This is a genomic window from Trichocoleus sp. DQ-U1 (assembly GCF_039961925.1).
In the GTDB taxonomy this organism is placed as follows: domain Bacteria; phylum Cyanobacteriota; class Cyanobacteriia; order Cyanobacteriales; family FACHB-T130; genus FACHB-T130.
This window is the reverse complement of record NZ_JAMPKB010000018.1, coordinates 57,672-105,411: the sequence shown is the minus strand read 5'-3', so window position 1 is coordinate 105,411 and position 47,740 is coordinate 57,672. Positions and strand designations below refer to the sequence as shown.

Annotated in this window: 38 protein-coding genes, 1 tRNA gene and 2 pseudogenes; 23 read left to right on the top strand and 18 right to left on the bottom strand. The window is 48.6% G+C overall.

Translation table 11 applies throughout. From position 1 onward, the window contains the following. Positions 1 to 122, bottom strand: a pseudogene (locus NDI34_RS10275) (photosystem II D2 protein (photosystem q(a) protein)); the annotation flags it as partial. A gap of 428 nt (positions 123 to 550) precedes the next feature. Here NDI34_RS10275 and NDI34_RS10270 point away from each other — a divergent pair. The 5 genes from NDI34_RS10270 (at position 551) to NDI34_RS10250 (ending at position 3,647) form a co-directional block, all read left to right on the top strand. Continuing rightward, positions 551 to 817: a hypothetical protein gene (locus NDI34_RS10270; RefSeq protein ID WP_190426202.1), complete on the top strand. Its 267-nt coding sequence runs from the start codon at positions 551 to 553 to the stop codon at positions 815 to 817. 23 nt (positions 818 to 840) lie between these two features. After that, positions 841 to 1,518, top strand: a complete 678-nt coding sequence (locus tag NDI34_RS10265; protein WP_190411754.1) for an ABC transporter ATP-binding protein — start codon at positions 841 to 843, stop codon at positions 1,516 to 1,518. Between the two features lie 121 nt (positions 1,519 to 1,639). Continuing rightward, complete coding sequence (locus tag NDI34_RS10260) at positions 1,640 to 2,188, top strand: NYN domain-containing protein (protein ID WP_190411750.1); 549 nt, start codon at positions 1,640 to 1,642, stop codon at positions 2,186 to 2,188. Positions 2,189 to 2,298: 110 nt separating this feature from the next. Continuing rightward, positions 2,299 to 2,370: transfer RNA gene (locus NDI34_RS10255), tRNA-Asn, on the top strand. A 29-nt stretch (positions 2,371 to 2,399) separates the two neighbouring features. Beyond that, positions 2,400 to 3,647 (top strand): aminotransferase class V-fold PLP-dependent enzyme, encoded by a 1,248-nt coding sequence (locus NDI34_RS10250; RefSeq protein WP_348232603.1) that lies wholly within the window; start codon positions 2,400 to 2,402, stop codon positions 3,645 to 3,647. Between the two features lie 526 nt (positions 3,648 to 4,173). On the opposite strand, the gene NDI34_RS10245 is transcribed toward NDI34_RS10250, so the two are convergent. Continuing rightward, positions 4,174 to 5,499 carry a tetratricopeptide repeat protein gene (locus NDI34_RS10245; protein WP_348232602.1) on the bottom strand — a complete coding sequence of 442 codons (1,326 nt, stop codon included), beginning with the start codon at positions 5,497 to 5,499 and terminating at the stop codon, positions 4,174 to 4,176. A gap of 150 nt (positions 5,500 to 5,649) precedes the next feature. Between NDI34_RS10245 and NDI34_RS10240 the strand changes: the two genes are divergently transcribed. Both NDI34_RS10240 and NDI34_RS10235 read left to right on the top strand, forming a co-directional pair. Further along, positions 5,650 to 6,828: an esterase-like activity of phytase family protein gene (locus tag NDI34_RS10240; RefSeq protein ID WP_348232601.1), complete on the top strand. Its 1,179-nt coding sequence runs from the start codon at positions 5,650 to 5,652 to the stop codon at positions 6,826 to 6,828. Between the two features lie 119 nt (positions 6,829 to 6,947). Then, positions 6,948 to 7,328, top strand: coding sequence for a surface-adhesin E family protein (locus tag NDI34_RS10235; protein WP_190527540.1), 381 nt, complete (start codon positions 6,948 to 6,950; stop codon positions 7,326 to 7,328). A gap of 171 nt (positions 7,329 to 7,499) precedes the next feature. On the opposite strand, the gene NDI34_RS10230 is transcribed toward NDI34_RS10235, so the two are convergent. Next, positions 7,500 to 8,414, bottom strand: a complete 915-nt coding sequence (locus NDI34_RS10230) for an ADP-ribosylglycohydrolase family protein (RefSeq protein WP_348232600.1) — start codon at positions 8,412 to 8,414, stop codon at positions 7,500 to 7,502. An 82-nt stretch (positions 8,415 to 8,496) separates the two neighbouring features. Here NDI34_RS10230 and NDI34_RS10225 point away from each other — a divergent pair, with 82 nt between their 5' ends. From NDI34_RS10225 to NDI34_RS10205, 5 genes are all read left to right on the top strand, one after another. Further along, a complete protein-coding gene (locus tag NDI34_RS10225) occupies positions 8,497 to 9,087 on the top strand; it encodes a chromophore lyase CpcT/CpeT (RefSeq protein ID WP_190411745.1) in 591 nt (196 codons plus the stop codon). Positions 9,088 to 9,175: 88 nt separating this feature from the next. Continuing rightward, positions 9,176 to 9,361 (top strand): hypothetical protein, encoded by a 186-nt coding sequence (locus NDI34_RS10220; RefSeq protein WP_190411744.1) that lies wholly within the window; start codon positions 9,176 to 9,178, stop codon positions 9,359 to 9,361. Positions 9,362 to 9,400: 39 nt separating this feature from the next. After that, positions 9,401 to 10,555: an NAD-dependent epimerase/dehydratase family protein gene (locus tag NDI34_RS10215; protein ID WP_190427239.1), complete on the top strand. Its 1,155-nt coding sequence runs from the start codon at positions 9,401 to 9,403 to the stop codon at positions 10,553 to 10,555. 241 nt (positions 10,556 to 10,796) lie between these two features. Then, a complete protein-coding gene (locus NDI34_RS10210) occupies positions 10,797 to 11,906 on the top strand; it encodes a glycosyltransferase (protein ID WP_190437605.1) in 1,110 nt (369 codons plus the stop codon). A 386-nt stretch (positions 11,907 to 12,292) separates the two neighbouring features. Then, on the top strand, positions 12,293 to 14,989 hold the full coding sequence (locus NDI34_RS10205) for a GAF domain-containing protein (RefSeq protein WP_348232599.1): 2,697 nt from the start codon (positions 12,293 to 12,295) through the stop codon (positions 14,987 to 14,989). A gap of 56 nt (positions 14,990 to 15,045) precedes the next feature. On the opposite strand, the gene NDI34_RS10200 is transcribed toward NDI34_RS10205, so the two are convergent. Continuing rightward, the gene (locus tag NDI34_RS10200) at positions 15,046 to 15,309 is read right to left on the bottom strand and encodes a hypothetical protein (protein ID WP_190411740.1); all 264 of its coding nucleotides are present in this window, start codon (positions 15,307 to 15,309) and stop codon (positions 15,046 to 15,048) included. 401 nt (positions 15,310 to 15,710) lie between these two features. Between NDI34_RS10200 and purC the strand changes: the two genes are divergently transcribed. From purC to lpxB, 6 genes are all read left to right on the top strand, one after another. Then, a complete protein-coding gene (purC, locus tag NDI34_RS10195) occupies positions 15,711 to 16,451 on the top strand; it encodes a phosphoribosylaminoimidazolesuccinocarboxamide synthase (protein ID WP_348232598.1) in 741 nt (246 codons plus the stop codon). A 90-nt stretch (positions 16,452 to 16,541) separates the two neighbouring features. Continuing rightward, positions 16,542 to 19,049, top strand: a complete 2,508-nt coding sequence (locus NDI34_RS10190; RefSeq protein WP_190411738.1) for a BamA/TamA family outer membrane protein — start codon at positions 16,542 to 16,544, stop codon at positions 19,047 to 19,049. A 79-nt stretch (positions 19,050 to 19,128) separates the two neighbouring features. Continuing rightward, the gene (gene lpxC / locus NDI34_RS10185) at positions 19,129 to 19,977 is read left to right on the top strand and encodes a UDP-3-O-acyl-N-acetylglucosamine deacetylase (protein ID WP_348232597.1); all 849 of its coding nucleotides are present in this window, start codon (positions 19,129 to 19,131) and stop codon (positions 19,975 to 19,977) included. Positions 19,978 to 20,043: 66 nt separating this feature from the next. After that, positions 20,044 to 20,580, top strand: coding sequence for a 3-hydroxyacyl-ACP dehydratase FabZ (gene fabZ / locus NDI34_RS10180; RefSeq protein ID WP_190822713.1), 537 nt, complete (start codon positions 20,044 to 20,046; stop codon positions 20,578 to 20,580). 252 nt (positions 20,581 to 20,832) lie between these two features. Further along, positions 20,833 to 21,639: an acyl-ACP--UDP-N-acetylglucosamine O-acyltransferase gene (gene lpxA, locus NDI34_RS10175; RefSeq protein WP_190822711.1), complete on the top strand. Its 807-nt coding sequence runs from the start codon at positions 20,833 to 20,835 to the stop codon at positions 21,637 to 21,639. A gap of 123 nt (positions 21,640 to 21,762) precedes the next feature. Further along, the gene (gene lpxB, locus NDI34_RS10170) at positions 21,763 to 22,917 is read left to right on the top strand and encodes a lipid-A-disaccharide synthase (RefSeq protein WP_348232596.1); all 1,155 of its coding nucleotides are present in this window, start codon (positions 21,763 to 21,765) and stop codon (positions 22,915 to 22,917) included. Between the two features lie 146 nt (positions 22,918 to 23,063). Here the strand turns inward: lpxB and NDI34_RS10165 are convergent, their stop codons facing one another. Next, positions 23,064 to 23,273 (bottom strand): hypothetical protein, encoded by a 210-nt coding sequence (locus tag NDI34_RS10165; RefSeq protein WP_348232595.1) that lies wholly within the window; start codon positions 23,271 to 23,273, stop codon positions 23,064 to 23,066. A gap of 69 nt (positions 23,274 to 23,342) precedes the next feature. Between NDI34_RS10165 and NDI34_RS10160 the strand changes: the two are divergent. Together NDI34_RS10160 and NDI34_RS10155 are read left to right on the top strand one after the other, a co-directional pair. After that, positions 23,343 to 23,648: pseudogene (locus NDI34_RS10160) on the top strand (glycosyltransferase). Positions 23,649 to 23,878: 230 nt separating this feature from the next. Next, on the top strand, positions 23,879 to 26,350 hold the full coding sequence (locus NDI34_RS10155; protein ID WP_348232594.1) for a PAS domain-containing protein: 2,472 nt from the start codon (positions 23,879 to 23,881) through the stop codon (positions 26,348 to 26,350). A gap of 167 nt (positions 26,351 to 26,517) precedes the next feature. On the opposite strand, the gene NDI34_RS10150 is transcribed toward NDI34_RS10155, so the two are convergent. The 6 genes from NDI34_RS10150 to yidD all read right to left on the bottom strand — a co-directional run bounded on the left by NDI34_RS10150 (position 26,518) and on the right by yidD (position 34,898). Next, entirely contained in the window at positions 26,518 to 27,246 is a 729-nt protein-coding gene (locus NDI34_RS10150) for a response regulator transcription factor (protein WP_190411733.1), read from the bottom strand. Between the two features lie 207 nt (positions 27,247 to 27,453). Further along, positions 27,454 to 29,778: a hypothetical protein gene (locus NDI34_RS10145; RefSeq protein ID WP_348232593.1), complete on the bottom strand. Its 2,325-nt coding sequence runs from the start codon at positions 29,776 to 29,778 to the stop codon at positions 27,454 to 27,456. A 422-nt stretch (positions 29,779 to 30,200) separates the two neighbouring features. Beyond that, entirely contained in the window at positions 30,201 to 31,226 is a 1,026-nt protein-coding gene (locus NDI34_RS10140; protein ID WP_348232592.1) for an ABC transporter permease, read from the bottom strand. A gap of 162 nt (positions 31,227 to 31,388) precedes the next feature. Further along, the gene (locus NDI34_RS10135; RefSeq protein WP_348232591.1) at positions 31,389 to 33,038 is read right to left on the bottom strand and encodes an ABC transporter substrate-binding protein; all 1,650 of its coding nucleotides are present in this window, start codon (positions 33,036 to 33,038) and stop codon (positions 31,389 to 31,391) included. Between the two features lie 85 nt (positions 33,039 to 33,123). Further along, positions 33,124 to 34,140 (bottom strand): TOBE-like domain-containing protein, encoded by a 1,017-nt coding sequence (locus NDI34_RS10130; RefSeq protein WP_348232590.1) that lies wholly within the window; start codon positions 34,138 to 34,140, stop codon positions 33,124 to 33,126. A 281-nt stretch (positions 34,141 to 34,421) separates the two neighbouring features. Then, the gene (yidD, locus tag NDI34_RS10125) at positions 34,422 to 34,898 is read right to left on the bottom strand and encodes a membrane protein insertion efficiency factor YidD (RefSeq protein ID WP_348232589.1); all 477 of its coding nucleotides are present in this window, start codon (positions 34,896 to 34,898) and stop codon (positions 34,422 to 34,424) included. Between the two features lie 183 nt (positions 34,899 to 35,081). On the opposite strand from yidD, the gene chlP reads away from it, so the two are divergent. Beyond that, a complete protein-coding gene (gene chlP / locus NDI34_RS10120) occupies positions 35,082 to 36,302 on the top strand; it encodes a geranylgeranyl reductase (RefSeq protein WP_190412958.1) in 1,221 nt (406 codons plus the stop codon). A 213-nt stretch (positions 36,303 to 36,515) separates the two neighbouring features. Here the strand turns inward: chlP and NDI34_RS10115 are convergent, their stop codons facing one another. The 7 genes from NDI34_RS10115 to mnmA form a co-directional block, all read right to left on the bottom strand. Beyond that, a complete protein-coding gene (locus tag NDI34_RS10115) occupies positions 36,516 to 37,319 on the bottom strand; it encodes a phytanoyl-CoA dioxygenase family protein (protein ID WP_348232588.1) in 804 nt (267 codons plus the stop codon). A 171-nt stretch (positions 37,320 to 37,490) separates the two neighbouring features. Further along, positions 37,491 to 38,513, bottom strand: a complete 1,023-nt coding sequence (locus tag NDI34_RS10110; protein ID WP_348232587.1) for a hypothetical protein — start codon at positions 38,511 to 38,513, stop codon at positions 37,491 to 37,493. Between the two features lie 300 nt (positions 38,514 to 38,813). Further along, the gene (locus NDI34_RS10105) at positions 38,814 to 41,279 is read right to left on the bottom strand and encodes a caspase family protein (RefSeq protein WP_348232605.1); all 2,466 of its coding nucleotides are present in this window, start codon (positions 41,277 to 41,279) and stop codon (positions 38,814 to 38,816) included. A gap of 102 nt (positions 41,280 to 41,381) precedes the next feature. Beyond that, positions 41,382 to 42,596: a sulfate adenylyltransferase gene (gene sat / locus NDI34_RS10100; protein WP_190984751.1), complete on the bottom strand. Its 1,215-nt coding sequence runs from the start codon at positions 42,594 to 42,596 to the stop codon at positions 41,382 to 41,384. Positions 42,597 to 42,729: 133 nt separating this feature from the next. Next, positions 42,730 to 43,047, bottom strand: coding sequence for a hypothetical protein (locus NDI34_RS10095; RefSeq protein ID WP_348232586.1), 318 nt, complete (start codon positions 43,045 to 43,047; stop codon positions 42,730 to 42,732). Then, positions 43,034 to 43,306, bottom strand: a complete 273-nt coding sequence (locus NDI34_RS10090) for a hypothetical protein (protein WP_190984749.1) — start codon at positions 43,304 to 43,306, stop codon at positions 43,034 to 43,036. The genes NDI34_RS10095 and NDI34_RS10090 overlap by 14 nt, the downstream gene beginning before the upstream one ends. A gap of 414 nt (positions 43,307 to 43,720) precedes the next feature. Further along, positions 43,721 to 44,776 (bottom strand): tRNA 2-thiouridine(34) synthase MnmA, encoded by a 1,056-nt coding sequence (gene mnmA / locus NDI34_RS10085; RefSeq protein ID WP_348232585.1) that lies wholly within the window; start codon positions 44,774 to 44,776, stop codon positions 43,721 to 43,723. Between the two features lie 246 nt (positions 44,777 to 45,022). Between mnmA and NDI34_RS10080 the strand changes: the two genes are divergently transcribed. Continuing rightward, a complete protein-coding gene (locus tag NDI34_RS10080; RefSeq protein WP_348232584.1) occupies positions 45,023 to 45,856 on the top strand; it encodes a hypothetical protein in 834 nt (277 codons plus the stop codon). A gap of 97 nt (positions 45,857 to 45,953) precedes the next feature. Further along, positions 45,954 to 47,561: an NAD(P)H-hydrate dehydratase gene (locus NDI34_RS10075; RefSeq protein WP_348232583.1), complete on the top strand. Its 1,608-nt coding sequence runs from the start codon at positions 45,954 to 45,956 to the stop codon at positions 47,559 to 47,561. Positions 47,562 to 47,740 lie beyond the last annotated feature (179 nt).

The following is a 47,740-nucleotide window of genomic DNA, read 5'->3' as shown; positions in this document are numbered from 1 at the left end:
GCGCAGGGGAATAGCAGTAGGCCGGACCAGCCGACAAATACGAAGCGATCGCGCTTGAGCCAGTCGTCAATGGCGTCAAACCACCCTCTTGAACTTGGCGCGCGTCCGACTGCGATAGTCATGACAGCAAATCTCCAAACAGGTTAGTTATAAGTACAGTCATCGCGATTTCTGCTGGCTCCACCTGTAACTAGATGGGCTACGCAGAAAACAAACTAGGATGTCAATCTAGTTTACGATTCTTTACTGAGTTTAATCTTATTATGTCCAAGTTGCACAGTTTTGGGTAAATTTATTTAACTCATTTTAATATTTAGCGGTAGGGGCGACAGATGCGATCGCAGATGTTCATCACTCGTGACAGTTCAGGGAGTGAGTGCGCTTAAAGTCCAGGCTAGTAAAGGATTAGCAAAACTTACCAACGCCAAGATAGAGGCGAAGATGAAATCCTTTCTCCCCTGCTCAACGAATTTTCCCATCGGGCAGCAACTGGCTCGCGTCTGAGATACTAGGGATGTGGAGCCGATATTTAATTGCAATTGCTTAACTCATGTTTACAATCGACCTAATTTTGAAAAATACGCCGATGTCGTTGTCGGTGCAACGGAAGTCAGACGAAGATGCCCAAAGTGTTTACCAAGAAATTCTGAATGCAATCCGCTCTGGCAACGCGCAACTGTTAGAACTCACTTGCGAACGCCAGCCGGAGAAAAAAATCGGCATTCTCAGTAGCGAGATTGTTGCCGTTCAGGTATCTCAGAAATCCAGCACAGCATCGGCTGGAAGACCTCCCGGCTTCTTCGCCCTCGCTGAATGAAAACGTTTCCTGCTGGTGTCGAAATGGTCAAGCCTGCCATTCAAGTCAAAGACCTTTGCTTCAACTGGCCTAAAGGGGAGAAAGTCTTAGATTCCTGTTCTCTGGAGGTGCCCAAGGGTGAATTCTGGATGCTTTTGGGCACCAACGGCAGTGGAAAATCAACATTGTTGAGATTACTGGCTGGGCTGTTGCGTCCCCAAGCAGGAGAAATTCAGATATTAAACCCAATTGGCTTTGTCTTCCAGAATCCCGATCATCAGTTGGTGATGCCGACAGTCGGGGCTGATGTTGCCTTTGGGCTGGTGGAGGAAAATCTCTCGCCCGCTGAGATACGCGGGCGGGTAGAGCAAGCACTGGCAGCGGTTAATTTACTCGCGCTGGAACGACGCCCCATCTATGCTCTGAGTGGGGGTCAGAAACAGCGAATTGCCATTGCCGGTGCGATCGCCCGCCGATCGGAAGTCTTACTATTAGATGAACCCACCGCCCTGCTCGATCCGGATTCTCAGTTGGATTTAGTCGCGCAAGTGCAAAGCTTGGTGAAAAGCCGGGGTCTGACTGCCCTTTGGGTCACGCATCGATTAGATGAGTTAAATTATGCCGACGGGGCATTCTTACTAGAGCAGGGCTGCGTAGTGGATCGAGGAGAACCCAAACGCTTAAGACAACGCCTCCTGCAAACCCAAGATTCCTCCTTGTAACCAAAAACTATTTTTGGGCAGGCTTTGCCTAGTTCTGCAAAAAGGACGACAGAACTGACTTGACTATATTGTTAAGATGATGAAATAGTTATTTTCACCTAAAAAATCTTGGCTTAAAACAATGCAACGCCCATCCCCGCAGGCTGTTTTGCTCGTTGACGGCTACAACGTCATTGGACTATGGTCTTACCTGCAAAGAACCCGCGATCGCAATGGGCTAGAAGCCGCTCGTCTTGAATTAATTGAGGCTTTGGTCAATTACAGCGCTTTTAAGGGCTTTGAAACTCAAGTTGTATTTGATGCCCAGTATCAAGACACACGCAGTAATTGTGAATCTATCACCCACGAGCTATCAGTCTATTACACGGATTTTGGGCAGACAGCAGATACTTACATCGAAAAAACCTGTGCCTCCTTTCGTTACAATCCCTACAGATCGGCACGGCGCTTGATTGTCGCTACATCAGATCGGGCGCAGCAATTAACAGTAGTGGGGTATGGCGCAGAATGGATGTCAGCGCAACAGCTGGGTTACGACGTAGAATTAACCGCTCGTGCGGTTATACGCAAAAATAGACCCAAGAAACATTCGTCGGGGCGTTTTTTAGCGAATTCCCTGGATGCGAAAGCTCGCGAGCGTCTGGCTGAGTGGCGTTTGAACCAGAAATAACTGAACATTCATTCGGCTCAAAAAAATTTCTCAGAAAACTATAAAAGGGCTTGACAAGTTATATTGGCACTCGCTAATATTAGTAACTGTTGAAAAGATTGAGTGAACGATCCTCAGTAGCTCAGTGGTAGAGCGATCGACTGTTAATCGATTGGTCGCAAGTTCGAATCTTGCCTGGGGAGTTTAATTAATTTAATTGTAAGGATGAAGCATGAAAGAGAAAATTTCAGACTTCATCCTTCGCCATTCAGAATTTCAGAAGTTATGGTCGCTTGACCCAGCCGTAACGTTCCTGAATCATGGTTCGTTTGGTGCTTGTCCGCTGCCGGTTCTGGAAGCCCAGCAACGCTACCGGGCGCAACTGGAAAGGGAACCTTTGCGATTTTTTGTGCGGGAGTTTGAGCCGCTGCTGGATGCTGCACGGGATGAGTTAGCTCAGTTCGTGGGTGCCGATCCAGAAGAGTTGGTATTTGTCCCGAATGCGACAACTGGAGTGAATGCGATATTGCGATCGCTTGGCTTAGCCGATCCGAGCGATGCATCGCTTGCTTTCTCCCCAGACGACGAATTACTGACAACAGATCAGGAATACAATGCCTGCCGCAATGCGCTCAATTTCATTGCCAGTCGGACTGGGGCGCGGATAGTGGTGGCGACAGTACCTTTTCCCATCACATCGCCAGAACAAGTCATCGAAGCCGTGATGGAACAGGTTTCACCCAGAACAAAGCTAGCGCTGCTAGATCATGTAACCAGCCAGACAGGGCTAATTTTTCCTATCCAGCAACTCGCTCACCAACTGGCAGAGCGCGGCGTCGATACACTGATAGACGGTGCCCATGCGCCAGGGATGCTGCCGCTGAATCTGCGGGAAATCGGAGCGACTTATTACACTGGCAACTGTCATAAGTGGTTGTGTTCCCCGAAAGGAGCCGCATTTTTATATGTGCGGCGCGACAAGCAATCGGCAATTCGTCCGCTAACGATTAGTCATGGTGCCAACTCGCCCCGAAAAGAGCGATCGCGCTTTCATCTAGAATTCGACTGGATGGGCACCGACGATCCCAGCGCTTATCTGTGTGTCGCAGAGGCAATTCGGTTTTTGGGTTCGCTGTTGCCGGGGGGATGGCGCGAATTGATGGCGCGTAACCGAGCAATGGCATTAACAGCACGACAACTACTTTGCGAAACGCTACAGGTGTCGCCACCGTGTCCCGATGAGATGATTGGTTCGATGGCAACCGTGCCATTGCCGGATGAAATGCCAGACAGCCCAGGAGAGATGCAAATAACGCCGCCACTACAAGATGCGTTATGCGATCGCTTTGGGATTCAGGTGCCGGTGATTTATTGGCCTGCACCGCCCAAACAGCTGATTCGGATTTCAGCTCAACTTTACAACACTCCGGCGCAGTATGAATATCTAGGTAAAACGCTTGTGGAATTACTGTCTAGCTGACGAAAGACAACTGATGTAAGCCACTAAAACATCCAGAAAACCTTCCTGGAAGATAGAAATTAACCTTACCTTTACAGTTTTTTTCTTGATTTCTATAACCGTAACTTAACTCACGCTTGCATTTTTACAAAATTAAGATGTACTCTTCTTGTGATAAAAAAAACGAACCAAGCATTTCTACTTGGCTCTAAGAGCAAACACCAAATCACAGAAGTCTATAACCAAGGGAGAAAGACTATCTCAGGAAGGGAGATAATTTTGATAGCAGTTCTAATATTTAATATTTAGGCTCAGAACCGCGCTGTCTTTATGTTTATAAAGTTATCAATTTCCAAAACAAACAGAATCAATCTTCGGTGGGAAACTTCCTGAGGTCTTAGCTCTCTCTGAAGGAATATAAAACTTTCTGTTTTGCTGGGACAAACGCCTGTAAGGGCAGAATGCCCAGTTAGACCATTTTTGACTAGGGATTGGAAATGCTTGCGGCTTATAGATAACAAGAGCTCGCTTTTCTCTGAACCGATATCTACTGCGAACCTTGCTGAGTCACTCGCGCTAGCTGATTGGCAAAGTAAGTTTCCTGATACTTTAACGACCTTGCCAATTCCAACCCTTGTTCAAACGCTGCTTTTGCTGGCGCTAAGTCCCCGCGTTCTAGATAAATCTGACCGATTTGGTCGTAGGTTTTCATCAAGTTATAGTAATCGTAGGACTGCCGCTCTACCTGCAAAAGAGTTTGATAAACCTGCAAAGCATATTCAGGTTGTTTATAAGTTCGGTAGAGATCTCCTAGTTTTTTCAAAGCTTCGCTGGCAGAAGCAAACTGCTGTAAAGACCAGGCTATATTATAGGCTTCTTGGTAATTTTTACTCGCTTCATCTGGTTGTTTGAGAGCTTCGTAATCGGTAGCGATCGCTATCTTCAACGCTGGTATCTGAGTTAAATCATTAATGGCGAGGTAACTTTCTGCCAGCCGTTGCTTCACTTTTAAAGAATTTTCCGGTTGCTTCGCCTTGTCGTAAATGTAAGTCAGCTGTTGCAGATAAACCACTTGGTTGACCGTATCGCCCTGTTGAGTGGCAAAACTCAGCAATTCCTCATAAGTTGCCGCTGCCTTGGGATAATCAAACCAGTTCATGTGCAATTGGGCAATGATTTTCAGCATTGCCTCTTCTGTGGCTTTATCTTGGCGCTGCCGTGCATCAGCCAGCAACAGCTGATAATCTTCTAGCGCGGGGGCTGGCAGTCGTATCTGCTGGTAAGCTTGACCCAAAGCTTGCAACAGCTTTATGTCCACTGCGGAGACAGGGGAAGACAAAACAATTTCTTCGGTTTTGCCTCCATTTTGGTTTGTTTGCTGGCGGGGCTTGCCTTTCGGCTCTGGTGTCCTGCCAAAAGCCCGATCCTGAATTGCTTGCAGACGCTTGGTGATGATTTGCAAATCAAGTTTTTGATTATTTTCCCAAGCGATCGCTCCAACTCGTCCTAGCGCTTCTACCTCTTCCACCGTCCCTAGCGATCGCCGCAATCGCAATTCCCGATACCAAATTTCAAACGCTGCGGGTGCATTCCCGGCTTTCAGCTGAGCCGCTGCCTGGGCATTTAATTCATCCAGAGCCTGCCTGAATTGGCTGATTTCTCCAGGAGTCAGGGGACGATCTACTTGCGGCTGCGGCAGCAGTGGATCGGGTGTCGTTATCTCTAAGGGGTTGGGTTTGGGTTTATTATCCGCCGCAGTTGCTGCCCATCCGGCAGAACCGGAACACAGTAGGAACAAAACGGCAGCAATTCCCAGTCCTAAAGCGCTTGAGCGACGTTGCTGCAACCACAGACGAGCAAGCAAATTCTGCATAATATTTTTAGCGCGAGCAGTTTAAATTGTTAATAACAAACTATACAAGCAGACCTGGTTAATATCAGAAGTTGTAGCGTTTCTCACCCAACTGACTGCTACAGTAAAGCGATAGTTTCCGCGCTTGTTGTGAAGTTTAGGAGAAAGCTGGTGAACGGTGGGCAATTTAGACCACGATCTTGGGTGCTGGGGATAGCGATCGCCTTACTGACTTTTGTCACTTCCTGTGGAGTTCAGCCAGGAATGACACAAGATCGAGTTTTTCTGGATCTATCCCTCGACTTTTTGGGGGAATACCAGCTACCCAAGACGAAATTTAAGGATACACCTGTTTCTGGCTTATCGGGGCTGACCTACGACCGGAAGCAGAACCGTTTTTACGCAATTTCGGATGACCGCAGCAAGTTTGCCCCAGCCCGGTTCTACACCCTCAACATAGTTATCGATGACGCCAGCGATGGCAAAATTGGCATCCAGAAAGTAGAAGTTGAGGACGTTACCTTTCTAACCAAGGAAGATGGCAATACCTATCCCAAGAGTACGGTGGATACAGAAGGAATTGCCTTGTCTCCTCAACAATCAGTATTTATCTCTAGCGAAGGTGTCGCCCGCGATGGCATTCCCCCCTTTATCGGGGAGTTTGACTTAAAAACTGGACGCCTGCGGCAGAACTTACCCATCCCGGAACGCTATCTTCCCGATGTCAACAGCAACAAAACACAGACTCGTGGCATCCAGAATAACCTGGGGTTTGAAGCCCTCACCCTAAATCCCGTCGGTACTCTCCCAGCAGCCGGGGAACCGTTTCGTCTATTTACTGCCACTGAGTCATCATTGATGCAGGATAGCGAAGCAATTAGTTCAAAGCAGGGAGCAAAATGTCGGATCTTGCACTATTTGCTCAGCGATGGCCCACCGCTGTTGATTGCCGAACATTTATATGCAATGGAACCGCCTCCAAGTGGGGCACTCAAAGATGGCTTGCCGGAATTTTTATCTTTAGATGCAGGGGGGCACTTCCTCACCTTGGAACGTTCTTTGAGCCTGTTAGGTTACAGGGTGAGAATTTATCAGGCAGCAATGGGCGGGGCAACAGATATTTCTAGTGTTCCCAGCCTTAAAGGTGAGCTTACCGGCATTGAGCCAGTGAAGAAAAAGTTGCTGTTGGACTTGGATGAAATAGGCATTCCGTTGGGCAATTTGGAAGGCATGACTTTTGGCCCCCGCTTGCCGGATGGCAGCCAAAGTTTACTTCTAGTCAGTGATGATAATTTCCAAGATAAACAGACGACTCAGTTCCTATTGTTCCGACTCAAAAGTAAGCGTTAAAAACAGTTGACGCTCGCATTTCTCACCCTTCAATTCATCTCGATAATCTTTGCAATCCCATGACTAAGTTGTTTACCTTCAAACATTCGCGTCTCGCTATAGTATCCGGGATCAGCTTGATGACAATGATTGCTACGTCAAGAGCGATCGCGGCTTGGGTGCCCGTAAGCAAAACCCTCGACAACACCCCTATCTATATCGACGATGCGCGGATTGTGCGTCAGGGAAATCTTGTAGAATTCTGGCGACGGAATCTGTTTCAAGCTCCGGAAGCAGATGGTGCGATTGGGGTGGACAATTATCATGCAATAGAGTGTAAAAAAGGCTTATTCCGATGGCGTCGGTCTATTCGTTTTGACCAAAGCGGTCGGATTGTCGGGGATATCGACGTAGGTAAAAACGACAAGCTGCTAGAAGCAAAAATTCAATCGGGAAGTATCATCGGGGATTTTTATCAAGCAGTGTGCCCAGCCCAGATAGAGGAACCTAAAAAAAAATAACAAAAAGGGGATTTTTTCTTCAGCTTAAACCTATTTGAATGCGATAAGAAAAACTTCACTCCCCGCCACTCGACCTTCACGGAGAGGGGAGCAAGAAAATCTTGTGTGTATCTCCTGTGCATCTACCTAAAACGGGTAGCGCGTTCAGTTTTTTAACTTGATTTTGCATTTTTAATAACTTTCGCCAGCAAAAATGCTTGAAAAATTATCTGGCAACGGTTCCCTCGCCTGAATCCACGGGGTAGGGACTCCTTTTTGGCGTGCGGAAAGGGCAACAATCCCGCCTACAATGGCGCAGTTTGTGTCCATGTCGCCTAAACCGCTAATTGTCGCCCAGAAAGCTTCCTGGTAGTCTTCCAGATGATGGGCAGCACACCACAGGGCAAAAGGCACCGTATCTTGAGCTGAAATTTTGTAGCCGGAACCCAGTTGTTGCGCTACCACAGGTGGAGAGCGATCGCTCGGAATATCTATCGCTTGCCGAATGCCGCTACGTGTCTCGCTTTCCGGGATATTTTCGACAACATATTGGAGAAATTGCTCTCCAGACATCAATTCACCTTCACCCACCCTGTAAGCGATCGCAGCCGCAACTGCAACAGCGATCGCTCCAGTAATTCCCTCTGGATGAGCGTGTGTTGGTTGCGCTGAAAGAATTGCATTTTCTCGCACCGCTTCCAGATTGTCAGCAAAATAAGCGCCTAACGGTGCTACCCGCATCGCCGCACCATTGCCATAAGAACCAGTACCCCCGAACATCTCCGAAGCTGCCGTGCGCCAGTCTGCGCCCCATTGCAGCCTTGTTAGCAGCTGCTGCGCCCCTGCACCGTAGCCGCGAGAAGGGTTGAAGCGTTCGGCAAACGCTGCGGCAAGAGCATCGGGATCTATCCTTCCATAACGCCACAGTGTCTCCACGATAGACAGTGCCATCTCAGTATCGTCACTGTAGCGCCAGCGTCTGGGAGGAACTTGACGCTGTTGAATTCTTTCGTTCAGTTCCTCTCCCAGCCCAAAAAACCTGTCACCCAAGGCATCTCCGACAGAAAGCCCCGTCAAAGACAACTGCATTCGTTCTAATGGCTTCATCGTTTCAAGAAACTTTAGGAGGAGCGATCGCGCATCTTAAAATAAGGGGGATCATTTCTCAACAACGGCATTTTAATAAACAATGACGCATTCTACTGATATTGCTACCTTAGCTCGCTGGATGGCAGCAGATTTCAGCAACCAGGCACAAGCATTTGAAAATCCTCCCATCTTTGCCCATATCCGCGTCTGTATGCGTCCCCTACCGCTAGAACTGTTGTCTGGCGTGAGTTTCCTGGTGGAACAAGCGTATGACTATATGATTAATGACCCATATCGGCTGCGGGTTTTAAAGTTAATTACGAATGGCGATCGCATCGAAATTGAAAACTACACAGTTAAGAATGAAGAACAATTTTATGGTGCCTCCCGCGACCCCAAGCGCCTGCACAACCTCAAAGCGGACCAACTGGAAAAATTACCAGGCTGTAACATGATCGTCGAATGGACAGGTCACAGCTTCAAAGGTTACGTCGAACCCGGTAAAGGTTGTATGGTGGTTCGCAAAGGTCAAAACACCTATCTCGACAGCACCTTTGAGATTGACGAAAACAGGTTTATCAGTCTCGATCGGGGACGCGATCCCGAAACCGATGAGCATATTTGGGGATCGGTCGGGGGTCCTTTCGAGTTCGTCCGTTGGGGAAGTTTTGCCGAGGAAGTGAAGGTGTAAAGGGTTCAAAGCTAAAGGTTGAAGGTTCCTTGTCGCTAGGAACCTTCAACTTTCAATCTGGAGGTCTTGGAGACACTTTCACATCTGATTGCTAGGTCGCCCTGATTGCTGGGTCGCCGCCACTGGGACAACAACGCTTTCCTCCCAAAGATTGATGACGAAGGAGGGAAGAAATACGAGAAAGAAGCAAACGACTACAAGCTCGATGGGGTGTACCGGCGATCGCTCAGAAGGAATTCACTTCGATGGTCTAGAAGGTACCATTACCTGGTAAATTTACCGAGTGTTGGCAAGCAAGATTAATTGAACCCGTATGAAAGTCTTGGTTATTGGCGGTGATGGCTACTGCGGTTGGGCAACCGCGCTTTATCTTTCCAGTCGAGGATACGAAGTCGGCATTCTAGACAGCCTGGTGCGGCGTCACTGGGATATGCAACTAGGCGCAGATACCCTAACCCCTATTGCACCCATTCAACAACGCCTTCAGCGTTGGAAGGACCTCACCGGCAAATCCATAGACCTATTTATTGGGGATATCACTAACTACGAGTTCCTCCAGTCAGCACTGCACCAGTTTGAACCACAGACAATCGTTCACTTTGGCGAACAGCGTTCGGCACCCTTCTCGATGATTGACCGAGAACACGCTGTCGTCACCCAGGTGAACAACGTGGTGGGGACGCTGAATCTGCTGTATGCGATCAAAGAAGATTTCCCCGACTGTCACCTCGTCAAATTAGGGACGATGGGCGAGTACGGGACACCTAACATTGATATTGAAGAAGGCTACATCACCATCGAACACAACGGGCGTAAGGATACTTTGCCCTATCCGAAGCAGCCCGGATCGATGTATCACCTCAGCAAAGTTCATGATAGCCACAATATCCACTTTGCTTGCCGGATTTGGGGGCTACGCGCCACCGACTTGAATCAGGGCGTCGTGTACGGCGTCTTGACAGAAGAGACGGGCATGGATGAGCTGTTAATTAACCGCCTGGACTACGATGGAGTCTTTGGGACGGCACTCAACCGCTTCTGTATCCAAGCAGCAATTGGGCATCCCCTGACGGTGTACGGGAAAGGCGGTCAGACGAGAGGCTTTTTGGATATTCGAGATACAGTGCGATGTATGGAACTTGCGATCGCTAACCCCGCCCAACCCGGCGAATTCCGCGTCTTCAACCAATTCACCGAACTATTTAGCATCGGTGACTTAGCCGCAATGGTGAAAAAAGCCGGGAATTCCTTGGGACTGAATGTTGATATCCACAACCTCGACAATCCCAGAGTCGAGAAAGAAGAACACTACTTCAACGCCAAAAACACCAATTTGCTCGATCTCGGCTTACAACCTCACTATCTATCCGACGCCCTACTCGACTCGTTGCTCAACTTTGCCGTCAAGTACCAGCACCGCGTCGATAAAAATCAGATCATGCCCAAAGTTTCTTGGCACCGTCAGTAATCAGGATTGAGGACTGAGGACTGTTAGCGAAGCGGTGCGAAGCACGGACTGAGTGAAAAGAAAAATAGAGGAGAGAGTGGCAACTGGCAAGCAATTTGTTGGGTTGAATTGTTGCATTGAAAAGACAGATAAACTTTAATAACTCCTCAGACTTGACCGTTCATTGAGTCCTTAGCCCTCAGTCGCGATCGCGCTTAAATCTATCACTCAGCCCTCAGTCCTCATCCCTCAGCACTGAATTATGCGAATTGCTCTTTTTACCGAAACCTTTTTGCCCAAGGTTGACGGCATTGTGACGCGCCTGCGCCACACCGTTGAACATTTACAGCGCAGCGGCAACGAAGTGCTGATTTTTTCCCCAGATGGGGGGTTAACCGAATATAAAGGAGCCAGGATCTACGGAGTTTCTGGCTTCCCGTTGCCTTGGTATCCAGAGTTGAAAATGGCTTTTCCCCGCCCCTCCATTGGTTATCAACTAGAGAAGTTTCAACCGGATATCATTCATGTTGTCAACCCAGCTATTTTGGGACTAGCGGGTCTGTATTACGCCAAAGCGATGCAGATTCCCTTACTAGCGTCTTATCATACCCATTTACCCCAGTATCTCCAGCATTACGGCTTGGGAATGTTAGAAGGTGTGCTGTGGGAATTGCTCAAATCAGCCCATAACCAAGCGCGGCTGAATCTCTGTACTTCTACGGCGATGGTGCAGGAACTTACCAGTCACGGCATCCAGCGAGTGGATTTGTGGCAGCGAGGAGTAGATACAGAATTATTCCAGCCCCACTTGTCAAGCCGAGAAATGCGATCGCGTCTTAGCCAAGGACACCCGGAAAGCCCTTTATTACTCTACGTAGGGCGTCTGGGCGCAGAAAAAGAAATTGACCGCATTAAGCCCGTCCTAGCAGCCATTCCCAACGCGCGTCTCGCCTTAGTGGGAGATGGCCCCCATCGACAAGCCTTGCAACAACACTTTGCCGGGACACCCACCCATTTCGTCGGCTATCTGACCGGCGTTGAACTCGCCTCAGCCTTTGCCTCAGCAGACGCCTTTATTTTTCCCTCGCGCACAGAAACTTTAGGATTAGTGCTGTTGGAGGCGATGGCAGCCGGATGTCCCGTTGTCGCCGCGCGTTCCGGAGGGATTCCCGATATCGTTACCGATGGCGTTAACGGTTACTTATTTGACCCAAAAGATGAAGAGGGAGCGATCGCTGCTACCAAGCGCCTTTTGGCCCATCAAGAAGAACGGGAAACCCTACGGCAAAATGCTCGCCTCGAAGCCGAACGCTGGGGTTGGGCTGCCGCCACCCGCCAGTTGCAAAATTACTACGAATCAGCGATTCATTAACAATCAATCATTAGCAGTCAGGGTTCAGCAGTCAGGGTTTCCGAAAAACAACTGATAACTGAACCCTGAAATGCTCCTATTTAATACATATTCCTAAACACTACGGATGAGGATTTCAGGTCTCCGAGGTTAAATTAAGTTAGTGGGTGCTTATTTTTTAAGCGTTAACGATTAGCTCAGTAGGTGGAGACCAAACAAACCCAGATTGAACAACGCTTTTCCCCGTAAAGATGCGAAAATTTGCGTTTTTCGGCTATTTTTTACAGAATTAATCGCGATTTTAGGCTTTTACGGGTATTTTGACTAAATTGAATCTAAAAAAAAGTGTGAATCGCATACTAATAACAGCTAACAGCTAAAACCACAGCTTGCAAATGCTTCTCCCCATGACACTCTCTAATACCGGCAGCGTTCTGGCTACGTTAACTCAGCTTACGCAACTCAATCGTACTAGCGCCCTGACCTCGCGCGTCAAAGACCTGTCATTCGGCGAATTTATCTGCTTACTCGACTTTATTACCGCTGAGTTCCAGCAGTTTCTGCGGGCGATCGACATGATCAACAACGAAGCCCTGGAAACCATGCTGGAGCAGGTCATGGACGCCTTTACCCTCAAAATGGGTCAGATTCTGCAAGCAGACCTCACCACTATTTTTTTAGTAGACGAAGAAAAAAATCAACTTTGGTCAAAAATTCCCGATACGGAGACTGGGAGAGCCACCAAACAAATCCGGATTCCCATTAATATTGGCGTTGCCGGTCACGTCGCCAGCACCGGCGAATCTTTGAATCTTCCAGACCCTTACTCTCACCCACTCTTTAACAAAGAAGTTGACGAGCGACCGGGCTACCGAACCCGCAGTCTGCTTTGTATGCCGATTTATAGCAGCAAAAACCAGATTGTTGCGGTCGTTCAGCTATTAAATAAAGCTGGGGATGGGCCGTTTACCGAGGAGGATGAGCAGGGATTCCGCGACTTTGCTGCCTCTATCGGCATTATCCTAGAAAGCTGCCAATCGTTTTATATGGCGGCACGCAAGCAGCGGGGGGCAGAGGCACTGTTGCGGGCAACCACCTATCTCGGTCAAAGTCTTGACTTGGAAGCAACTCTGCGCTTTGTGATGGAGCAAGCGCGGGATCTGATGCAGGCGGATCGCAGCACCCTATTTATGCTGAGCAAAGAAACGGGAGAACTCTGGACGAAAGTTGCCAACAAAGATGGCACGGAGATCATCCCGATTCGCATTCCTTCTAACAAAGGAATTGCCGGTTATGTTGCCTCCACTCGTCAGCCGCTAAATATCCCGGATGCTTATAAAGATCCGCGTTTCGATCCCAGCGCCGACCAACGGACGGGTTATTTGACACGCAATATCCTATGTATGCCGGTGTTTAATTCATCAATGGAATTAATCGGCGTTACGCAGTTAATTAACAAGCAACCCGGCAGCTTCACGAGTTCAGATGAAGAGTTTATGCAGGCATTTAATATCCAGGCGGGAATTGCGCTGGAAAATGCCAAACTATTCGAGAATGTGTTGTTGGAAAAGCAGTATCAAAAAGATATCCTGCAAAGTCTCTCAGATGCAGTCATCTCTACAGATATGCAGGGACGGATTGTCACGATTAACGAAGCTGCACTGGAGTTGCTGGGGTGCCCGATTCGGGAAACCACGGGTAAAAACAACAAGCATCTGTGGGAGCAGAAACTAATCGGTCGTTTCGTTTGGGATGTGGTGCCCATCGAACATCTCCAGTTTCGCCTCCAGGATAGTCTGAAGACGGGTGCCAAGCAATATGTGCCGGAGCAAACCCTGACAGTAGGATTGTATGTAGAGAAGAGCCACCAGCCATCAGTAGCAGCCGTAGGAGCAATTCCAGAATTGTCCGTGCAGGCACAATGCGCCCAATGTCAGCAGGTAGCAGAAGTTCTCAATTCGGAAGCGACTCACTCGGAGGGAGAACCTACTGGAGTCCATATTCTGGCAATCCGCGATCGCCTCAATCCAAACATCTTCATTCCCTGGAATGAATCATGCAGTCCTGGCACTGTCGCCACTCACAGTTGTCATCAGATTTTGAGCGCCGATCAAGTCCAGGAAATTGAACGGAGTATGAATCTCACCGTTAATCCCCTTACCAACCCGGAAGGAGGCGTCAGAGGAGGCTTGGTGGTCTTGGAAGACATCAGCCACGAAAAACGGATGAAATCTACCTTGTATCGCTACATGACGCCTAGAGTGGCAGAGCAAGTCATGGCACTGGGCGATAAAGCGCTGATGATGAGCGAACGCAAGGAGGTGACAATTTTATTTTCTGACATCCGGGGCTACACCACTCTGACGGAAAATTTAGGGGCTTCGGAAGTGGTTTCGCTGCTGAATCAGTATTTTGAAACGATGGTAGAGGCAGTCTTTAACCACGAAGGCACCTTAGATAAATTCATCGGCGATGCCTTGATGGCGGTGTTTGGTGCGCCCCTGCCTTTGGCAGAAAATCATGCTTGGATGGCGGTTCAGTCGGCGTTGGATATGCGCCGCCGGTTGGCAGAGTTTAACCGTCGCCGTTTATTTGGAAACCAGCCGCAAATTCATATTGGCATTGGACTAAGTTCTGGAGAAGTCGTTTCCGGCAACATTGGTTCCCACAAACGGATGGACTACACGGTGATTGGGGATGGGGTGAACTTGAGTTCTCGCCTGGAAAGCGTCACCAAGGAGTACGGCTGCGATATTATCTTGAGCGAGTTTACCTACAACTTGTGCCGCGATCGCATCTTGGTGCGAGAGTTAGACAAAATCCGCGTCAAGGGCAAAAATACCGCCGTTAGTATTTACGAGTTGATCGGCGACCATCGACAGCATCTCGACGACTCCACGAAGAAGTTTCTCGATCTCTATCATCTTGGGCGTACAGCCTACACGGGAAGAAGCTTCCAGAAAGCGATCGCCTACTTTGAGGACGCCTACAGCCTACGACCCACGGATCAGGCAGTCACCGTCCACTTGGAACGGTGTAAGAACTACCTTCGACAACCGCCTTCAGATGCCTGGGACGGAGTCCACACGATGACCAGCAAATGAGGTTAATCGCTATTCGCGAATTGGTGTAAATTCTCTAGACGCTGCCCTTTTGCACCTCACCTTTCCGGATTATCCTCTCCACTCTGGAAAGGGTTCTCACCGATGGCGAGTTGCTTTTTGGTTTTTTTCAACTGCTTCCAGAGACTCTTAATTTGTTCGTAGGCTTCGGAGGATGAAATTTTCCCCCCAGTTTCCAGGTTGCAGATGAAATTCACCCGTTGAGCAAATTCCTGCAAATTTGCGTTAAAAACCAGGTTTTCTGGCTTGACTTGACCGTAGTAACGACTACGAGGATACAGAAAATCAGAGCGGTCTGCCATAGATTACCTCCTTGGGATAAACTACTCAACCTACTGGCGTGAGAAACGAACCAATCGTTAATCCTGTTTTTTGCCCAAGCTGGAAAAGCTAGCAACAGAAACAGGGAGGTATTCCGACCGTTGCCCGATCCACCTTGGAGTCGGTAGAACTTTCTTGCGATCGCCCGCTGTTGGAATCAGGATTTACCGGGTGTTTTGTTCGAGTCTTGACCACTATTGTGATCTTTGCACAAAGGGCTGCGCTTATTTTAATTACAGATTAATCAAAATTTAACCTTATCTTAATCAAAGATTATGCCAGTTACTCGCAGATGCCCAGATGTTGACGCCATTCGGCTCCTAAGGCATTAAAATCTTCTGTGCTGCTGCCGACGATCCATTAATACAAATAACGACTCTCCATGTCCGCCCAATCACCCAACCTTTACGAAGGCAAAGCCAAGATTCTCTATACCACGGACGATCCGGACATTCTGCTGGCTCACTTCAAAGACGACGCTACCGCCTTTAATGCCAAAAAGCGCGGTCAGATTATCGGCAAAGGTGAAATTAACTGCACCATTGCCGCTTATTTGTTCCAGGTTTTGGAAGCATCGGGCATCCCGACCCACTTCATTGACTGTCCGGCACCCAACCAAATGCGCGTCCAAGCGTTAAAGATTCTGCCCCTAGAAGTGGTGGTCAGGAACATTGCTGCGGGAAGTCTGTGTCAACAAACAGGGTTGCCCGTAGGTACCGTCCTGCCCGATCCGCTGGTGGAATTTTATTTTAAAAATGACGATCTCGGAGATCCTTTGTTAACACGCGATCGCTTGATGTTATTGAAATTAGCGACACCAGAACAGCTTGACCAATTACAAAGTAGCGCCTTGCGGATTAACGAAATCCTCAGAGACTTTTTTCACCAATGCCGGATTACCCTAGTGGATTTCAAGTTGGAGTTTGGCGTTGACCGGCATAGCGAGATACGACTGGGAGACGAAATCAGCCCCGATACCTGCCGTCTTTGGGATGAGTCTGAAGACGATCCAGACCGGCGAGTGCTAGATAAAGATCGGTTCCGTCGGGATTTGGGGCAGGTGGAAGACGCCTACCAGCAAGTGCTAAAAAGAGTTCTCGAACAAGTAAACAGTAAAAAGTAAAAGCAGAAAAAATTCTTTCTTTGGCTTTTTGCTTTTTTACTTTTGTCTCTATTTTCAATGTGTGTGGAAGTGTCGAAAACGAGTAAAAGAATGCGCTTATCTCCCTTTTTATTGACGATTTTGGCTGCCTCATCTGCCTGCTGTGTAGCATTTCCTGCCAGAGGGCAAACGACAAATTCTTCGTCGGACACCTCCGAGAGAACAGCGTGGTATGGCGATTATATTGAGCAGACCCAGGCTGACGCAGGACGCGATCGCCCAGAATCTCAACCAACCAATAACGTAGTCGTCAATGCTGTGAGTGCCCCAGAGACGACACCGCCTGGGAGAGCGCTTAGACCGTCGTCCAGCCTCACTGAGATTGTTACACGCTCCACCACCGCACCCGCTCCAGTTAACGTCCCAGTTAACGTCCCAGTTAAACCGGAGCGCGTAGAGGTTGCCAGTAGCAGTCGTCGGGAACCGCCACCAGCCAATAACGTGGTGGTTAACACCATGAGCGTTCCAACAACAAAAGAGCCTGTAGGGGCAAAATCCCCCTCATCCGTACTCAGCCAAACTCCCACAACCCAATCTCCATCCTCTCCCACGCCGGAAACAGAGCCAGTGGTTCCGCGCACCGGCGAAGAATCAACACCGCAACAAGAAACGCCGGATACCATTGAATTCGATCTCACGCCAGGGACGACTGGTGAGCCGAATCTTGAGTTGCCAGAGCCACGCGAACAACCTGTACCAACCCCTGAAGGTGGACAACCCGCGACAACGCCTGAAACGGTACAACCTGCGCCTACTGACCAGCCAGAAGCCAGAGTGCTAGTGGGTGAAGTCGTTGTTACTGGCGTAGAAGGGGATCTCGAAAACGAAGTTTATGAGGCAATTCGCACCCGACCCGGACAAACGGCGACCCGGAGCCAGTTACAGGAAGATGTGAATGCCATCTACGCCACAGGTTTTTTCAGCAACGCCAGAGTAGAGCCACAGGATACCCCGCTGGGCGTCCGTGTCGTCTTTGTAGTAGAACCTAACCCAGTTTTACGTCAGGTGGTGGTTGTCCCCGTCCCTGCCGACCAAAATCAGCGGGCACTCCCCCAAAAGGTAATCGATGACGCCTTCGCGCCTCAGTATGGTCGCACCCTCAACATCCGCGAACTGCAAGAAGGCATTAAAAAAATAAACCAGTGGTACAAAGAAAACGGCTATGACTTGGCACAGGTGGTTGCTGCACCCCAGATTGCTGAGGATGGCACGGTACGTCTAGAGGTAGCAGAAGGACTGATTGAGGATATTGAAGTCCGCTTTCTCGACAAAGACGGACAACCCGCAAATGATGAGGGTCAACCCATCCGGGGTCGCACCCGCGATTTCATCATCACGCGAGAAATTGAACTGAATTCTGGAGAAGTCTTTAACCGGACGAAAGCGGAAAGGGATCTGCGCCGAGTCTTTCGCTTAGGCATCTTTGAAGATGTGCGACTCTCATTCAGACCGGGGCAAGATCCGCGCAAAGTAGTGGTGGTCGTGGACGTGATTGAGAAGAACACCGGCTCAGTGGCGGCGGGTGCTGGGATTAGTTCCGCCAGTGGATTATTCGGCACCATTAGCTATCAAGAGCAAAATCTGGGGGGCAATAACCAGAAGCTGGGGGCAGAGTTGCAGGTCGGTCAGCGAGAACTGCTATTTGATGTCAACTTTACAGATCCCTGGATTGCTGGCGATCCTTACCGGACTTCCTACACCGTCAATGGGTTCAGACGCCGATCCATTTCGCTGATTTTTGATGGCGGTGACACAGAGGTGGAATTACCCGATGGAGACAGACCCCGCGTCCTGCGATTGGGGGGTGGCGTCACCTTCACCCGTCCGCTTTCCCGAGATGTTTTTGCAGATCCGGAATGGAGAGCGAGTCTGGGCTTGCAGTATCAACGGGTTTCGATCCGAAATTCCGACGGCGACATTAGCCCAAAGGATGAGCTAGGCAACGACCTGAGCTTTAGTGGGGAAGGGAAAGACGACTTGTTGACCCTGCAATTTGGGGTTGTGCGCGATCGCCGTAACAGCGCCGTAATTCCGACCTCTGGATCTCTACTGCGCCTAGGCGTTGAACAGTCTCTCCCCGTAGGTGTGGGAGGGATTCTGTTTAACCGTCTGCGCGGTAGCTATAGCTACTATCTTCCTGTCAGATATACGAACTTCTCCCCAGGGCCACAAGCGCTCGCCTTCAACGTTCAAGCCGGAACCGTCCTCGGCGATTTACCTCCCTATGAAGCTTTCTCTCTAGGCGGTAGTAACTCGGTGCGGGGTTTTGAGGAAGGAGATGTCGGCAGCGGTCGCAGCTTTATCCAAGCGACCGCAGAGTATCGCTTCCCGATTTTCTCGATTGTGGGTGGTGCTTTGTTTGTCGATGCCGCAACCGATTTCGGGACTGGTAGCACCGTGCCCGGAGATCCGGCTGGGGTGCGGGGTAAGCCCGGAAGCGGCTTTGGTTATGGTCTTGGCGTCCGCGTGCAATCTCCCCTCGGCCCGATTCGTATCGACTATGGTTTTAATAACGAAGGGGACAGCCGCCTCCACTTTGGAATTGGGGAGAGATTCTAAAAATTAAAAATGTAAAATTAAAAATTAAAAATTAGGAGAATTTCTTCAATTTTTAGTTTTTAATTTTTAATTTTTAATTATGAAACAACACACGCTAAAAGGATCTTTTGAACAATCTGGCGTCGGTCTACATAGCGGCGTCCCTACCCATGTCCGAGTGCTACCAGCGGCGGCTGGAGAGGGACGTTACTTTGTCAGAGTTGACCTGGCTGGGGCACCCGTGATTCCAGCGCGGGTGGAAGCAGTCAGTCAGACAACCCTCTCCACCGAACTTGCTAGCAGTGGAGAGGCGCGGGTTCGGACTGTGGAACACCTGCTAGCCGCTTTAGCAGGCAGCGGCGTTGATAACGCTCGAATTGAGATTGATGGCCCGGAAGTGCCCCTGCTGGATGGCTCAGCCCTGATTTGGGCGGAAGCGATCGCGCAAGCAGGAGTTGTTGGTAACGATGAAGGAATTCCCGATTCCACTTTTAAGCTAGAAAATCCCGTATGGGTCTATCAAGGCGATGCCTTTGTCGCCGCCCTACCCGCACCGGAGTTGCGCTTTTCCTACGGAATTGACTTCGACTCAGCAGCGATTGGCAACCAGTGGCACAGCTGGACGCCGGGGCGAGAAAATTTTGCCGAAGCGATCGCACCCGCCCGCACGTTTGGTCTAGCGCACCAAATTGAGCAGTTACAAGCCGCAGGTTTAATCAAAGGCGGAAGTTTAGAAAATGCCCTGGTTTGCGATTCACAAGAATGGCTTAATCCTCCCTTAAGATTTTCAAATGAGCCAGTGCGTCATAAACTTTTAGATTTAGTAGGGGATTTAAGTTTACTGGGATATTTCCCGCAAGCTCATATCCTCGCCTACAAAGCCAGCCATCACCTGCATATTCAACTTACCCAGCAGTTACTCCAAGAAGTTGCGAGTCGCCCTGAGTGAGCCTGTGTAAAGTGGCTGCGCGATCGCTTTTCTAGCCCCTAGCCTCTAATCCCTGTCATACAGCCCATGTCCACACTGATTGAAGTCAATACACCCGATGCTGAGACTGCGACGCCCCAAGCCAAGAATGTCGGGGAAGAAACAGCGCAAAACAGCCAGTCTGCTGCCAAAACCATCCTGACGATCGAAGACATTCAAAAACTGCTGCCCCATCGGTATCCTTTTGCATTGGTGGATCGGATTATCGAGTACGTGCCCGGAGAAAGGGCTGTGGGCATCAAAAATGTCACCTTCAACGAACCCCATTTTCAAGGGCATTTCCCTGGTCGTCCGATTATGCCTGGGGTATTAATTGTGGAAGCAATGGCTCAAGTGGGCGGGATCGTATTGACCCAACTCCCAGATATTGAAAGCGGCTTATTTATGTTTGCTGGCATTGATAAAGTCCGCTTCCGTCGCCCCGTAGTACCGGGGGATCAGCTAATCATGAGCGTGGAACTGCTGTGTGTCAAACGGCGTCGTTTTGGAAAGATGCACGCCCGTGCCGAAGTCGATGGTCAATTGGCTACAGAAGGCGAACTGATGTTTTCCATCGTTGACTAAAACAGTCATGAGGACTGAGGAGTGTTTGCTTAGCGCTACTCTATTCGCAGGCTAAAAAACAGGTTTGAGAAAAGAAGTTTGATGGCACATTAGTTGAAGAAGCTGATGGTTAAATTCTGACTCATAACTCCTAACGCTAACTTTATTCCTCATTCCTCAGTTTTGATTTGTGACTTGTCACTTTTGTTTACTCAGTCCATGCTTCGCTAACAGTCCGCGCGATCGCGCCGAAGAGCGCTAACAGTCCTGTATATGATTCATCCCACCGCGATAATTCACCCTGACGCTCAACTACACCCCAGCGTGGAAGTTGGGCCTTATGCGGTGATTGGAGAACAAGTAAAAATTGGTGCTGAAACCACAATTGGTGCTCATGTTGTAATCGAGGGACCAACGGAAATTGGCACCCAAAATCACATTTTTCCAGGGGCAGCAATTGGCTTAGAACCCCAAGACCTCAAGTATGACGGGGCTAAAACCTGGGTAAAAATTGGTGATGGTAATCGAATTCGAGAGTATGTCACAATTAACCGCGCAACTGGCGAGGGTGAAGCGACGGTAATTGGCAATGGCAATTTGCTGATGGCTTATGTCCACGTTGCTCATAATTGCGCGATCGCAGATAAAGTGATTATTTCCAATGCGGTGTCGCTCGCTGGGCACGTCCAGATTGATTCGCGGGCGGTGATTGGTGGCGTCCTAGGGATTCATCAATTTGTCCACATCGGGCGAGGCGCGATGGTGGGCGGGATGAGTCGCATTGACCGCGATGTGCCTCCTTATCTGCTTGTAGAGGGAAATCCATCGCGGGTACGCAGTCTCAACTTGGTGGGACTCAAACGCGCTGGTTTATCTGCCGCTGAGTTGGGAATTCTCAAAAAAGCGTTTCGGATTCTCTATCGTTCTGGATTACCCCTGAATCAATCCCTAGAACAACTGGATCTGCTCCCAGATAACGAATACTTGCAACACCTGCGCCGGTTCCTGCAACTTTCTCAAGCGCCAGGGCGACGCGGTCCGATTCCAGGGAAAAGAACGAAGAATAAGGATGAAGAGTAATTGGGAAACAAGTTGTAGAGACGCCCTAAACCGCGTCTGAGTTTTGAGTTCAAAGTAATTTGTTTCATTCAAAACTCAACTCAAAACTCAAAACTCGATTACCCATTACTGATTACCAAATTAATGCGTATATTTATCAGCACTGGTGAAGTTTCAGGGGATCTGCAAGGGGCGCTACTGATTGAGGCACTTTATCGACAAGCACAGGCAACTGGCTTGGAATTAGAGATCGTTGCCTTGGGGGGCGATCGCATGGCGGCAGCGGGTGCGACTCTCTTGAGCAATACCAGCGGGATTGGTTCGGTGGGGCTTTTTGAATCTCTCCCTTATGTGTTACCGACCTTACAAGTCCAGCGTCGAGCTAAACAGTACCTTCGAGAGAATCCGCCCGATCTGGTGGTGTTAATTGACTACTTGGGTCCAAATATTGGCGTCGGCACTTATCTTCAGCGACAGATGCCGCAGGTGCCAGTCGCGTACTACATCACGCCGCAGGTATGGGTTTGGTCGCCCTTTAAGCGCGACACCACTCGAATCATCGAGATTAGCGACCAAGTGTTGGCGATTTTCCCAGAGGAAGCGCAATATTTCCAAAAACGGGGGGCATCGGCTGCCTGGGTCGGGCATCCCTTGGTGGATCGGATGCAAAAGGCTCCCAGCCGAGAAGAGGCGCGAAGAATCTTAGAGATAGAGTCAGAACAAATTGCGATCGCGCTTCTTCCTGCCTCTCGTCCTCAAGAACTCAAGTATCTCATGCCGGTTATGTTTGAGGCGGCGAAAGCGATCCAAAACAAACTGCCTCAAGTTCATTTCTGGATTCCTTTGTCTCTGGAAGCTTATCGGCTGCAAATTGAAGCGGCGATTGGGCGTTATGGTTTAAATGCGACTCTGGTTGCTGGTAAAAGCCAGGAAGTTCTGGCGGCAGCTGATTTAGCGATCGCTAAGTCGGGGACTGTAAATCTGGAACTTGCCCTTTTAAACGTGCCGCAGGTGGTTCTCTACCGCGTTAGTCGCTTTACCTATTGGATTGCCCGTAATATTCTAAAATTCTCGATTCCCTTCATGTCGCCAGCCAACTTGGTAATGATGCGGTCGATTGTGCCAGAATTGCTGCAAGATCAAGCTACGCCAGAAAACATTGTCCAAGAAGCTTTAGAACTCTTACTCAATCCCGAACGTCGCCAGCAAACTGTTGCAGATTATCAAGAAATGCGCTCCTCCTTGGGAGAAGTGGGAGTTTGCGATCGCGCTGCCAAAGAAATCCTTCAAATGCTTTGAAAATTTTTAATTAAAACTTCCTTTAACTACTGACATTATTCCTTCCTAAAACCCGAGTTTCATCAATTTGTAAGGTTCTATAGCAATCCTTTTGAGATTCCAGCAGTTCAGCTCCCGACTTCCGTAAGAAGTCGGGGAGCTCGCCATCACAAATCATTTAGGATTGCGATATCAGGAACAGTTTCCTCAATTTTGGCATCTTGACGATAGGGAAACTTACACGGGGCGACTGACAGCCTAGCCTGGACAATCTGTTGCTTCCAGCTCATCAGTAGCAAGAAGGTCGCTTTGTGGTGGCAGAGCCACAGTATCCGAATAATATTAACTTGCCCAAAAATGTTGAGCAAATCGAGCATTTGCCACCTGCTCGACACCGCTAGTTTTACCCTTTCCAACTGTTCACTCTTAATATTACACGGACTGATATGGTTCAAGCGGGTTATTCTCCCAGCGTGCGTTTATTTGAAGCATCTGCATGTGGAACTCCAATGATTAGTGATTATTGGTAGGGGTTGGAAACAATTTTTGAAATGGGTAAAGAAATTCTGATTGCCGAGTCGCCTGCCGATACTTTACAGGATCTTCAAGAAACTCCGGAAGCTGAGAGAATTGCAATCGGCGATCGCGCTTGGACTCGCGCTTTGGCACAACATACGGCAGCCCATCGAGACTCTAAATTGGAAGGCTACGTCTTGGAGCGAATCACTTTGTATTCTTCCTTTAAAAATTAATACTGGCTGTAAATTTTTTACCGCCTGCTAGGCTTTTGTGGCAATTTCTCGATTCTGGGAAATTCCCGATTTTGCTTTGTTTTGATGAGGCTTAATTTTAAAGATTATCTTGGCAAAAATGCTTTATTTATGATAGAAAAGCGGGGGATCTATCTTCGGGAATATTTAAGTTATTTTTAATATTGATTTATCTTGAAGAAAGGCTGTTAACGTTCGGTTCTTAAATTCTGATGGCAAGCCAGCAAGCTAGATGTGGGGAGTTCCAAGACCTCACGGGGCACCAAGGGGACAAGGGGACATTAAGGCTGTATGACCGAGCGATGGCAGCAACCAGCTGTGGCATCGTCATTAGCGACGCCAGTCTACCAAATAATCCAATTATCTATTGCAATCCCGCCTTTGAAAAAATAACCGGGTATTCGACCGCCGAAGTCTTAGGACGAAACTGCCGATTTTTGCAAGGAAATGATACCGATCCAGCCGCAATTGAGCAAATTCGTCAAGCCTTGCAAACAGGGAAGGAATGCCAGGTGGTTCTCAAAAACTATCGCAAGGATGGAACACCTTTCTGGAATGACCTGAGTATTTCGCCGGTATATGACGAAGAGGGTCGGGTGACGCAATTTATCGGCGTCCAGACGGATATTACCGAGCGTAAAGCCGCCCAAGAGGCGCAGTGCGAGGGGGAAACGCGGCTGCGGCTGGCTCTGGGTGCGGCAAGTATGGGGGTTTGGGACTGGGATCTGGGAACCAATCGGGTGACTTGGTCTGAAGAGGTGGAAGGGATTTTTGGTCTGGCTCCTGGTTCCTTTACTGGCACCTACGAGGCTTATCTCCAATGCATTCATCCTGAAGATTGCTACCGCGTGGGACTTGAGATTGCGAGCATCGTAGAAGTCGGGAAAGACTTAAAGATGGAGTATCGCGTCATTCGTCCTGATGGAATTGGCTGGGTGGCGTCACGGGGTGCCGTTGTGCGCGACAATACGGGGAAGTGCGTGCGGATGATGGGAACGGTGATGGATATTACCGAACGCAAGCAAGCAGAGGAAGCGTCGCGACAGCAATTTTTGAGAGAACGGCTGGTCGGAGCGATCGCTAAGCGCATCCGTCAGTCTCTAGATTTAGAAGAAGTTCTCAATACAACTGTGGCAGAAGTGCGCCATTTTCTCTCTACTGACCGGGTACTCATTTACCGCTTCGATCCAGATCGGAACGGAGTTGTGGTTGTAGAGTCGGTCGGTGAGGATTGGACGCCTATTTTAGGAACCAGCATCCAAGATCCTTGCTTTGGGAAAAGCTACGTCTCGCCATACCAGCAAGGTCGGGTTCGAGCGATTGACAATATCTATACTGCGGGTATCCAACAATGCCATATTGATTTACTTGCCCAGTTTCAGGTGAGAGCTAACTTGGTAGTTCCGATTCTGCAAGGGGAAAATTTATGGGGGTTGCTGATTGCCCATCACTGTCGGGAACCCCGAAAATGGCAAGAATCAGAAGTAGAATTGCTCAAACAGCTGAGCGTGCAGCTAGCGATCGCAATTAAGCAATCCGTTCTCTTCCAACAGCTAAACGCCGAACTGGTCGAACGCAAACAGGCAGAAATCGCTTGGCTGAAATCAGAAGCCCAGCTAAAAGAACAAACAACCCAACTAAAACGAACCTTGGGAGAATTGGGACAAACCCAATCTCAGCTAATTCAGAGCGAAAAGATGTCCAGTTTAGGGCAGTTGGTTGCAGGTGTTGCCCATGAAATTAATAATCCAGTCTCCTTCATCTACGGCAATCTCGACCATGCGAATCAGTATGCTCATGACCTGCTGAACCTGTTAAATCTCTATCAAAAGCACTTTCCCAAACCCCCTACCGAAATTCAAGTTGCAAATCAGGATATCGATTTAGATTTCTTGGTGGAAGATTTTCCCAAACTACTGACTTCCATGAAAATGGGAGCCGACCGCATCCGCGATTTGGTCTTGTCGCTGCGGAATTTCTCCCGCCTGGATGAATCCCAGAAGAAGGCGGTTGATATTCATGAGGGCATAGATAACACGCTGTTGATTTTGCAGCATCGGTTGAAAGAAGACAGCTCCCATCCCAAAATTCAGATTATTAAAGAATACGGCGATTTGCCCAAAGTAGATTGTTACGCTGGGCAACTCAACCAAGTGTTTATGAATCTCCTCAGTAATGCAATTGATGCTTTAGAAGAATACAATGCCCAGCAAGTCTCCGCAGGAGGAGCATCGCTGACGCCGGAGGATCTCAAAGCCAACCCCAGCCAGATTACCATTCGCACCTCTTTGAAGGATGAAGGAATCAGGATAAAGGATGAATTCGATGCCAATCCTCATCCCACCCTTCGAGAAGGGCAAAGCCCTACATCCCTAAGTCCCAATCCTGCCTCTGTTGTCATCAGGATTGCGGATAATGGCCCTGGCATTCCCGAAGCAATTCAGAAACAAATTTTTGACCCCTTCTTTACGACGAAAGCCGTGGGAAAAGGGACTGGCTTGGGCTTGTCCATTAGCTACCAAGTTGTGGTTGAACGTCACGGGGGTCAACTCGAGTGCGTGTCAACACCGGGAAAGGGAACAGAGTTTATTATCGAAATTCCGCTCCAGAAGGTAGAAGCGGAATCTGTTTTAGGGGCGCATTGCCCAATTCCTCTATCTATACAGCCCCATCGGGTGGCTTAACACTCCCTTATGCTTGGCACTCCCTGCTTGCCAAGGTCGGTTTTTTTGCTTTCTCCGGGAAGCTTAGAACCGTTCCATTCTCTTCAAGCAGACCTTCCCCACCCAGGAAGAAAGGGCTGTTGATGAACACATCTTGATGAACACAACACAGGCAAATCAACAATCAATCAGCTTGCGTCTGTGCTAACTTGCTCTTCAGTCGGCAACTCCAGACAGTAGCCCGCACCATAGACGGTCTTAATATAGCGCGGGTGGCGGGGATCGGGTTCTAGCTTCGTTCTCAAGTGCCGAATATGCACCCGAATCGTTTCAATGTCATCGTCGGGATCGTAGCCCCAAACTTCTCGCAGAATTTCACTGGGAGAAACGGTTTGACCATGACGCTGGAGTAAGCAGTGCAGTAATTCAAACTCCAGATGCGTTAACTTCACTGTCTGATTGAACCAAATAGCCTCAAAGCGTTCTGGGACTAAGGTTAAAGAGCCATAGTGCAAGATTTCCGAGTGTTTAGCGGCTTGGGGGATACGGTCTGTTCGTCGCAGCAAGGCTCTGACTCGTGCCAGCATTTCTTCGAGTTCAAACGGCTTGGTCAGGTAATCATCGGCTCCGGCATTAAAGCCTTCTACCTTATCTTGAGTCTGACCCAGTGCTGTCAACATTAACACCGGAATATCGGCAGTGCGTTCATCCCGCCGCAACCGCTGGCAGACGGTGAAACCGTCTACATTGGGCAGCATTAGGTCAAGCATAATCAGGTCTGGTTGCAGTTGCAAAGCCAGTGCCTGACCTTTAATGCCATCTGGTGCTTGGCTGACATCGTATCCAGCCATTTCCAGATTGATGGTAACTAATTCTGCGATCGCAGCGTCGTCGTCGATGACGAGTATCCGGGGCATCACTACTAAATTATTGCTACAGTATTTTAAAGTTTCTATAAGAACCTTTATCGGAATCCAAAGATTCCTGTACAGATTATACGCAAGGATTCTAAATTCTTTCTAAAGAAAACCTTGGATTATCAAGAGAGTTGGCGATCGCACAAACATGCAGAGCATTCTATCTGCCCCACCAGAAAGGATCGTGACTGGGTGAAATGTGCTCGTTTAGCTTTGAGCGCTAATCCAATCTCCCAGTGCCTTGCCCATCTTTTTCAGCTGAAGGGGGCGCTTGTAACTGAAATTAGAAAGTTGGGCTGCGGGCTTGATAATACCCCGATTTTTCTCACCGTCACACCAGTACGAGTTTGGAGCAGATTGTGGCGTATCAATGAGGGTAAAGTGCAACAAGCCAATCAATCCAGCGTTTTGCAGTTCTAAGGAGCGCTGTTGTAATTCCTGGTAAACTTTCGCGCCTCCCTCGTCCCAATCGGTGCCAGCATCAGCCATCAGGAAAAAGTAATCGATCAGAGACGGCTTTTGCAGTTGGGTTTGGATGAATTGGGCGATCGCAATTACTCGGTCGGGCATATCATAAAGCTTCGCTTGATCGGGGGTTAAGCGTTGGCATCCGTTTCCGTCATTCCGCCAGGGGCCTTGGGTTACTTGAAACCCAAAGAAATCGACTCCCGGTGCAGCCGCCTTCAAATCAGGTAAATAGTTTTGCAGACCCGTGGGGGAGGCATTGAAGTCACCGAAAGCCAAACCCACTTTCAAATTCAGTCCCGGAACCGAACTCGCTGAGGTACGTAATCTTTGGGCCGCTTCAGCCATTAACAGCCCGAACTTCTGCGGAATACTGGCATCCCACCCATAATTCGCATTGACGGGATCGCGGAGCGTTCCTACCAGATTATGCTCCGGTTCCAGCGATACATATACCGTCCCTTGGGTCTTAGAGAGTACATCTTTCGCGAGGCGATCTAACTCCGAGAAGTACCAACTCTTTCTGGCTTCAATTTCAGCCCAAGTTTTTTTACTTTGGACATCGTGGGTAATCAAGTTAACGATAAAGACGGGGACAACCCCTTCTTTAAACATCCGGTCTGTCGTGGCGCAAGTTTTCTGACCGGCGACACAACCAAACCAGATGGGTTGCCATCCCACCTCCACCCCAAGCGATGCAGCTTTCGGTTTGGGTAAACCGACTTCTTTGGCAACGTCAAGGCTGTGCATCCAAGTTCCTTCTACGTTGCTAGTGTCGCCACCAAAACCAATTAGCAATGGATTACTGGTTTGGGGAGTGTTGGGTACGGGTTGAGGAGTTGCGGGGGTTAGGGGAGGAGTTGCGGGTGTCTGAGCAGTTGTCGGAGGAGTATAGATGGTCTGACCTTGACCCATCAGCTTTTTCTGATTCAAAACCATCCGGAACCAGTTTTGAAAAATCACTTGGGTTCCGTTTCGCTGCCTCGTGGTTCTCCGGAGTTGAGAGTTTGCATTCCCATTCCAAACGATCAGCTGCCGTTTGCGGGTTTCCACATAACGGATTGAAGAAACGCGATTTTTTTGCCCATCCACCAAATAAGCAAATACAAGACCGTAGTTAGGATTACTGCGTTCAACTGGAATCCAATACTCCCGACCGCAGGCGGCAGGATTCACTTTCTCTGGAACTCGATTGAAGTGATGGAAAACATAGTAAAGGCGACCATCCCGATCAACTCCTTTACCGGGTTGAGTTAGCATCCCAGAGCCACAATAGTTTTGAGCTGCTGTTTTGCTGGTTTGAGGGTTTGGGGAAGCAGAAGTAGAGGCGGTTTGGGCTGCTGTAGAAGCTTGGTTCTGGTTATTTATAAGGGTTTGGGGGATAGAGGCAGTCTGAATGCGCCTTAGCTGCCTCCAATTCAGAATCCGCGCGATCGCATGAGAAAGGGCTTGGTTTCCATCTTGCCGCGTCAGGATTCTTCTCAGTAGAGGATTGACTGGATTACCATCCCAAACAATGAGTTTCCCGTTGTTCGTTTCCACATAACGAGTAGAAGAAACGCGATTTTTGTATCCATCCACCCAATAAACAAATACAAGTCCGTAGTAAGGATTGCTTTGCTCGACTGGAATCCAATACTCCCGACCACAAGCGGCAGAATTCACTGACTCTTGACCTCGGCTGAAGTCATAGAAAACAGAATAAACTCTCGTGTCTGTATCGATTCCGCTAGTGGGTTTAGTGATGGTGCCAGAACCACAGTAATTTGTCAGAGCAACCTTCTCAATGCTGGGTTGGCTTGCGAGGGTTTGCTGTGGTTGAGACTCAGAAGCAAATTGATTCAGCGTATCCTTAAATACAGCAGTTTGAATGGCAGGTGGGTGAGCAGCAACGGCAACAGAGGCAGAATCGGCATTGGGACTGCTGATACCCAAATTGAGGGTAAAAACGGTGCTTAGCGCTATTGAGAGAAGGCGGTGCAGCAATGTTACCGGGTCAAAGAAGGAGCCTACTAGAGTCGCAACAAAGCTGATGGTAGCTAAAGCAAGCAGCCGAATTCTACGCATTATGCAGCCGGAAATCTAAATAGATTATTGGCTGCTTCCTTTCCCTACTTCATCGGGAAATTTGCTGGATATCTCATTAACTGGCATTTGGCTCTCAGTGCGATCGCGGAGTTCCCACCTTCTCAAACACCGTTACTGTCCGTTAATCAACCTAAAATGAGGCTGCATATCAGAAACCCGGTTTCTTAAGAAACCGGGTTTTCAAGCACTTCCATCACTTCTGCGTCACCATACTTCACCTAATCGTTTCAACAAGTGAAGGTTGTCGCTCGCTCAATACCGTATCTGAAGCACCATAAAGTTCCTAATAGTGCTGAGCTTTTGGCAACAAGGGCAGCAGCCAATCAAGATGGCTGAATTAATTTCCCCTTATCAACCAAAAGCGATTAATTTAGCCATTCTTTTTGTCTGAGTTGCCGGTTTTAGTAACGAATTCGAGGGTCGATGTAAGCATTGATAATATCAATCAAAATGCTAGCAACTACGACAATCGACGCAAAAAATACCATGATTCCCTGCACAGTAGGGTAATCTCGTAAAGAAATTGCTTCATAAAGCCGATTTCCTAAACCAGGCCAAGAGAAGGTAACTTCTGTTAAAACTGCGCCGCCAAGCAATGCGGCTAAAGTCAGCCCCAGGACGGTAATGACTGGAATCATGGCATTTTTCAGGGCATGGGCAAAGAGAATCCGCGATTCTGGAATGCCTCTGGCTCTAGCTGCTTCTACATAATCCGCCTTAAGGGTTTGCTTCAAGTTCACCCGTACAATCCGCTCGAAAATCCCGCTGAGGAGGATTCCAAGGGTCAAGCTGGGGAGGGCGAGATAATGCAATGCGGTGAAAAAATGCTCAAAGTTACCGCTGAGGAGACTATCAATCGTATAAAGACCCGTGATGAGTGGCGGGGGTGCTGTAGTTAGGGGAAAGCGCGATCCTAAGGGAAACCAGCCTAGCTGAACCGAGAAAATCAACTGTAGAATCATCCCTACCCAGAATATCGGGAGCGAGTAGGTGATGATGCCAAACAAACGACCGCTAGCGTCTATAGCCGTGCCGGGACGGGTGGCGGAAAGGATGCCAACGCCGACGCCGACCAGGAAAGCGATCGCCATACTAAATACTGCTAATTCTACTGTCGCGGGAAAGTATTTCTGAATCTCACCCCAAACATCTTGACCCTGACTGGTCAGCGAAGTCCCCAAGTTCAAGCTAAGTAGGGAACCCAAATAGCGAATATATTGCAACGGTAAGGGATCTGATAGCCCCAACTGTTGACGATATTGCTCTTTGACGCTTTCTGGGGCGCGACCGCCTAAAACTGCATCCACCGGGTCGCCTGGGGTGGCACGGAGGAGCAAAAACACTAGGGTGATGATGATCCATAGCATCAAGGGTGCTAGGAGAAGGCGGACGAAGATGTAAGACTGTAGGGCTTTGGAGCGTGACATAAAAGAGTTTTGAGTTTTGAGTTTTGAGTTTTGAATTAAAGTTCAAGGTTTTGAGTTTTTTTGAGGAATCGTCGTTTGATTTTCGATTTCTAAAATGTTTTAGCTCAAAACTCGACACCGGAAACTCAAAAGTATTCTTGACTTTTAATTCAAAACTCAAGACTATTTGCTAATTGTCCAGAAGGCGAAATCCTGGGTGGGGTTGATGCGGAGACCGCTGACACCTTTTTGGGTAAAGGCGAAGTCTTTACTTTGCCAGAGTGGAACGTAAGGTACGTCTTTCGCCAGTAGGTCTTGAATATCCGCAAAAATCTTCTTGCGGGCTTCGGGGTTTTGCTCTTTTCGTTCTTGGGCAATCAGCTGGTTCATGCGATCGCTGTAATAAAAGGAACCCTGATTCTGGCTTGCGCCGTCTTCACAGCCGTTTGCCGCCGATCCTTTCGGACACTCCAGAAATGGCTGAACATAGTTGTCAGGGTCGAGAAAGTCTGGATACCAATCCAGTAAGACGGTCTGATAAAGACCTTGGGAGACGCTTTTAAAGAAGGTAGCAGAGTCTACGGTGTTGACTTCAAATTGCAGCATTCCTCCTAGCTGTTGATCTGCCACTGCTTTGAGGGTACTGGCAGCGAGTCGGCGAGTCGGTGAAGTCGAGGGATACCAAATTTGCAGCTTCAAGGGATTGGTAGGAGAGTATCCCGCTTGCTGCAACAGTTGTTTTGCTTTTTCGGTATTGCCGTCCCCGTATTGGTCTTTAAATACTGGCTTGTAGACATCAAAGGTAGTGGGCACCATGCTGTAGAGAGGTTCGGCTTGATTTTTGAGCGATCGCTCATTCACCAAACGTCGGTTGACGATGGATGCGATCGCACCGCGCACGACTGGGTTATCTAGCGGCTTACTCTTGGTGTTCAGCACCAGAAAGCTAGCAGCACTCCCCTGAGACTCGATCGCTTGCCAGCTCCCTTTGGTCGCCCCATCTTTCAAGCTGGCAATCTGGTCGGGATCGAGGGATAGGTAAGCGACATCCACGCCTCCCGTGCGAAATGCGTTAAACAAGTTGGCTGAATTGCTCAGCACTTGCACGTCAATTCCTTTATTTACTGGTTTCTCGCCCCAATATTGGTCAAAAACATCCAATCGCTGCGACTCACTGCTAAACTGAGTCAACTTGTAAGGGCCAGTGCCCACAAATGTGTTTGGCTTGAATTTTCCAGTACCAATTTCATAAGCTTTCGGTGAAACCGCAGCGGCACCGGAAAAGGCTAGCAAGGCGGGAAAAGCAGCAAACGGCTTTTTCAGCTTAATCGTTAACTCATAGTCGCCAGTTGCCTTCACTGAGTCCACCGCATCGCCTAGAAGAAATGACGGCTTTCCTTTATTTTCGATAAAGCGTTGCAGGGAAAATTCCATCGCTTTGGCGTTAAAAGGAGTGCCATCGTGGAAGACGACGCCCTGACGCACAGGAATCGTGTAAGTTAACCCGTCTGGACTCACTTTCGGCATTGCCGTCGCCAGTTGCGGCTTGAGTTGGGTGCTTCCCAATTCGTAGGTATACAGGCGATCGCTCAGGTTATAGAGCAAGTAGACGGCTGCTAGCTCGTAATTATCTGCCGGGTCCATCGTCCGTGGCTTCTGGGTGGTACCGATGGTAATCCGACCCGAATTGGCACCACCAGGACTGGGAGAAGTCGCTGAATCAGACGCCGGTCGCTTCCCACAGCTGATCGCGAGAAAACAACAAAGACAAAACAGACAAAAGAATTGTCCGATGAACCGCCACCGATGAATAGACAGGCGTCCCCACTTCATAACTTAACTATGCGCTCTTTCAAATCGACTTAGATATCTAATTAAAGCCGATTCAGCTGAAAGCTGAGTGTTGACGCCTGAAGTGCTAGATCGAAAAATACAGCGGGAAAGATTTCGCATCCTTTGGTTTGACGAATACTCGCTGTTGCGGCTCCAAATCTAACTGGTCGAACCGCTCTCGCGTGATATGAGCCGTGACGACCTGACCATCGTCTAGGATTAATTCTGCCTGAATTTCCCAGCCGAGATGAATCAAGCGGTTCACTCTTGCCGGTACGGAGCTGCCGTTGGGGTTCGTGTCTACGACGACATCATGGGGACGCAGGAAAATCTCTGCTTGGGTCGAATCAAACCCGTTTGCCTCGAAAATGCGGGAAGTGCTGGGCAACACATTCACCGGGCCGATGAAACTCATGACAAACGGCGTCGTTGGGTGATCGTAAATCTGAGCGGGTGTGCCGATTTGTTCGACTCTGCCTTTGTTCATCACCACAATTTCATCGGAAACTTCCATCGCTTCTTCTTGGTCGTGGGTGACGAACACGGTGGTGACGTGGACTTCATCGTGCAGGCGTCGCAACCAAGCCCGCAAATCCTTACGCACTTTGGCGTCTAAGGCTCCAAAGGGTTCATCTAGCAGCAATACTTGGGGTTGAACTGCTAGCGCTCTGGCTAAGGCAACTCGTTGTCGCTGACCGCCGGAGAGTTGGGAAGGGTAGCGATCGCCTAGTCCGCTTAGTTGCACTAACTCCAGCAATTCTTCTACCCGCGCCTTTACTTTGCCTTTGGGAGTTTTTTGAATCTCTAAGCCAAAGGCAATATTTTTGCGGACGGTGAGGTGTTTAAATAGAGCATAGTGTTGGAATACAAACCCGATGTTGCGGTCTTGAACGCTCTGATGAGTAGCATCTTGACCAGTCAACCAGATTTTCCCTCTATCTGGCATTTCCAGACCGGCGATCAGTCGCAGCAGTGTAGATTTACCAGAACCCGAAGGTCCTAAAAGCGCGACCAAGGAGCCTGATTGAATTTCTAAGTTGACTTCGTCAACGGCTTTAAAACTGCCGAACTCTTTAGAGACGTTTTCAACAACAATGCCCACTACTTTCGACCCCTAGACAAGAATATTTTTTTAGCTATCCTAATCTGGGTTTTCATTGACCCATCAAAGTTCAGGATAGACAAATCTCCGGTTTATCGATGAGATTAACGTACATATATACCATACCTAAAATCTATTTGCATTAATTGACATTTGCTAGAAACCTGGGGGTCAACAAAACTCGCAGGCAAAATGAGAACAGTTAGATTTTGCCTGCTCTCCCCCACAGCATTCTTAAATTAAGTTGAAGTCGGGGGGTAACAAAAAGAAGGATGAATGTTTTATCCTCCGCAACTCCCGCAATCTGCGACTCCACAATCTATCCCAGAGCCACAATCTGCGACTCCACAATCTAAGGAAGCAAAATCCATTTCAGAGAAACAATCTAGCGCTTCACAGCTCAGCTCTGAGACACCTGAGACACAATCTACAGCACCATAATCATCACAGTTGCAGCCCCAGTTTCTATTTCTGCGTTCGCGCTTGGAGCGATCGCTATCAGCTTGACTGCTATACCTGGCTTGCAAAATTTGGTTTGCGATTTTACAAGCTCGGAATCGTTGGCGCACCGTGGCGATCGCCCCCACCAAACCCTGTTGTGCAATCATGCGCTTGGCGTACTGAGAGCAAGATTCCCCCTTGTAAAGCAATCGATGAGCGCAAGAAAACCCTTTGCGGGGTGAAATGTGCCTCTGATAGCCGCCGATAGAAGCGATCGCGATTTGCCGAATTGCAGAATCGAGGGAAGGAGCATTCATAGAGTTGGAGCAAAAATCTCTGGAGTGATTGGGAGTAGCTACAACCCCAGGAACCGCGATTTAGTTTTCAATGTGTTAAGCTCTGTTGCAATTCAGTCACAACCTGCACGATCCTGCTGGGACAACCGAAAAGTCCGTGATACCATCTCACCTTGTAGCCGTAAGAGAATCGGGAGAATAGCTTTGGTACTACGGGTTGCTGTTGTGGGATCGGGTCCGGCGGGTTCCTCTGCTGCCGAAACGCTAGCAAAAGCTGGAATTGAGACTTACCTGTTTGAGCGCAAGCTAGACAACGCAAAGCCTTGTGGCGGGGCAATTCCGCTATGCATGGTGAGCGAGTTTGACCTACCGCCTGAGATTATTGATCGGCGGGTCAGAAAAATGAAGATGATCTCACCTTCCAACATTGAGGTAGATATCAACATTGAAAAAGAACATGAATATATCGGTATGTGTCGCCGCGAGGTATTGGATGGATACCTACGCGATCGCGCAGCTAAATTGGGTGCAAATTTAATTAACGGCACTGTTTATAAACTCGATATTCCCACGGGCAATACTGACCCTTACACCTTGCACTACGCCGATCACTCGAACGGTAGCGCTGAAGGGGAGATGAAAACCCTGAAAGTCGATCTGGTGATTGGGGCAGATGGGGCGAATTCCCGCGTTGCGAAGGCAATTGACGCCGGGGATTACAATTATGCGATCGCCTTCCAAGAGCGCATTCGCCTGCCAGAAGACAAAATGGCTTATTACAACGACCTGGCAGAAATGTACGTCGGGAACGATGTTTCCACCGATTTCTACGCCTGGGTATTCCCCAAATACGACCACGTCGCCGTCGGCACCGGCACCATGAAGGTGAACAAAGCCGACATCAAAAATCTGCAAGCAGGCATCCGCAAGCGTGCCGCTAGAAAACTTGCAGGCGGCGAAATCATCAAAGTAGAAGCTCACCCAATTCCAGAGCATCCCAGACCCCGCCGCGTTGTCGGTCGCGTTGCTCTAGTGGGAGACGCCGCCGGAACGGTTACGAAGTCTTCTGGAGAGGGAATTTACTTTGCCGCTAAGTCGGCGCGGATGTGTGCAGAAACCATTGTTGAAACTTCCAACGGTGGTACCCGCATCCCCACAGAAGCCGACCTGAAGCTGTACCTGAAGCGTTGGGATAAGAAATACGGCATCACCTACAAGGTGCTGGACATTCTGCAAACCGTCTTCTATCGCTCTGATGCCACTCGCGAAGCGTTTGTGGAAATGTGCGCCGACAAAGACGTGCAGAAGCTTACCTTCGATAGCTACCTGTACAAAACAGTCGTTCCGGCAAATCCCTTGATTCAGATGAAAATTACTGCCAAAACGATTGGTAGCTTGTTACGGGGTAACGCGCTAGCTCCTTAGTGGTTTCTATCGGTAAGCAGAATTTGAAAAGCAAAAAAACCTAGAACATTAACAAATGGTTTTTCACCCAGCGTTGGAGCTTAAGAATCCAACGCTGGTTTTTTTATCCTCGTAATATTCAGATAGCGCTCCTCTGAGAGTTTTGATTGACGACAGAAGAAGACCGACCGCTACTTGAACTTAGAACAGTCACAACTAAACTTAGTAAGCGACTTAGTAAGCAAACGATTGATAAACCTCAACCTCGGATTTATCGTCTACGGATTCCACAATCGGATTAAAACGCAACAAGTGACGGGCGCGTTCGGAGAGTGTATCTAGAGTTGCACGCGGAATATTAATCGACACCTCAGGACGAAACATCCAGCGGCGACTATAGCCAATTACAACCATCGGACGCGGTATTTCCGTGTAGTTAGGAGTACCCCGGTGCAGACCCCGAACATCCCGGATCATCACATCACCCAGTTGCATTGTGACAGGTTCTAACTTGGCTTCTCCAGACTCCATGCGGCGCAGTCCTTCCTCTTTAGAAATCATGTGCGTACTGCGCGTAATCTCCATTGGCCCGTTTTCCAGAGTGATATCTACGAGTGGAAAGTTGACAGCTAACTGGAATGGCGGCGTTTCTGTACCCATTTCGGGGAAAAGTGGCGGCGCATCTCGATGCACGTCTTGATATTCAGACCCCAGCAAAGGTGTGTCAGTTGCTAGTTGGCACATCACTGCATCTTTGCCTACTAACAACTCTACAAGTGCCAGAATATCGTCATCTTCGTAAATACTAGGATCGGCAAAAGGAGCAGTGAAAGGAAGGGTTACATAATAGCGGGCTGAACCGCGATTGCGAAGCTTGCCTTCGCGGACAATGTGATCTTCTAGCAAAGGCGTGAAAGCTTCACGCCAAGAATTAAGTGTTACCGGGGAAAAGTGATTGGGCAACACACAATAGCCATCGTTCAGAACCGCTTGGGCGAACGATTCGATTTGTTGGTGGTTATAGCGCTTTGTCATCATCTTTTGATTTTAGCGATTGAGTATAGCGAATGGCTGTAGTTTAAAGTTTTATTTATGATAATTAATAATCCAAGAATTAGGCGTTTTAAAGCCCTCACCTCTAAAAAAAGAGCGTTTTCTTGTAAATTTTAATACTTAATAAATAAACCTATAAAAAGAGTTTAGATAAAACTATTCATCCAATAGTTGCTTAAATAACTCTTCTCCTCGAATTGCGCTAAAAGCCTCGTCATTTTTAGCGATTTCTTTATACCTAGGCTCAATATCAATTGCCCATTGTAGGTTTCCGACTGCTAGATTAAGGCGGTATTGCATTGCATAGCAGCGAGCATTGTTATATCGAGCTTCCGAAAAGTTTGGTTCAATCTTAACCGCTAAGTTGTAAGATTGATTTGCCTCTAAATATCGACCTTCAGAGAAGCAAGAATTACCTAAAATCAAGTAATCATTGGCGTTTAAATCAAGATTTTGATTGACAGATTCTGTTTCTGTCACTCTTTGCTCAGACACTGCATCGTTTGTTTGAGCTATAGGCTCCGATAGGGTATCGGAAACCAGTTCATGCTTTTGATAAGAATGCTCAAATTTAGAGCTTTCAATTTCTCTATCTATAACGATCGGAATTTTAACAGCTTGTGCATAACTGAATTTTGCAATTTCTTGTTGTACACTTTGTTTCTGTTCTTTTAGGTCTTCTAATATAATCTGAGCTTGAGATAAAGTTGTATTTAATTGGCTTAAAGTATCCGTTTCAAAAAGATTAGCTTCTTGCGGTAAAGCAGATTGTTTTAATTTTAAGTTAGCTTTGACTGTCTCTTCTATTTGTCTAGTAAGTTGTTCTTGTAGGTGCGCGAGTTCCTTTTGAGCATCTGAAATTATTTGATTCGTCATACTGCGACGAAGCAGAACGGCACTAACAGCGATCGCAATCGGAAACAGCGTCAGAACAAGTACCAAAGTATTAAGCAGCGTGGTGATGCGGCTAAAGGCGCTGTCAACTTCAGCTTGGACGCGATCGCGTATTTCTTTCTCTTGCCGCAGTCGTTCTAGTTCCTCTCGTTCTTGATTTGACAGGGTTGGAGATGAATTAGGCTGGGGTTGGGCAGTGGTAGCAACGGCAGATACTAGCAGGGAAGAAAGCGCCAGTGCAGGAAGCGCAAGCTTTGCGATCGCAACCAGATTGGGAATTTTCATTTTTCATCCTGTTAGCTTTCAGTCTTAGTATTCCCAATCCGTGCCAAAACTATCAGCCGATGTGCATTTAATTTGCAGATTAGTCGCAGAGGATTGGAAATGGGGAATGGGTAAAGACTTTTTGAGTTATAACCCTTGGCTTCGCTCAATGCCAGGGGTTTGAATTTTGAATTAAAGAATGCTCTTCTCACTCAAAACTCAGACGCGATTTATCGCGTCTCTAAAACTCAAAACGCTAATTTCCCCTTCCCAGTCCCAACCCATCGGCACATCTGAAATGTAAAGGTAGGGCGATCGCTTTTAAACCACCTGATAAATAAAGCTGAGTGTTGCCCAGCTTCTCACATCTAGAGCGTAGGAGTCAGAAGAGACAGCAATCGTTTCGGTAGGGACTGAAGCGATCGCTTCGGTTTCCCCTTCATGCCGCTTCCCTAACGTACTCGCCTGATGCAAGTCTTGCAGCACCGCCTGCGCCACATTCAGCGGCTTAAACAACTCGCCCACTCCCTCTCCCTTCAACCCGCGAATTGATGCTACAGCCGCCATCGTCTGGGTAAAGGGTGCCGAGGAGCAAATTAGAAGAGTTTCTTCTAACCCACTAGGACCGCGAATCGTCAATTCAAAAGAGCCAGCAGGTTGTGGCACGATCAGGGTAGCACCCGCCTCCACAACCAGCTCTTTGACCGTTGGTTTCGCATCCGGACTGTCCCCGATTTGGGGAAATTGCAACGGATAGAGAGCAACACCAGCACCGCCGCTATCAACGCCGATAAGCATCAAATAGATCGGGTGATCGCTATAATTTTGGACTCGGTACTGGATGCGGCTACCGATGGGGATGGTGGGGATGCCTCCCTCAGAAGTAATTTTTGAGTCGTCAAGACGCGATGACTCGCTTCTAGAATTAGAATCCACAATGGCGTCCCCTGTCATCCGCAGCGTTTCTCGTTTTAGCAGCACCTTTTGATTGGGATAAATCATCTCCAACGTTGCTCCCACTCCCAAGCGGGAAGACCCTTCATTGACCGTCAGACGCAATAATTTCGCTGTCAGCAACGTTTTCAGTTTGGGCACTAACCGATTCACAGCCGCCTTCACCGCCTCACCCGATTCCCCAACGGTATTGGGAATCAAATCCCGACCGAGAGAAAATAACCCATATCCCCCCTGATAATCGGGTGTCTGCGCCTTGCCAAACAAATAATCGGCGGGTTGCTCTCCTGCCGTTACCACGGATGATACAGAGCGAACGCTGGCAAAAGCACTGGTGGCATCCACCCGTTCAATTCGCTCCAGTCCGGCGTCTAAGGCAATCGTCAAGCCTATATTTTTGGGCAACACCCGGACGGATTCGTGAACCAGTTGCCCCACTTGGAGGCTAGAGAGGCTAGAAGTGTCTGTGCTGCCGATAACTCGCGCCTTGGCGGTGAGACCCTCTTTGGAACGAATGTGTAGTTGCAGTTGAGTTGGAACTGAGGAAACTTCACCTGCCGCGTTGCTGTCTGGAGTCTGAACCTCCGAGAGGGGTAGGGAAGCACTCAGCTGAGAATTCACTCCGTAGTATTCCAAAACGGGTGCAGGTAATCCTGCTAGCCACAGATGTACCGTTTTACCGCCCTCTTCCACCGCTGTAACGACGCCATCCGCGCCAATGCTAATTTCCGGCTGATAGGGTAACAAGGAAGGCTGGTTACTTCTTTGACCGCTTAACTGGGGCTGTTGCTCTTTCCCCACCAGCTGCTCAACGACCCCAGCCGCTCGACTGAAACTGACTTGAACCGTAGTGGGAGGAGTCGCCTGCCAGAGATGTTGCGTCAGGGCATAGGTGAACAATCCAGCGCTGAAACCGCCCCAAGGAGCCTCTGCCGCCAGTTGACTGGGACCAGCCGCTGCCAGCACGATTCCAGGCATCTGACCGGGCTTATACTGCTTGTTGAGCTGTTCCCGCGAAGATTTGAGACGCAGCAGGAGTTGTTCCTGAAAAGCGAGTTCCTCGTCACTCGCTTGCTCTGCTAGCGGTTGTCGGGCAGAACGAATCCGCAAGTTGCCGTGGAGGAGAGTATCGGCGTCAGTGTAACTGGTATCCAGTACCGTTGTGACTTGGTCTGTGGGAAGCGATCGCAACAGCAACAGCAGAGTCTCTTCCAACAAATCATTCGCCGGTGCCCCTTTCGTCAGCAGCACCCCATCTACTGGCACCAAACTATTTTGAGTGTTGAAGACTGTAGGCGTTAGCTGTGCAGTCGCAACCCTTTCCCCGTCCCCAAGGGTAGACTCAGGACTGAGTGAAGATTTATCGGCACCCAAAGTCCTCAGTCCATTCTCCTCAGCCCCGATTCTGACGCGGCTACCGCAGCCGCTGAAGTGGAACAAGACAACATCTCCCGCCGCCGCCTGCTCTGTGAGATGCTCCAGAAAAGCAGTTTCAATATTCTGCCGCGTTGCTTGGCTATCTGTCAGCGTCAGAATATCGCTAGGGTGAAAACCAAAGCGATGAATCAAAAGTTCCCGTTGCAGTTCTACATCTGTGACACAACCTTGGAGAGACGGAAGCGATCGCGTCTCTGTCCCACGCGGATACTGATTAATTCCTACCAGTAGCGCTAACTTCCGCCCACTCGGTTGTGCCAGCGCCTGATAATAGCGATCTAGCAGAGGCACCGCAAAGCTTTGATCTCCCAGTAGAGATAGGGCCGTTTCGCTTACGCCCAGCGCCGCTAGCGCCAACCCCGCCCGTTGCAGAAAACTTCGCCGATTCAATCCCATATCAGCCATTAGCCATTAGCCAGTACTCGATCAGCCTATCAGGGGCTAGGCTTTAGAGAATAGAAAGAATGGCAAATTTTCAAATTTAAGCAGCATCCCCTCTCAAATTTCAAATTTGAAACTTGCAATCTTAAATTTGCTTGCTTCCTCTGGCACCTGCATCGCCCTTGCCAATTCTGCCGCAACTTCTGGACGAGAAAACTCTGGTGGTGGCAATTCACCCCGACGTAGCATTTCTCGCACCTTCGTTCCCGATAGATGAATGCGTTCAGCGGGAGTGCTGGGACTCGTCTTTGTCGTCGCCATTGTCTGCGTGCGCGTGCAGTAGAAGGCGTGTTCAAACTTCATCGGCGTGATGCCCAATTCACCCGGCTCAAACTCATCAAAAATGTGCTGAGCATCGTAAGTTCCATAATAATCGCCGACACCCGCATGGTCGCGTCCAACGATGAAGTGCGTACAGCCGTAATTCTTGCGAAGCAGGGCATGGAAAATTGCCTCTCTAGGGCCAGCGTAGCGCATCGCAGCGGGATTAATTGCCAAAATTACCCGGTCTTGGGGGTAGTAGTGTTCCAGCATAATCTCGTAGCAGCGCATCCGAATCTCTGCCGAGATGTCATCATCTTTAGTGACTCCCACTAAGGGATGCAAGAACAAGCCATCTACGGTTTCTAAAGCGCACTTTTGGATATATTCATGCGCCCGGTGGATGGGGTTGCGAGTTTGGAAGCCGACAATCGTTTTCCATCCCCTTTCTTTGAACATGGCGCGAGATTGAGCGGGATCGATCTGGTAATTAGGGAATAAAGGATGAGAGTCGCGTTGCAACAGCCAAACTGAACCCGCGAGATTTATTTCCCCTTGTTTGTAGACAACCTTAACGCCTGGGTGCTTTTCATCGTGGGTACGATAAACATTCACCGCCTCGCGGGTTTTGTCGTAGCGATACTTTTGTGTGAGTTCCATGACACCCACAAATCTACCAGTCGGGTCATCCAGACGCACCAAACCGCCTTCTTTGAGATTCGCCGCAACCGACTCATCCACCGAAAGCGTGACGGGAATTGCCCACGGTAGCCCATTGGCAAGCCGCATTTCAGTCACTACGCGATCGTAGTCTGCCTGTTCCATAAAGCCAGTCAGCGGACTAAATCCACCAATGGCAATCAACTCTAAATCCGATGTTGCTCGTTCGTCGAGTTGCACTCTGGGCAGAAAGTCGGCTTTATCGAGAAATACTTGTCGTTGTTCTGGTGTTGCGATGCGATTAATTAGCTGACCGCCGTGAGGTGCTATGCCGTCTGGACGCTGACTCATATCGAATTGTTAATTTTAGCTGCAAAAAACATCGTACCAATATATAGAACCGGACGGTGAAAAACCTAACCCCCCAGTTCCCTTCTCTTGGGGTTAAAGAGAATCGATTTTTCAACTAACGTGTTTGCGCTCATTATGCGATCGCTTCCCATTCATCCCAGGTAACTTGAAACTCTTTATAGACTTGTTCCATCGCTAACTCCTCTGTTTCAAAGTAACCTTCTTCGGAAGCTCCCCACTCCTGCGATATTTGAAAGAGATAGAAACCAGAGTCAGGTGTGTATTGCACAATTCTAATTTCTTGAGGTGGAGATAGCTCTATTTTTTCCCCATTTACATAGCGATACCGACGCACGACTCTGGTAGATGTATGTTGCGAACTTAGAAACACACGATGCTTTAAGATGGGCAATCGTTGTTTGAATAATTCGAGTAGCTCAAAAAAAAACATCTAGAGCTTTGGCTTCGTCTCCAAGTTCTTGCAAAATAATGTTATTCCATCCTGCTGTTGATGATTCCCAATTGTAATATCTAGCAATCCAATCATGAAATTTTCCAAATGGAGGAATTTCTTCTAGAATAGCAACATTATTTGTTTGTCTAGCAAAATAGTACCCGGAAATAAATGCCTTTAATAAGGTAATAGACTTCTTTCCCAAGTACATACCAGGTCTAGGTTTTATTCTTTCCAAAAGCTCATAGATAGGCATTTTTGAAGGGATATAAAGGTACCAGACAGTATCTTGCTTTACCTAGAAACAGGACAGAATTTTGAATTCAACCGTTTTCAAGAGTCGATGCAGGAAATGTATAACATTACGGCACGGATAGGATAATATAATTAGCTTCTATTCTGCGGCTGCAAGAGATGCCTCGGATAACTTTTTGGTGCTGTTTGAATAATTTTAGAATCTTTAATGGCTTCACTTATGCAGTTTTAAGCTAGGAAATTCTCTGAATTGGATTTACATTTATCCCAAAAATAACACCTCTTTAGCTGATTGAACAGCAATAAAAAAGAGGCAAAATATTTTAGCTTTGCCTCTAAATAAATTGTCTATTTCTTGTAGAGTACGCTAAGTATAATTTCCTTTGCGTATCTTGGCGCTCCTTTGGTTTCTTAATTACTCAAACCTTTCAATAATGCCACCGCCGAGTACGATATCTCCATCGTACAAAACCGCAGCTTGTCCAGGGGTAATCCCGAACTGAGGTTCATCGAAGACAAGCTTGATTCGCGAATCTTCCAAGGGAATTACGGTGACTGGCACTGCCTTTGAGCGATAGCGAACTTGCACTTCGGCGCGGATGGGACTGGTGGGTTCTGGGATAGAAACCCAGTTTAACCGTGCTGCGGTGCATTCAGGCTTATGAGTGCTAGCGCGATCGCCTACAATCACTCGATTCCGTACCGCATCCAACGCCACCACATACAGCGGTTCCGCCGCCGCAACACCAATTCCCTTCCGCTGTCCAATGGTGTAGTGATGAATACCCGTATGCTGACCTAACACCTTCCCGGACTGGTCAACAATGTCACCCGTTTGCTGAGAAATGTACTTGTCTAGAAACGTCTGCATGGAACCGTGGGATTCAACCAAACACAAATCCATACTTTCCGGCTTATCAGCGGTTTTTAAGCCGAATTCTGCGGCGATACGCCGAGTTTCTGTCTTGTGTAGTTCTCCCAACGGAAACATCGATCCCGCTAGCATTTCTTGGCTCAAATCGTACAAAAAGTACGACTGATCCTTAGATAAATCTACAGCCCGACGTAGCTGATAACGTCCGGTTTCTGCGTCATACCCGATCCGCGCATAATGACCCGTGGCAATTTTATCAATCCCCAACTCTTCAGAGGCATAGCGCAGCATCGGGCCAAATTTCACCGCCTTATTGCACTGAGAACAAGGCAACGGAGTAATCCCCGATTCGTATCCGGCAACTAGGTAATCGACAATATTTTCCTGAAAAACATCCCGGCTATCAACAATGTGATGGGGAATGCTCAACTGTTCGCAAAGAGAAGCCGCATCGACCATTCCCTCAGAACAGCATTGACCTTTACCCTTCATTAGCCAGAGGGTAAGACCAACAACTTCATATCCTTGATGATGGAGGGTGGCAGCTGCGACGGAACTATCAACTCCACCGGAGAGGCCGACGACGACTTTATTCATAGAACGAAAAAGTGAATTACTGAATTATCAGTTTTTTCTTTTCTAGACTAACACTTTGATAATCGTCATTCGTCTAGAGTGATTAGTCCTTTGTCTGTAGGCGTTGTCAGGTTAAAACGTTCCAACCTGACAATATTCCAACGTTTTAATCACTAATGATGAAGGACTGATGACTAATTATGCTAGATTGACTACAAATTTTGTCCGCACAATTCCTGGAAGATCGCCGAGGAGAGCTGATTTTAAATGAGGAGCAATCAGCAGCGTTTACTCACTCATGGCAACAGAGAAAGAAAAACCTGTTGGCTGTTGTCCCTTGCCTCGTGCTTGTTCTGGGGTGGATATTTGCTCATTCCACACCCAATTCCAGCAGCAGCCAGACCTCTCCCTACACCACCTGATGTGCTTCCTGGCTTACCTACATCACCAAATACTCCGCCAGCGTTTCCTCAAGATACTTTGCCCTCGATTTCACCGAATCCTTCGGGCAGGCGTGAGATTGAATTTCAGGCACCACCAATTACACCTAGCAGAAGGACACCCAGCAGAAGTAGAGATGAGAATTCTCCCCCGGTGCGTCGGAATTCTCGTCTCTTTGGGGTTTTTATTAATGGGGATAGCCCGCTGTTGTTAGCCCAAGTCCGAAAAATAGAACCCGAAGCTTTTGTGCGGTACGGCGGGGGTGTAATCCAAGCGGGAGTATTTGCTGATGAAGTTAAAGCCCAGCAGCGGATTCGGGATCTGGAAGAATGGGGCATTCGGGCGAAAATTAGCGCTTATTCTGAGGAGAATTTTGATGCTGATGCAGAGAATTTCGATTCTCGTCCAGTCACCCGTAGGGAAGAAGTGGAGGAAGTTACCTATTTCGTTGTGATTCCAGGGAGTCAGGAGTATTTACCTGACATTGCTGCCCACATGATCCGGCTGGGGTTCCCCAAGGATGAGGTGTTTCAAAGAGAAGTACCACGCGGACCCCACGTTGCGGTCGGCCCTTTTGAGAATCAGTCACAAGCAGAACGCTGGAGTCGCTTTCTTCGGTCTAATGGTATGGATGCGCGGGTGGTTTATTTTGGTCAATAGCGTGCCCCTGCTGTAGGGGCGGGGAGACTTTGCCCATGCTCATGCTGAGTAAGATAAAACTTAGAACTCACAGAAATCAGCACTGAAATTGGCACAGATGCAACAGAGGCAGGAAAAGATTCAGCAAATCGTGGTGACTGCCCAGCAGATGCGCGAGATTGAAGGGCGCATCTTTGCGGCTGGAATGCCAGTGGCGGCTTTGATGGAAAAGGTCGGGGGTCTGATTGCTAGTCGAGTTCAAGCGCTTTATCCTTGTTTGCCCCCCTTATTCCCCCGGTCAACGGGGGGAGGTAAGAATAAACTGCGTGTAGGCGTTTTGGTGGGACCGGGTCATAATGGGGGCGATGGGTTGGTAGTCGCCCGTGAGTTGCATTTTCAGGGTTATGAAGTTGTTATCTATTGTCCGATTGCCAAGCTGAAGGAATTAACTTCGCAACACGCCCAGTATGCTGAGAGTTTGGGCATTCCCTGTGTTGAGCAAATTGAGCCGTTGCAAGGGTGCGATCTAATTATTGATGGTTTATTTGGGTTTGGGTTAGAAAGAGCGATCGCAGAACCCATATTTTCTGCGATTCATCAACTGAATCAGTGGTCTAAGCCAGTCATTAGTATCGATTTGCCTTCTGGTTTGCATACCGATACTGGGGAAGTTCTGGGAACGGCGGTTCGTGCAACTCACACGTTTTGCTTGGGCTTGTGGAAATTGGCGTTTCTGCAAGATCGAGCCTTGGAATCTGTTGGAAAAGCGGAACTGATTGATTTTGGTATCCCGGTGGCGGATATCTCGGCGGTACTGGGTGAGACGCCCAACATTCAGCGGGTGACATCGGCAGTTGCGATCGCGCATCTTCCCATTCCTCGCCCCGCAGTAACTCACAAGTACAAACAAGGACATTTGCTGTTGATTTGCGGTTCTCGCAAGTATGCTGGAGGCGCGATTCTATCCGGTTTGGGAGCGAGAGCAAGTGGTGTCGGGATGCTCTCAATTGCGGTGCCAGAATCGCTGAAACCTTTGCTGGTGGCTCAGTTGCCAGAAGCGCTGATTATCGGTTGTCCGGAGACAGAGACAGGTGCGATCGCATCTTTGCCAGAAGAAATTGATTTGAGTTCGTATAATGCGATCGCTTGTGGTCCCGGTTTGACAAAAGATGCCACGTCAGTCGTCGAAAAAGTATTAGAAAGCGATTTGCCGATTGTTTTAGATGCTGATGGCTTGAATATCCTCGCCCAATTAAACCCGATACCGACTCTCTCTAAACGACAAGCACCTACTGTTCTCACCCCTCATACAGGTGAGTTTAAGCGTTTGTTTCCAGATGCACCCGATACCACGAAAGATCGGGTAAGTGCAGTTCGGGAAGCAGCCCAGCAAAGTGGGGCAGTGGTACTCCTGAAGGGGGCAAGGACTGCAATCTGCCATCCTGGTGGCTCAGTATGGATTGTTCCCGAAAGCACTCCCGCTTTAGCCCGTGGCGGTAGTGGAGATGTGCTAACGGGGCTAATGGGTGGATTGGTCGCAACGGCATCTCAGCAAGAGTTACCCATCGCAGAGATGGTGCAAAGTGCGGCTTGGTGGCACGCTCAAGCCGGAATTTTGGCAGCCGAGGAGCGGACTGAGTTAGGAGTTGATGCGTATACTTTGACTCAGTATTTGATGGCAGTTGTGCATAGAGCTTACGGCACTGCGATCGCCACGGCGTTCTAGTATTCTTGGCAACAGAAGGAAACAGCGCGAAATTTAGCCGTATCGCAGCGGTATTGCTTTTAGCAAATGGCTTCTTGTCACTGCAATTCTTCTCTGTTATCAGCCGAATTTAGTTGAAAATATTGTCGGGTGGTTGTGGGAAATGATGATGGAAGATTAGAGAAATCGCCGTTGTTTTT

Coding starts and splice junctions, on each gene's coding strand:
- NDI34_RS10190 (WP_190411738.1), top strand. CDS start 16,542: ATGCGCTTATCTCCCTTTTTATTGACGATTTTGGCTGCCTCATCTGCC.
- NDI34_RS10105 (WP_348232605.1), bottom strand. CDS start 41,279: ATGGGATTGAATCGGCGAAGTTTTCTGCAACGGGCGGGGTTGGCGCTA.
- NDI34_RS10245 (WP_348232602.1), bottom strand. CDS start 5,499: ATGCAGAATTTGCTTGCTCGTCTGTGGTTGCAGCAACGTCGCTCAAGC.
- fabZ (WP_190822713.1), top strand. CDS start 20,044: ATGTCCACACTGATTGAAGTCAATACACCCGATGCTGAGACTGCGACG.
- NDI34_RS10155 (WP_348232594.1), top strand. CDS start 23,879: ATGGCAAGCCAGCAAGCTAGATGTGGGGAGTTCCAAGACCTCACGGGG.
- NDI34_RS10270 (WP_190426202.1), top strand. CDS start 551: ATGTTTACAATCGACCTAATTTTGAAAAATACGCCGATGTCGTTGTCG.
- NDI34_RS10225 (WP_190411745.1), top strand. CDS start 8,497: ATGACGCATTCTACTGATATTGCTACCTTAGCTCGCTGGATGGCAGCA.
- lpxC (WP_348232597.1), top strand. CDS start 19,129: ATGAAACAACACACGCTAAAAGGATCTTTTGAACAATCTGGCGTCGGT.
- NDI34_RS10090 (WP_190984749.1), bottom strand. CDS start 43,306: ATGCCTATCTATGAGCTTTTGGAAAGAATAAAACCTAGACCTGGTATG.
- NDI34_RS10110 (WP_348232587.1), bottom strand. CDS start 38,513: ATGAAAATTCCCAATCTGGTTGCGATCGCAAAGCTTGCGCTTCCTGCA.
- lpxA (WP_190822711.1), top strand. CDS start 20,833: ATGATTCATCCCACCGCGATAATTCACCCTGACGCTCAACTACACCCC.
- NDI34_RS10115 (WP_348232588.1), bottom strand. CDS start 37,319: ATGATGACAAAGCGCTATAACCACCAACAAATCGAATCGTTCGCCCAA.
- mnmA (WP_348232585.1), bottom strand. CDS start 44,776: ATGAATAAAGTCGTCGTCGGCCTCTCCGGTGGAGTTGATAGTTCCGTC.
- NDI34_RS10095 (WP_348232586.1), bottom strand. CDS start 43,047: ATGTTTTTTTTTGAGCTACTCGAATTATTCAAACAACGATTGCCCATC.
- sat (WP_190984751.1), bottom strand. CDS start 42,596: ATGAGTCAGCGTCCAGACGGCATAGCACCTCACGGCGGTCAGCTAATT.
- lpxB (WP_348232596.1), top strand. CDS start 21,763: ATGCGTATATTTATCAGCACTGGTGAAGTTTCAGGGGATCTGCAAGGG.
- NDI34_RS10140 (WP_348232592.1), bottom strand. CDS start 31,226: ATGTCACGCTCCAAAGCCCTACAGTCTTACATCTTCGTCCGCCTTCTC.
- NDI34_RS10205 (WP_348232599.1), top strand. CDS start 12,293: ATGACACTCTCTAATACCGGCAGCGTTCTGGCTACGTTAACTCAGCTT.
- NDI34_RS10210 (WP_190437605.1), top strand. CDS start 10,797: ATGCGAATTGCTCTTTTTACCGAAACCTTTTTGCCCAAGGTTGACGGC.
- yidD (WP_348232589.1), bottom strand. CDS start 34,898: ATGAATGCTCCTTCCCTCGATTCTGCAATTCGGCAAATCGCGATCGCT.
- NDI34_RS10250 (WP_348232603.1), top strand. CDS start 2,400: ATGAAAGAGAAAATTTCAGACTTCATCCTTCGCCATTCAGAATTTCAG.
- NDI34_RS10150 (WP_190411733.1), bottom strand. CDS start 27,246: ATGCCCCGGATACTCGTCATCGACGACGACGCTGCGATCGCAGAATTA.
- NDI34_RS10135 (WP_348232591.1), bottom strand. CDS start 33,038: ATGAAGTGGGGACGCCTGTCTATTCATCGGTGGCGGTTCATCGGACAA.
- NDI34_RS10230 (WP_348232600.1), bottom strand. CDS start 8,414: ATGAAGCCATTAGAACGAATGCAGTTGTCTTTGACGGGGCTTTCTGTC.
- NDI34_RS10145 (WP_348232593.1), bottom strand. CDS start 29,778: ATGCGTAGAATTCGGCTGCTTGCTTTAGCTACCATCAGCTTTGTTGCG.
- NDI34_RS10080 (WP_348232584.1), top strand. CDS start 45,023: ATGAGGAGCAATCAGCAGCGTTTACTCACTCATGGCAACAGAGAAAGA.
- NDI34_RS10215 (WP_190427239.1), top strand. CDS start 9,401: ATGAAAGTCTTGGTTATTGGCGGTGATGGCTACTGCGGTTGGGCAACC.
- NDI34_RS10265 (WP_190411754.1), top strand. CDS start 841: ATGGTCAAGCCTGCCATTCAAGTCAAAGACCTTTGCTTCAACTGGCCT.
- NDI34_RS10075 (WP_348232583.1), top strand. CDS start 45,954: ATGCAACAGAGGCAGGAAAAGATTCAGCAAATCGTGGTGACTGCCCAG.
- NDI34_RS10165 (WP_348232595.1), bottom strand. CDS start 23,273: ATGCTCGATTTGCTCAACATTTTTGGGCAAGTTAATATTATTCGGATA.
- purC (WP_348232598.1), top strand. CDS start 15,711: ATGTCCGCCCAATCACCCAACCTTTACGAAGGCAAAGCCAAGATTCTC.
- NDI34_RS10235 (WP_190527540.1), top strand. CDS start 6,948: ATGACAATGATTGCTACGTCAAGAGCGATCGCGGCTTGGGTGCCCGTA.
- NDI34_RS10260 (WP_190411750.1), top strand. CDS start 1,640: ATGCAACGCCCATCCCCGCAGGCTGTTTTGCTCGTTGACGGCTACAAC.
- NDI34_RS10200 (WP_190411740.1), bottom strand. CDS start 15,309: ATGGCAGACCGCTCTGATTTTCTGTATCCTCGTAGTCGTTACTACGGT.